Source organism: Burkholderia sp. AU45251 (genome assembly GCF_030482905.1).
GTDB classification, from domain to species: domain Bacteria; phylum Pseudomonadota; class Gammaproteobacteria; order Burkholderiales; family Burkholderiaceae; genus Burkholderia; species Burkholderia aenigmatica.
In genome coordinates this window covers 1,427,092-1,483,331 of record NZ_JAUJQH010000001.1, presented here as the reverse complement: position 1 = coordinate 1,483,331, position 56,240 = coordinate 1,427,092, and the positions used below count along the sequence as shown (strand labels likewise).

Genomic DNA, 56,240 nt, shown 5'->3' with positions numbered 1-56,240 from the left:
TTGCGACAGGCGCAGCGAGCGCACGTAGTGCAGCGGGCTGGTCTGCACGACCGACTGGAAACTGTTCTGCATCGTGCGCCGGCTCACGCGCAATTGCGCGCACAGGCTCAGCACGTCGACCGGTGCTTCGGGATGGCCGATCACGTAGTCGTGCACGCGGCGCACGATGTCGGCGCGGCAGGCGTGCGTGAGACGGTTCGACGGTTCGGGAATCCGGTAGGTGAGGAGATCGACGAGCACGTTGCCGATCTCGCCGCGCAGTTCACGCTGCGCGCGTGCGTCGCGGTACGTATCGGGTGCCGACAGCACGCGCTCGAGTTGCGTGGCGATCTGCACACTCGCGCGCATCAGCACGGCGTTGGGCATGTCGACGACACCGCGCCGCAACGTGGCTTCGTCGAGGTGGACGTCGGCCGCATCCTCGACCTGCTGCATCAGTTCGCCATCGGCGACGACGCCGATCAGCGACATGTCGTCGGGCGAATGCAGCTCGAACGGCGCACCGCCGCGCGCCATCACCATCGTGCCGTGTTCGATGCGCACGCCGCCGAATGCGAACGCACCCGAGCCGGTGAGCGGCATGCCGAACACCGTATGGTCGTGCGGCAATCGTCCGCGCTGGATGATGCGAACGTTGGCGGCTTCCTGGAACAGCTGCATGCCGTCCAGCACCGCATGCTTGATCGCGCTGCGATACGGGCCGGAGCCGATCTGGTCGTAACGCTGGTTCCAGCCGCGTAGCGCCTCGGCATGCCGGTCCGCGTTGTCGAACCTCTCGTGAAACACGAACACAGCGCCTCCAGGTGCATCGATCAGGACCGCGCAAGATTAAACCGACCGTGCGGTCGGCGCAATAAGGGGGAGCGCTATTCCGGGCACATTCGTCAGAGGGTCGGAAGCCGCCAGCCGGCGTGGCTTTCAGGCGGTTTTCCAATATCCCGAATCGGCACGCACGCGGTGCCGGTCCGGGTGCTGACCGGATTTATTGTCGAACTACAGTCGCCCCACATCACGTGATTCCCCAACTGGAGGCGACATGAGAACAAGGCGACGAACCGCGGTGCTCGCGGCGACGCTGGCGTTCGCGGCGACATGGATCGGCAGCGCGAACGCGACGGAACAACCGGAGGAACTGGTCGTGCGGAAGATGCCGCCGTGGCATCCGCACGAGGTCTATATCGTCGACATCTCGATGCCGTCGATGACCGACGGGCGCATCTACGCGTACGACGCCGATGCGAAGAAGCTGCTCGGCCAGATCGACGGCGGCTTCGGCCCCGGCTTCGCAATTTCGCCCGATCACCGGACCAGCTTCGTCGCGACGACCTACTTTTCGCGCGGCTCGCACGGCACGCGCACCGACGTGGTCGAGCTGACCGACAACACGACGCTCGATCACGCAGGCGAGATCGTGATTCCGGCGAAGCATGCGCAGCATGTGCCGTCGCCGTACAACACGGCGTTCAGCGCGGACGGCAAGCGGCTGTACGTCGCGAACATCACGCCGGCCGCATCGGTGACGGTGATCGACGCCGTATCGAAGAAGGTGCTGTCGGAAATCGACACGGCGGCCTGCGTGCTCGCCTATCCGTCGGGCAACGATCGCTTCACCGCGCTGTGCGAAAGCGGCAAGGCGCTGACCGTCACGCTCGATGCGAACGGCAAGGAAACGAAGCGTGCGATGTCGGAGGCGTTCATCGACGTCGACCAGGATCCGGCGTTCGTGAACGCGTCGCGCTACAAGGGCGACTACCTGTTCACGACCTACGGCGGCAACGTGCGCAGTGCGGATTTCAGCGGCGACAAGCCGGTATTCGGCAAGCCGTGGCCGCTGCTGACGGACGCCGAGCGCGCCGAAGGCTGGCGCCCGGGCGGCATGCAGCAGACCGCCGTGCAGGCCAGGCAGAACCGCTACTACGTGCTGATGCACAAGGGCGGCGACGGCTCGCACAAGGATCCCGGCACGCAGGTGTGGGTGGTTGACCTGAAGTCGAAACAGCGCATCGCGCGCTGGGATCTCGCGCAGCAGAAGATCGATCCGCTCGTGTCGATCCAGGTCAGCGAGGACGACAAGCCGCTGTTCTACGGGCTGACGGCGACGTCCGACCTCGTCGTGATGGATGCGCGCACGGGCAAGCTGCAGCACGTCGAGAAGCAGATCGGCAATACGTCGTCGCTGCTCGTCAACCCGTGAGGCCGCGATGACACTCGATCCCGTCCTTGCCACCAGCGCGCAGGCCGGCGCTGCCGTCGTCGTGCTGCTCGGTGCCGTCGCGAAGATGCGCCGGCCCGCCGCGTTCAGCCAGGCGCTGGCCGGCTACCGGCTGCTGCCCGACGCGTTGACCGCGCCCGTCGCGTTCGCGATTCCGCTCGCGGAAGTCGTCGTCGCCGCGGCGCTGCTGTTTCCCGATACGCGCACAGCCGGCTCGCTCGGCCTGATCGCGTTGCTGCTGGCGTTCGCCGTCGCGATTGCGATCAATCTCCTGCGCGGCCACACCGACATCGACTGCGGCTGTTCCGGCTTCGCGGCCGCGCGCACGGATGCACCGCGCGGCATCGGCTGGCTGCATGTCGGGCGCGCACTGCTGCTCGCCGCGCTGGCCGCGACCGCACTCGTCGAACCGGGCACACGCGCGGTCGTGTGGTTCGACTACGTGACGCTGTTCTTCTCCGTGCTGCTGATCGTCTGCGCGCTGCTCACCGTCGACGTGCTGCTCGCCAACGACCCGCGCCTTTCCCACCTGAGGAATTCATGATGCAAACCGCTCTCACCGTTTCCACCGCCCTGCTGTGGGTGGCCGTCCTCGCGCTCGGCGCGATCTGTCTCGCGCTCGTGCGCCAGATCGGCATCCTGTACGAACGCATCATGCCGGCCGGCGCACTGATGATCGACAAGGGGCCGGCAGTCGGCGCGATCGCGCCGACCTTCGAACTGACCGACATTCGCGGCTCTCAGGTGAAAGTTGGCGGCTTCGATGCGTCGGGCAAGGCGACGCTGCTGTTCTTCCTGTCGCCGACGTGCCCCGTCTGCAAGAAGCTGCTGCCGCTGCTGCCCTCGCTGCAGGCGAGCGAAGCGACGCCGGTGAACATCGTGCTCGCGAGCGACGGCGAGGTCGACGAACACACGCGCTTCGCGCGCAAGCACGATCTCGGGCGCTTCCCGTACGTGCTGTCGCAGGAGCTCGGCCTCGCATACCAGATCGGCAAGCTGCCGTATGCGGTGCTGCTCGATGAGACCGGCACGGTGCGCGCGAAGGGGCTCGTCAACACGCGCGAGCATCTCGAGAGCCTGTTCGAAGCGAAGGAGCGCGGTGTCGCATCGCTGCAGCAGTTCGTGCATGGCGATCACAGCCACGACCACGACGCGCACGCGCAGCACGCATGACCGGCCGACCCTCTTTCAACGTCAAGGGAGAACAACGACATGGGCCTGTTTGATTCATGGTTCGAGCGGTCGGCGCGCGGCGTCGCGCAGCACAGTTCGCGGCGCAGCGCGATGGCGAAGCTCGGCAAGGTGCTGGTGGGGTCGGCGATGCTGCCGCTGCTGCCGGTCGATCGCACCGCGTATGCGGCCGATGCGGCGTCAGGCGCGTCGGGCGGCGCCGCAACGGGGGCAAGCGATGACCCGATGAGCTGCGACTACTGGAAATACTGCGCGATCGACGGCTGGCTGTGCAGTTGCTGCGGCGGCACGTCGAGCAGTTGCCCGCCGGGCACGACGCCTTCGCCGATCACGTGGATCGGCACGTGCCGCAACCCGCACGACGGTTCGGACTACATCGTGTCGTACAACGATTGCTGCGGCAAGACGTCGTGCGGAAAGTGCTTCTGCAACCGCAACGAGCGCGAGAAGCCGCTGTACAAGCTGTCGTTGAACAACGACATCAACTGGTGCATGGCCAACGGTAATTCGAACTATCACTGTTCGGTTTCGGTTCTGCTGGGAGCGGCAAAGCAATGAAAGGGAAGCAAGCTGGAAAAATCGCCGTCGCATGCATGACGGTCGTGGCGGGCTTCGCGTTGGCGGGCACCGCCGGCGCGCAGGAAACCGTGCATTACCCGGCCGGCAAGAGCATGTTCGACGCGCAGTGCGCGGTGTGCCACCAGGCGGGCGGCAAGGGGCAGGACGGCCTCGCGCCGCCGCTGACCGAGTATCCGGGCAAGTACGCGACGGCCGAGGCGGGGCGCGCGCAACTGGTCGCGACGCTGCTGCACGGGATGTTCGGCGAGATCAAGGTGCACGACAAGCACTACAACTTCAAGATGCCGTCGTTTGCGAGCGCGAGCGACGACGACATCGCGCACGTGCTCAACTACGTCGTGTTCGATCTCAACGCGCAGCATGGCGACGCTAAGCCGTTCACGGCGGCCGATATCCGAGCGGCGCGCGCGAAGGCGATGGACGGCACGGCCGTGCATGTGCAACGTGAAGTCGTCGTCAAGGGGCTCGGCCTGTGAACGTCGCCCCCGCGTTCAGCGTTTGCGACGCCGCGCCGCGCACGCGGTGCGTGGTGTCGTCGTGGCTCGGCAGTGTGTCGTGTCGTCTGTCGTCGCTGCTGATGCTGGCGGGCGCGGCCGTCAGTGTGGCCGCGGCACCTGCGCACGCCGAAGGCCCGGCGGACGCGGCGCTCGCGCGCCAGCACTGGGTGCTCAACTGCATGGGCTGCCACACGGCGACGGGTGGCGGTATCCCCGGCAAGGTACCGCCGCTCGCGAACTCGCTCGGTTATTTCACGCATCTGCCGGCCGGGCGCGAGTACGTGATGCGCGTGCCCGGCGCGTCGAACTCGGCGCTGTCGGACCAGGATCTGGCCGACGTGCTCAACTGGGTACTCACGACCCTGAACCGCGACGCGCTGCCGCGCGACTTCAAGCCTTATACGGCCGCCGAAGTCGCCGCGCACCGCCGTCCTGCCTTTTCCGACGTCGCGACCGTGCGCGCCGGCCTCGTTCGCGCGTTGCAGGCACGCGGGATCGACGGCGTCGCCGATCGCTACTGACCGACCCATTCAGGAAATCGAGGAAGATCGAAGATGGAGACAAACGACAATTTCCCGCTGCTCGACGCCACGCGTGCGTTTCTCGCGAAGCCGAAGAAGATGCTGATCGGCGCCGAGTGGCGCGATGCGGCGTCGGGCCGCCGGCTCGACGTCGTGAACCCGGCCGACGGAACCGTGCTTGCACGCGTGCCCGAAGCGGATGAGCATGACGTGCAGCAAGCTGTAGCAGCCGCGCGGCGCGCATTCGACGCGGGGCCATGGCGTACCGCGAAGACCACCGACCGCGAGCGACTGCTGCTGGCGCTCGCCGACCTGGTCGAAGCGAATGCGCGCGAGCTGGCCGAGATCGAGTCGCTCGACAACGGCAAGCCCGTGATGGTGGCGCAGGGGCTCGATGTCGCGATGGCCGCGCAGTGCTTCCGCTACATGGCCGGCTGGGCGACGAAGATCGAAGGCAGCGTGATCGACGCGGGCATGCCGTATATGCCGGACAGCGAGATCTTCACCTATACGCGCAAGGAACCCGTCGGCGTGGTCGGCGCGATCATTCCGTGGAATTTTCCGCTGCTGATGGCCGCGTGGAAGCTCGCGCCGGCATTGGCCACGGGCTGCACCGTGGTGTTGAAACCCGCGGAAGATACGCCGCTCAGCGCGTTGCGGCTCGGCGAGCTGATTCAGTCGGCCGGCTTTCCGGACGGCGTCGTCAATATCGTCACCGGCTACGGTCACACGGCCGGCGCCGCGCTGTCGCGCGATCCGCGCATCGACAAGATCGCGTTCACGGGCTCGACGCAGACGGGCAAGACGATCGGCCATGCGGCGCTCGACAACATGACGCGGATGTCGCTCGAACTCGGCGGCAAGTCGCCGGTGATCGTGCTGCCCGACGTCGATCCCGACAAGGCCGCGCTGGGCGTGGCGAACGCGATCTTCTTCAACCAGGGGCAGGTGTGCACGGCCGGGTCGCGCGCATACATCCATGCGAAGGTGTTCGACGACGTGATCGAGCGGGTCGCGAAGATCGCCGCGAGCCTGAAGATCGGCCCGGGGATGGATCCGTCGACGCAGATCGGCCCGCTCGTCTCGGCGAAGCAGCGCCAGCGCGTGTGCGGCTATATCGACTCGGGCTTCGGCGAGGGCGCTCGCGCCGCCGCGGGTGGCCGCGCGATCGACGGCCCTGGTTTCTTCGTCGAACCGACCGTGCTGGTCGATACGACACAGGCGATGCGCGTCGTGCGCGAGGAGATCTTCGGGCCGGTGCTCGTCGCGATGCCGTTCGACGACGTCGAGACGGCCGTGCAACTCGCCAACGACACGCCTTACGGTCTCGGCGCGAGTATCTGGTCGAACGACCTGTCTGCGATTCACAAGCTGATTCCGCGTATCGCGGCCGGCACGGTATGGGTCAACTGCCACTCGCTGCTCGACAACGCGATGCCGTTCGGCGGGATGAAGCAGTCGGGCTTCGGTCGCGAACTGGGGCGGGCGGTGATCGACCAGTACACGGAAAGCAAGTCGGTGATGATGAACTACGCATGAGCGTAGTGGCGGGCGCGTGCGTTGCCGCTACGTCGGCCGCGCACGCATGCGGACAGGCTCGCGCATTCCGATTCCGGCATGCGCCGCGACACGGATACGACGTATCAGGGGGAGACGACCGATGAAGGATCTGACGACGCCGCGCAGGATCGCGGCGGCGGTGGCGGCGCTCGCCGTCACGCAGGGGGCGCATGCGTTGAGCAGCGTCACGCTGTATGGCGATGTGGACGCCGGCATCACGATCACGAACAACCAGCAGACGACGGGCGCCGATGGTACGGTACGCGGCGGCCGCAACGTTCAGGTGACGGGCGGCAACTTCGCGCCGCCGCGCATCGGCCTGACCGGCAACGAGGATCTCGGCGGCGGCACGGCTGTCGCGTTCAAGCTGGAGAACAGCTTCTGGATGAACAACGGCAGTCTCCTGCAGGCGGGTACGTTGTTCAACCAGAACGCATGGGTCGGCTTGTCCAACGATCGCTACGGCACGCTGACGATCGGCCGCCAGTTCGACTCCTACACGACGACGCTCGCGCCGTATGCGTCGAGCATTCCGTGGGCGACGCTGTATGGCGCGCATATCGGCGACGTCGACAACCTCAATGCGGCGCTGAACCTGAACAGTGCGGTGCAGTACACGAGCCCCACCGTGGCGGGGTTTGCGTTCAGCGGCACGTTTTCGTTCGGTGGCGTCGCCGGGGATTTCTCGCGGCAACGCGGCTGGGCGCTGGCGGCGAGCTACAACCACGCACCGTTCTCGTTCGGCGTCGGCGTGCTCGACCTGAATCATCCGCTCGATGCGGCGCTGGGCGGCGCGCAAGCTTATATCGGCGATTTCGCGTGTTCGAATCCGGCAGCCATGTATTGCCAGCTGCAGAACGCGCGCTCGCTGAGGGCGATCGGCGCGGGCGGGTCGTATGCGATCGGGCCGGCGACGGTCGGCGTCGTCTATACGCATACGACGCTCGACGACAGCCTGTACTTCGCCGATACCACGCATCCGCATGGCGCCGACGCACGCTTCGACATCGTCGAGGTCAACGCGACTTTCTCCGTCACGCCGGCGCTTACGCTGGGCGCCGCGTATATCTACAACGCGATGAAGACCGACGCGAACGGTTCGCCGAAGTTTCATCAGGCGAACCTGGGCATGACCTACAACCTGTCGAAGCAGACGACGCTCTATACGGTCGGCATCTTCCAGCAGGCGGCGGGGCACGGCATCGGCACCGATCCTGTGACGGGTGGGGCGGCGAACTACGCGCAGATTCCGAATCTGCCGAACTCGACCAGCCGTCGGCAATTGGCGGTGACGGCCGGGTTGAAGCACAACTTCTGATCGGGCGCGGACGCGTCAAGCGCGAACCAGCACCACCCCGAGAATGAGGCACGCCGCGCCGGCCATGCGGATCGGGCCGGCCGAATGCTGCTGGATGCCGAGCACGCCGAAGTGGTCGAACGCGAGCGCGCCGGTCATCTGCCCGACGACGATCAGCGCGAGCGTCGTCGCGGCGCCCAGTCGCGGCACCATCAGGATCGCGATGCCCACGAACACCGCGCCGAACAATCCGCCGGTCCAGCTGAACCACGACCCGGCACCGGTGACGGACCCGCTCAGGCGCGGATGCGGGGACAGGAGCGCGACGGCGAGCATCGCGGCCAAGCCGACGAGGTAGCTGACCGAGCCGGCCCACCACGGCGAGCCGAGCTGCGCGCGGAGGTTGGCGTTGAGCACCTGTTGCAATGCCACGCTGACACCGGCGGCAACGACCAGCAGATAGGACAGGAGAGTAGTCACGACGAGGGAGGCTCCGGCGAGGTGGCGGTGACGGTGGTTCCGGCACGGCAGGCTTCCATTCTGGGAAGCGCGACGGTATAACGCAAATATCAAATCGGTCACTTATCCATCTCATTTCGGCATGCCATCGCTGAGGCAAATCCAGTATTTCCTGACCGTGGCCGATCTCGGCGGCTTCACGCCGGCCGCGGGCGCGCTTCACGTCGCGCAGTCGGCGCTCAGCCGGCAGATCGGTCAACTGGAAGACGAACTGGGGTTCCTGCTGTTCGACCGGGAGCCGAGGGGGGTGCGGCTCACGCCGGCCGGCGCGATCTATCGCGACCGCGTGGCGTCGATTCCGGCAACGCTGACCGCCGCGGCCGACGAAGGCGCGCAGTTGTCGCGCGGCGAGGCGGGCGTATTGCGGCTCCTGCATTCCAGCACCGTTCCCGTCGGCAGCCTGATGCCGGTGCTCGGGCGCTTCATGAGCGCGTGTCCGGGCGCGCGGATCGATCTCGACCGCGCACCGTCCGAGGATCAGGTCCTGGAGATCGCGAACGGCAACGCCGATATCGGGATCGTTCGTTTGCCGGTGCTGCGCCGCGATCCGCGCGTGCGCTTCGTCGAGCTCGCGGCCGAGCGTTTGTGCGTGGCGGTGCCGGCCGAGCATCCGCTGGCCGGCCGCAAGCGCACGGCGATCTCGCGGCTGCGGCACGAGCCGTTCGTATCGGCCGTGTATCGGGAGCGGGGCGGGCTCGCGCGCGTCGTGATCGATCTTTGCCTGAAGCGGGGATTCGTCCCGGCTGCCGCCCGGATCGTGTCGCCGAAGACGTCGATGCTGAATCTCGTCGCGGCCGGACATGGCGTGGCGATCGTGCCGGAACGGATGGCGAGCCTCGGGATCGACGGGGTCGTCTTCGTGCCGATTGGAGATGAAGACGCAAGGTCGGTTTGCGCGCTGGTGGTGCCGGTCGAGCCGACGGTGTTGGCGGATGTGTTCGTGCGGGTGGTCGCGGAAAGTACGCAGGTCGATGGTTGACGAGCACGGCGCGCGCGATTGCGCCGGATAAAAAAAACGCCAACCCCGAAGGGTTGGCGTTTCGCCTGGAGATGACCGGTATCAGAACTGGTTCATCGTGTTGTCCTTGCCTGCCGCCTTCAGCGCTGCGTCGCCGCTGAAGTATTCCTTGTGATCGTCACCGATGTCCGAGCCGGACATGTTCTGGTGCTTCACGCAGGCGATACCCTGGCGGATTTCCTTGCGCTGCACGCCGGCCACGTAGCCGAGCATGCCCTGGTCGCCGAAGTATTCCTTGGCCAGGTTGTCGGTCGACAGCGCGGCGGTGTGGTACGTCGGCAGCGTAATCAGGTGATGGAAGATGCCTGCTTCACGCGATGCGTCGGCCTGGAACGTACGGATCTTCTCGTCGGCCAGCTTGGCCAGTTCCGTCTCGTCGTATTCCACGCTCATCAGCTGCGCACGGTCGTAGGCCGACACGTCCTTGCCTGCTGCCTTCAGCGTGTCGTACGCCTGCTGACGGAAGTTCAGCGTCCAGTTGAACGACGGGCTGTTGTTGTACACCAGCTTCGCGTTCGGGATGACCTTGCGGATCTCGCTGACCATGCCGCCGATCTGTGCGATATGCGGTTTTTCGGTTTCGATCCACAGCAGGTCGGCGCCGTTCTGCAGCGACGTGATGCAGTCGAGCACGCAGCGCGCTTCGCCCGTGCCGGCGCGGAACTGGAACAGGTTGCTCGGCAGGCGCTTCGGACGCAGCAGCTTGCCGTCGCGCTTGATGACGACGTCACCGTTGCCCAGTGCATCGGCCGACAGTTCTTCGCAGTCGAGGAACGCGTTGTACTGGTCGCCCAGGTCGCCCGGCGTGTTGGTCACGGCGATCTGCTTGGTCAGGCCGGCGCCCAGCGAGTCGGTACGGGCCACGATGATGCCGTCGTCCACGCCCAGTTCCAGGAACGCGTAGCGGATCGCGCGGATCTTCGCGAGGAAGTCCTCGTGCGGCACGGTGACCTTGCCGTCCTGGTGGCCGCACTGCTTCTCGTCGGACACCTGGTTTTCGATCTGGATGCAGCAGGCGCCTGCTTCGATGAACTGCTTGGCCAGCAGGTACGTGGCTTCCGCGTTGCCGAAACCAGCGTCGATGTCGGCGATGATCGGCACGACGTGCGTGACGTGGTTGTCGATCTTGTCCTGGATCGCGGCCTTCGCGGTAGCGTCCGTGGCGGCATCGAGTTCGCGGAACAGGCCGCCGAGTTCACGTGCGTCGGCCTGGCGCAGGAACGTGTACAGCTCGCGGATCAGCGCGCTGACCGAGGTCTTTTCGTGCATCGACTGGTCCGGCAGCGGGCCGAACTCGGAGCGCAGCGCAGCGACCATCCAGCCCGACAGGTACAGGTAGCGGCGTTCGGTGCTGTTGAAGTGCTTCTTGATCGAGATCATCTTCTGCTGGCCGATGAAGCCGTGCCAGCAACCCAGCGACTGCGTGTACTTGGCCGGATCGGCGTCGTAGGCGGCCATGTCGGCACGCATGATCTTGGCGGTGTACTTGGCGATGTCCAGGCCCGTCTTGAACTTGTTCTGGGCACGCATGCGGGCGGCGTACTCGGGGCTGATCGCATTCCACGCGCTGCCGTGGTTTTCTTTCAAACCGGCAACTGCCTTGATGTCGTCTTGATACTGGGCCATGTCAATCTCCTGAGAGCAAAGCGCGTTTGGGTAACTGGTTGAGCGTGCCCGCTACGTCTGTCGAAGCGAACTGCATGGGATAAATAGTAACGCCGCCCGTTGAGCTTTTGGCAATGTCTTATATAAGACATAAGACATTATTTTTTCTTGTTTTTCAATGAGATACGTTGCGATTTTTGCAATGCAAAACAAGTTTTCAAGCGACGAAAAGGCGGCGGCGCGGGAATTCGACGTAGATTCCGCAATACGAAACGCGCTTTCGGCTGCTGGAGGCCGGGCCAGCTTCACACGCGCCCATGACACCCGTTCGTCGGTGCGGCGCGCGCGCCACGGGCCCGACGCCGCATCGGCACGCCGTCCCTGCCCGGCAGAAGGAAATATGTCGCGCCGCATGTGGACAAGCTGAATCCATCTGTCATTCCCATGAAAACCCCGTCCATCAAGCCTCTAAAGAAACCTAGTGGTTTCCACTCATAGTCGCAAATAGTCAAGAACAGGTCGCCGCCGGTCTTCTCGCGGCCAATATGGCTCGTTACTTTTACTCCCACGATGCAGGCCGGGCACACCCCGCGCACCGGCTGCCGCGAGTCCAACCGGGAGGAACCGAACCATGAAGTCGACGAAGATCGCCGCGCTTGCCGCGGCCGTGCTGGCGACCGGCGCGTTCACGCAGGCGGCGCTGGCCGAAACGGATGCCGCGACGTGCCGTACCGTGCGTTTCGCGGATATCGGCTGGACCGACATCACGTCGACCACGGCGCTCGCGTCGACCGTGTTCGAGGCGCTCGGCTACAAGCCGACCACGACGATCGCGTCGGTGCCGATCTCGTTCGCCGGCCTGAAGAGCAAGCAGCTCGACGTGTCGCTCGGCTACTGGTGGCCCGTGCAGCAGAAGCAGCTCCAGCCGTTCCTCGACAACAAGTCGATCAACGTCGTCGAACCGCCGAACCTGTCGGGCGCGAAGGCGACGCTCGCGGTGCCGAGCTACGAATACCAGGCCGGCCTGAAGACCTTCGAGGACATCGCGAAGCACCGCGCGGAACTCGACGGCAAGATCTACGGGATCGAGCCGGGCAGCAGCGCGAACGCGACGATCCAGAAAATGATCGACACGAACCAGTACGGGCTCGGCGGCTTCAAGCTGGTCGAATCGAGCGAGGCCGGGATGCTGGTGACGGTCGAGCGTGCGATCCGCGAGAAGAAGTGGGTCGTCTTCCTCGGCTGGGAACCGCATCCGATGAACATCCAGCTCAGCATGAACTATCTCTCCGGCGGCGACGCGTCGTTCGGGCCCAACTACGGCGAAGCGCGCGTGTACACGCTGACGGCCCCCGACTTCATCTCACGCTGCCCGAACGCCGGCAAGCTCGTCACGAACCTGCGCTTCTCGACGCAGCTCGAGAACCAGCTGATGCAGTCGGTGATGAACAAGACGAAACCGGCCGATGCCGCGAAGGCGTACCTGAAGAAGAACCCGCAGGTGCTCGATCCGTGGCTCGCGGGCGTCAAGACGTTCGACGGCAAGGACGGGCTGCCGGCCGTGAAGGCATATCTCGGCCTGTGACAGCTTGCGCGCTGCACCCGGCGCGCCCTGGCGAAACATCCGCATTGCGACACAACCTGATTCAAGCGAGGCAACCAGCATGAACCATGAAGTCATCATCACCTGCGCTGTCACCGGCGCGGGCGATACGGTCGGCAAGCATCCGGCGATTCCGGTCACGCCGAAGGAGATCGCGGCCGCCGCGATCGAGGCCGCGAAGGCCGGTGCGACGGTGGCGCATTGCCACGTGCGCGACCCGCAGACGGGGCGCGGCAGCCGCGACCCGAACCTGTACCGCGAAGTGGTCGACCGCATCCGCTCGGCCGACGTCGACGTGATCATCAACCTGACGGCCGGCATGGGCGGCGATCTCGAGATCGGCGCGGGCGAGGACCCGATGCGTTTCGGCAAGGGCACCGACCTGGTCGGCGGCCTCACGCGTCTCGCGCACGTCGAGGAGCTGCTGCCCGAGATCTGCACGCTCGATTGCGGCACGCTGAATTTCGGCGACGGCGACTACATCTACGTGTCGACGCCCGCGCAGCTTCGCGCCGGCGCGAAGCGCATCCAGGAACTCGGCGTGAAGCCGGAGCTGGAGATCTTCGACACGGGCCATCTGTGGTTCGCGAAGCAACTGCTGAAGGAAGGGCTGCTCGACGATCCGCCGCTGTTCCAGCTGTGCCTCGGCATCCCGTGGGGGGCGCCGGCCGACACGGGCACGATGAAGGCGATGGTCGACAACCTGCCGCCGGGCGCGCACTGGGCCGGCTTCGGGATCGGCCGCATGCAGATGCCGATGGTCGCGCAGGCGATGCTGCTCGGCGGTCACGTGCGCGTCGGCCTCGAAGACAACATCTGGCTCGATCGTGGCGTGCATGCGACCAACGGCACGCTCGTCGAGCGCGCGCGCGAGATCGTCGAACGGCTCGGCGGCCGCGTGCTGACGCCGGCCGAAGGCCGCCGCAAGCTCGGCTTGCCGGCGCGCGGCGAGCGTCCGCTCGAACGCCGTGCGATCGCCGAGTTCGCGTGAGCGGTTTCGCCGACTGATTGACATGACGCGGCGGCACGCACAGGCGCGGCCGCCCACCGATTTCCCCTGATTTGAAGGATGCGTTGACATGGCTGTGAAGACCGACATCAAGACGTTCGCCGCCATCGGCACCGGCGTGATCGGCAGCGGATGGATTTCCCGCGCGCTCGCGCACGGTCTCGACGTGGTCGTCTGGGACCCGGCACCGGGCGCGGAAGAGCGGCTGCGCGCGAACGTCGCGAACGCGTGGCCCGCGCTCGAGCGCGTCGGCCTCGCACCGGGCGCCGATCCTGCACGGCTGCGTTTCGTATCGACGATCGAGGCATGCGTCGCCGATGCGGATTTCATCCAGGAAAGCGCGCCCGAGCGCGAGGCGCTGAAGCTCGAACTGCACGAGCAGATCAGCCGCGCGGCGAAGCCCGACGCGATCATCGCGTCGTCGACGTCGGGTTTGCTGCCGACGGATTTCTACGCGCGGGCGACGCATCCGGAGCGCTGCGTGGTCGGCCATCCGTTCAATCCCGTCTACCTGCTGCCGCTCGTCGAGGTGCTCGGCGGCGCGCGCACGTCGCCGGAAGCGGTCGAAGGCGCGATGGAGATCTATCGCAAGCTCGGCATGCGGCCGCTGCACGTGCGCAAGGAAGTGCCGGGCTTCATCGCCGATCGTCTGCTCGAAGCGTTGTGGCGCGAGGCGCTGCACCTCGTCAACGAAGGCGTCGCGACGACCGGTGAGATCGACGACGCGATCCGCTTCGGCGCGGGCATCCGCTGGTCGTTCATGGGCACGTTCCTGACCTACACGCTCGCCGGCGGCGACGCGGGCATGCGACACTTCATGCAGCAGTTCGGCCCCGCGCTCGAACTGCCGTGGACGAAGCTGGTCGCACCCACGCTCACCGATGCGTTGATCGACAGCGTCGTCGAAGGCACGACCGAACAGCAGGGCACGCGCAGCATCAAGGAACTCGAACGCTATCGCGACGAGTGCATCACCGAGGTGCTGAAGTCGATCGCCGCGGTGAAGGCGCGGCACGGCATGCGATTCGAAGACTGAGGACGAGAGACGATGACGGGCGATACCCCGCTGACGATATACCGCGACGTCGTGCGACCCGAATGGGTCGACTACAACGGCCACCTGCGCGATGCGTTTTACCTGCTGATCTTCAGCTTCGCGACCGATGCGCTGCTGGATCGCATCGGCCTCGATGACGCCGCGCGTCGCGAGCGGGGCCGCTCGGTCTACACGCTCGAAGCGCATGTGAACTACCTGCAAGAGATCAAGGAGGGCACGCAGGTGCGCGTCGACGCGCGTGTGCTTGCGCACGACGCGAAGCGGCTGCACCTGTATCTCGAACTGTTCGCGGCCGGGCATGACGGCGCGGTGTCGGCGAGCGAGCAGATGCTGCTGCACGTCGATACGCGCGACGGCACGAAGTCGGCGCCGTTCGACGACGACGTGGCCGCGCGTGTGGCCGAGCTGCATGCGTTGCAGCACGATTGCGCGGCACCCGCGTATGCGGGCCGCGTGATCGGGCTGCCGCCGCGCCGCTAGCCGGCGCGAACCTTCGACCGCGGAGCGCACACGATGCTCGAACCGGAAATCGCGACGTTCGTTGCAGCCGTCGACGCGTGGTATCCGGCCGACGCGGCGGCACGCTCGGCCAGCGAGCAGCGCCGTCTCTACGACCGCTTCGCGGCCGAATGGACCCCGGCCGCGCTGCCGGCCGGGATCGTGCAGCAGGACGCCGTCTGGCAGGCACCCGACGGCCGCGCGATCGCGCTGCGGCGCTACACGTCCGCGCACGGCACGCCGCGCGGCACCGTGCTGTTCTTTCATGGCGGCGGCTTCGTCGTCGGCTCGCTCGACAGTCACGCGCTGATTACCGCGCAACTGGCGGCCGATACGGGGCTCGACGTGATCGCAGTCGATTACCGGCTGGCGCCCGAGCATCGCGCGCCGGCCGCGCTCGAAGATTGTCTGGATGTCACGCGCGCCGCGCGCGATGCGCGCTGGCCGTTCGGGCCGTGCGAGCAGCCGCTGACGCTCGCGGGCGACAGCGCGGGCGGCATGCTCGCGGCAGCCGTGGCCACCGCGTTGCGCGATGCGGGCGAAGGCGGTGTCGACGGCATCGCGCTCGTCTATCCGATGCTCGGGTTCGAACCGCAATCGCCCGCGCGCGAAACGGAAGCGCACGCGCCGATGCTGACGCTCGACGACGTCCATCGCTATCGCGCGCTGTACTGGGAGGGCGACTTGATCGATGCGCTGGGAGACGGCAACCCGCTGTTGCGCGCATCGGTGCCGCTCGCGGCGGCGCGTTTCGACGGCCTGCCGCCCGTGCTCGCGATCGGCGCGGAACACGATCCACTGCGCGACGATGCGCGCGTGTACGTCGAACGGATTCGCGCGGCCGGCAGTGCCGCGCACTACTGGATGGGAGAAGGGCTGGTGCACGGCTGCTGGCGCGCGCTCGGAACGAGCCCGCAGGCGGCGCGGCTGCACCGGACGGTCGGCGGGTTTCTGCTCGCACCACACGCGTAGCGGGCGTTTCCGGGAGGCAACGATGCAGGCAGCGCAACACCGTATCGAGGACTGGCGGACGTTTTCGGCCGACGCGGCCATTGCAGCGGCGACGATCGCCGATGGCGCCGTGGACGTCGAGTGGAGCGACACGCGACGATCGCCGTTTCATTTCGACTGGCTGCGTGACAACTGCGCGTGTTCCGCGTGCGTGCACGCCGTCACGCGTGAACAGGTGTTCGAGATCGCCGACGCGCGCGAGGATCTCGCCGCGCTCACGGTGCACGTCGAAACCGACGGCGCGCTGCATGTCGAGTGGAACGACGGACATCGCAGTGCGTGGTCGCCGGGCTGGTTGCGCGCGCATGCGTATGACGACGCGTCGCGCGCGGAGCGCCAGGCGGCGCACGGGCGGCACGTGTGGACTGGCAACGACGCGACGGCCATCGGCGTGTTCGCGTGGCGCGACGTGATGGAGGACGATCACGCGTTGCTCGCGTGGCTGGCCGCGTTGCAACGCACGGGGCTGACGCTCGTCGAAGGCGTGCCGGCCGAGCGCGGCCGCGTCGATGAGATCGCGCGCCGCATCGGCCTGATTCGCGAGAGCAATTTCGGCGTGCTGTTCGACGTCGAATCGAAGCCGCGTCCGGACAGCAATGCGTATACGTCACTGAACCTGCCGCCGCATACCGATCTGCCGACCCGCGAATTGCAGCCGGGCGTGCAGTTCCTGCATTGCCTCGCGAACGACGCGACCGGTGGCGACAGCGTGTTCCTCGACGGTTTCGCGCTCGCAGATGCGCTGCGGCGCGAGCATCCGGCCGATTTTGAACAACTCGCGTCGACGCCGTTCGAGTTCTGGAACAAGAGTGCGCACAGCGACTACCGCTGCTCGGCGCCGGTGATCGGGCTCGATGCGCGCGGCAACGTCACCGAGGTGCGCGTCGCGAACTTCCTGCGCGGGCCGCTCGATGCACCGGCTGGTTCGGTCGCGGCCGTCTATCGTGCGTACCGGCGGTTCCTCGCGCTTGCACGCGAGCCGCGTTTTCGCGTGCAGCGCCGGCTGCGGGCGGGCGACATGTGGGCGTTCGACAACCGACGCGTGATGCATGCGCGCACCGAGTTCGATCCGTCCACCGGCCGCCGGCACCTGCAGGGCTGCTACATCGATCGCGACGAGCTGCTGTCGCGGTGGCGCGTGTTGTCGCGTTCGGCGCCCGCCGCGGCTGTGCCGCATTGACGGGGGCGCGCGGCTTCATCCTGCTAGCACGCGTACCTCGCAGATGAAAAAGCGCCCGGACGCGAGGCGCCCGGGCGAAGCCACCCGTTGCCGGGCGGCGGAGGTATGCGTTTCATAAAAAAGGACGAGCCCCGCAAGGGGGCTCGTCCTGATACGTCTTCATCGCGCGACGCGCGGCGCCCGCCGAGGGCGCATCGGCTTACTGGCCGAAGAAGATCGAGTCGCGAGCGTTCGACGACGCTGCAGCCGGGGCGCCCGAATGAACGAGCGGAGCCGGTTGCGCGCCGTAGCCGCTGGTGTCGGCACCATGAACACGCGCTTCGGCGCTCTGGATGTCGTTCGGGTAGTACGGGCTCGCCAGGCCCGGCTTGTAGCCGGCCTTTTCGAGCTGAACCAGTTCGTTGCGCACTTGAGCGCGGGTCACGGTGCTTTGAGCGAATGCGCCAAACGAAGCGGACAGGGCGGCAGCGGCAACGACTGCGGAAACGAGCGATTTCATGATGACCTCCGGTGTTTTATTGAGTTCGCTCGCGACACCATGTCTTAAGCGATTGATCAAATCTTAGTCATCGGAGGGTTCAGGGTAAACGCTGATTTTGACGATAGATTGTTTCCTGGGTGGTAACAGTAGCGCGTCAAATCAGGCTTTCAATCGACTTTCTTTTCGGGGGATGTAATAAGTATGAAGATTGTGACGGAGGGCGATGCGTGTTTCAGCGCACCTCGGCCGTCGTGTCGAACGGTCGTTCCGGCGCGCGTCCGGCCGGCGCGCCCGAACTGAGGAAACGCACGCCCGTCGCGGCTTCCGAGGCTTCCCACAGCAACGCCGCCGAGGCCACGTCGCGCGCCGCACGCGGCACGCTCGCGGGCGCCGGCAGCCCGCGCGACTCGAACCAGCCGGACGGCCCGAGATACGCGCCGCCCGCGAGATCGGGTGCGGTTGCCGCATGAATCGCGGGCAGCGCACCCTGGTCGGCCGGTTGGGCGAGATAACGGTTCGCGGCCCGCATCAGCGCGGCACGGGCGGGTGAGCTGTCCATCGCCGGGCCCGCGAACTGCAGGTTGGTCGCCGCGTAGCCGGGGTGCGCGGCCACGCTGATCCCGGCGAATGCCGCGCGCTCGAACCGGCGCTGCAGTTCGATCGCGAACACGAGGTTCGCGAGCTTGCTGTCGCAATAGGCGAGATAACGGTTGTAGCGGTGCTCGGCACGCAGGTCGTCGACGCGGATCCGTCCGCCGCGGTTGAAGCCGCTCGACATCGTCACGACGCGCGCCCGGCGGGCGGCGCGCAGCGCGGGCAGCAGATGGCCGGTCAGCGCGAAATGGCCGAGGTGGTTGGTGCCGAACTGCATCTCGAAGCCGTCGTGCGTCTGGCGCTGCGGCAGGAACATCACGCCGGCGTTGTTGCAGAGGATGTCGACGCGGCCATGGCGTTCGGCCACATCGGCCGCGAAGCGTGCGATCGACGCGAGATCGGCGAGGTCGAGCGCGTCGACTTCGACGCGGGCATCGGGATGGAGTCGGCGGATCGCGTCGGCCGCCTGCGCGGCGCGGGCGGCGTCGCGGCAGCCCATCACGACCGTCGCGCCTTTCGCGGCCAGCGTTTCCGCGAGTTGCCAGCCGAGCCCGCTGTTGGCGCCGGTCACGACCGCGACCTTGCCGCCTTGCGCCGGGACGTGGCGCGCGCTCCATGCATGCATGTCTGCCTCCATCGGCGCGACCGGGCGGCCGCGGCGCGTAATCGTTACATTGGGTGGTGTAACGATAGTGCGCGCGGGCGTGGCAGACAAGCGGGGGAATTAGACCGGCGCTTCTAGCGCTCGCGCATCGTATGGTGCCGCGTGCCGTGGCGCGCGGCCGGCAGGATTTACCTGCCGCCGGCCAGTGCGAGCACTTCGGCGGCGGAGATCATCGCGGCCGCGTTCGCGGGCGCCGGGCGTTCAGCCGGGCGGAAGACTTCGTCGCCGCGCTGGATCACCTGACGCGACAGCGCGCAGGTGCCGGTGCGTTGCGCGAAGCGGCGGCGCCAGCGCTGTTCACCGTAGTGACAGCGGCCGGGCTCGACCCAGCGGACGACGAGCAGCGTATCGGAACGTTCGAGGATTTCGACGTGGACGTCGGCGGGATCGAGCGCAGGCAGGGATTTGGAGGCCTTCATTTTGCCGTTTCCTAAAGCTCGTGCGGTTCGGCCGTGGCAGTGGATGTCACTACCCGATGGCGAATCCGTAGCGGTTTCCATGAGTGGTGCGCTAAATGTAAGCGTCTGTGACCGGAAAAAACATCCTGTCTGGCTCAAATTACCTTTTGCCGATTTAGAAACAATCCACGCTTATTTTCTTGGGAAACCACAGACAAAAACGCCCCGGACACGAAGTCCGGGGCGGAAAATCGGCCTGCGCGCCGTGTCTGCTCGCCCAGTCACGGAGCCCATCGCCGGGGGACGGAGGTGCCCGCAGGGATCGAACGCGGGCGAGGTGGCGATGGACCGGAAGCGCAGTCCGGTACGCCATGATGGCGCGCGCATCCCGTTGAGACCCTGACGCGAACATGACTTTTTTGTCAGTTTGGCGCGCTGCGGCGCCGGACGTCGCCGTCAACCGGCCAGGAAACCCACCGGTATTGGCGTTGTGCGGATCCCCGGGCGCGCTCCCGGGGACCGTCGAACGCCGAATCTTTGCGCAACCGCCCGATTTCCCCGCCCGGGTAAATACTGAATCCCGATTTCGTGACAAACGTGAAATCACTTCCTATGATTGGTTGGACCTTTAGTCCTTTGTGCCAATCGGCCGACGGGTGGCCGGCATTTTCGGGAGAGTTGCTCATGAGATTGCAGGGCAAACGCGCGCTGGTGACGGCGGCCGGGCAGGGCATCGGCCGCGCGACCGCGCTGCGGTTCGCGAGCGAGGGCGCCGACGTGCTGGCGACCGACATCAACGAAGCCGCGCTCGTGCGGCTCGAGGCCGACGCCGAACGCGCGGGGGGCCGGCTGACCACGCGGCGGCTCGATGTGACCGATGCGCAGGACGTCGCCGCGCTCGCCGCGAACGAACGCGCGTTCGACGTGCTGTTCAACTGCGCGGGCTTCGTGCATCACGGCTCGATCCTCGACTGCGACGACGATGCATGGGCGTTCTCGCTGAACCTGAACGTCACGTCGATGTACCGGCTGATCCGCGCGCTGCTGCCCGCGATGCTCGCAGCCGGCGGCGCGTCGATCGTCAACATGGCATCGGCCGCATCGAGCGTGAAGGGCGTGCCGAACCGCTTCGTCTACGGCACCACCAAGGCGGCCGTGATCGGGCTGACCAAGGCGGTCGCCGCCGATTTCGTCGAGCGGGGCATCCGCTGCAATGCGATCTGCCCGGGCACGATCGAGTCGCCGTCGCTGGAGCAGCGGATCGCGGACCAGGCGCGCACGCGCCACCTGTCGACCGACGAGGTGCGCCAGGCGTTCGTTGCGCGCCAGCCGATCGGCCGCATCGGCAGCGCGGAAGAAGTGGCCGCGCTCGCGCTGTACCTCGCATCCGACGAAGCGTCGTTCACGACCGGCGCGATCCACCTGATCGATGGCGGCTGGTCAAACTGACCGCGCCTTCCCCTTCACTTTCCGTTTCCGCTCAAGACGACATGAAACTGCTGAGATTTGGCGACAAACACCATGAAAAGCCGGGCCTGCTCGATGCGCAGGGCCGGATCCGCGACCTGTCCGGCGTGATCGACGACATCGCCGGCGACGCGCTGTTACCGGCCTCGCTCGCGCGGCTGCGTGGCATTCCACCGTCGTCATTGCCGCTGGTCGAAGGCACGCCGCGGCTCGGCGCGTGCGTCGGCCGCGTTGGCAAGTTCATCTGCATCGGGCTCAACTATTCCGACCACGCGGCCGAATCGGGGATGGAAGTACCGAAGGAGCCGGTCGTGTTCGGCAAATGGACGAGTGCGATCTCGGGGCCGAACGACGACGTCGAGATCCCGCGCGGCTCGGAGAAGACCGACTGGGAAGTCGAGCTCGGCGTGGTGATCGGCCAGGGCGGCCGCTACATCGCGGAAGCCGACGCGCTGTCGCACGTCGCCGGCTACTGCGTCGTGAACGACGTGTCGGAGCGCGAATTCCAGCTCGAACGCGGCGGCACGTGGGACAAGGGCAAGGGCAACGACACGTTCGGGCCGCTCGGCCCGTGGCTCGTGACGGCCGACGAAGTGCCCGATCCGCATGGGCTGCGGCTGTGGCTCGACGTCGACGGCCATCGCTACCAGAACGGCACGACCGCGACGATGGTGTTCCGCGTGCCGCACCTGATCAGCTACCTGAGCCGCTTCATGAGCCTGCAGCCTGGCGACGTGATCTCGACCGGCACGCCGCCGGGTGTCGGTCTCGGGCAGAAACCGCCCGTCTATCTGCGCGCCGGGCAGGTGATCACGCTCGGCATCGACGGGCTCGGCGAGCAACGCCAGCGCACCGTGCAGGCCTGATTTCCTTTCGCGGACGATTCGTCATGCCTATCATTCGATCGATGCGCGTCCTCGACGTGCGCTTCCCGACCTCGCGCCAGCTCGACGGCTCCGACGCGATGAATCCGGACCCCGATTATTCGGCGGCCTACGTCGTGCTCGAAACCGACTGCGACGGGCTCGAAGGTCACGGGCTCACGTTCACCATCGGGCGCGGCAACGAGATCTGCTGCGCGGCGATCGACGCGATGCGTCACCTCGTCGTCGGCCTCGACCTCGACTGGATCCGTGCGGACATGGGCCGCTTCTGGCGCCACGTCACGTCGGACAGCCAGTTGCGCTGGATCGGCCCCGACAAGGGTGCGATCCATCTGGCGACGGGCGCCGTCGTCAATGCGGTATGGGATCTCTGGGCGAAGGCCGAACGCAAGCCGCTGTGGCGGCTCGTGGCCGAGATGCGCCCCGAGGAGCTGGTGCGCGCGATCGACTTCCGCTACCTGACCGACTGCCTGACGCCGGACGAAGCGCTCGACCTGCTGCGCCGGCAGGCGCCGGGCAAGGCCGAACGGATCGCGCTGCTCGAGCGCGACGGCTACCCGTGCTACACGACGTCGGCCGGCTGGCTCGGCTACAGCGACGACAAGCTGCGGCGGCTGTGCCGCGAAGCCGTCGAAGCGGGGTTCGAGTACGTGAAGCTGAAAGTCGGCGCGAACCTGGAAGACGACATCCGCCGCGTGACGATCGCGCGCGAGGTGATCGGCCCGGACCGCAAGCTGATGATCGATGCGAACCAGGTGTGGGAAGTGGACGAGGCGATCGACTGGGTGCGCGAGCTGGCGTTCGCGCGGCCGTGGTTCATCGAGGAGCCGACGAGCCCCGACGACGTCGAAGGGCATCGCAAGATCCGCGAGGCGATCGCGCCGGTGCAGGTCGCGACCGGCGAGATGTGCCAGAACCGCGTGCTGTTCAAGCAGTTCATCGCGCGCGGCGCGATCGACGTCGTGCAGATCGATGCGTGCCGGCTCGGCGGCGTGAACGAGATTCTCGCGGTGATGCTGATGGCCGCGAAGTACGGGCTGCCCGTGTGCCCGCATGCGGGCGGCGTCGGGCTGTGCGAGTACGTGCAGCATCTGTCGATGATCGACTACGTGTGCATTTCCGGCACGAAGGAAGGGCGCGTGACCGAGTACGTCGATCACCTGCACGAGCATTTCGTCGAGCCGTGCGTGGTGCGCGGTGCGGCGTACATGCCGCCGACGGCGCCCGGTTTCTCGATCGAGATGAAGCCCGAATCGCTGGAGCAATACCGGTTCCGCGGCTGAAGCACGGCCGCGCGCGATGCGCGTCATGCGTGCCGACAACATGAACGACGGAGACGCGAAGTGGATTTGAATCTGCAACACAAGGTCGTGATCGTGACCGGCGGCGCGTCGGGCATCGGCGCCGCGATCTCGATGCGGCTGGCCGAAGAAGGTGCGATCCCGGTGGTGTTCGCGCGCCACGCGCCCGACGATGCGTTCTGGCGCGCACTCGTGCAGAAGCAGCCGCAGGCCACGTGCGTGTCCGTCGAATTGCAGGACGATGCGCTGTGCCGCGACGCGGTTGCGGACACGATCGCGCGTTTCGGCCGCCTCGACGGTCTGGTCAACAACGCGGGCGTCAACGACAGCATCGGACTCGATGCCGGGCGCGCTGCGTTCGTCGCGTCGCTCGAACGCAACCTGATCCACTACTACGTGATGGCGCACTACTGCGTGCCGCACCTGAAGGCGACGCGCGGCGCGATCGTCAACCTCTCGTCGAAGACGGCCGTGACCGGGCAGGGCAACACGAGCGGCTATTGCGCATCGAAGGGCGCGCAGCTTGCATTGACGCGCGAATGGGCCGTCGCACTGTGCGACGACGGCGTGCGCGTGAACGCGGTGATCCCGGCCGAGGTGATGACGCCGCTGTACCGGAACTGGCTCGCCGGCTTCGACGATCCCGACGCGAAGCTTGCCGCCATCGCCGGCAAGGTGCCGCTCGGCAAGCGCTTCACGACGGCCGAGGAAATTGCCGATACGGCCGTATTCCTGCTGTCGGACCGCGCATCGCACACGACGGGCCAATGGTTGTTCGTCGACGGCGGCTATACGCATCTCGACCGTGCGATCGGCTAAGGGCGGCGATCCATGCAACCCGACCTGAACCCGAACACCGTGCCGCCGCTGATTGCGCTGACCGGCATCGGCAAGCGCTTCCCGGGCGTGCAGGCGCTCGACGATTGCCGTTTCGACCTGCGTGCCGGCGAAGTGCATGCGCTGATGGGCGAGAACGGCGCCGGCAAGTCCACGCTGATGAAGATCCTCGCGGGCGTCTACCCACGCGACGAAGGCGAGATTCGGATGGACGGCCGCGCGGTGGAGATCGCCGATCCGCGCGCCGCGCAGGCGCTCGGGATCGGCATCATCCATCAGGAACTGAACCTGATGAACCACCTGAGCGTCGCGCAGAACATCTTCATCGGCCGCGAGCCGCGCGGCCGCTTCGGCGTGTTCGTCGACGAAGCGGCACTCAACCGCGACGCGGCCGCGATCTTCGCGCGGATGCGGCTCGATCTCGACCCGCGCACGCCGGTCGGTCGGCTCACGGTGGCGAAGCAGCAGATGGTCGAGATCGCGAAGGCGCTGTCGTTCGACTCGCGCGTGCTGATCATGGACGAGCCGACCGCCGCGCTCAACAACGCGGAGATCGCCGAGCTGTTCCGCATCATCGGCGACCTGCGCACGCACGGTGTCGGCATCGTCTATATCTCGCACAAGATGGACGAGCTGCGCCAGATCGCCGATCGCGTGACCGTGATGCGCGACGGCAAGTACGTCGCGACCGTGCCGATGGCGGACACGTCGATGGACGCGATCATCGCGATGATGGTCGGCCGCCAGCTCGCCACCGAATCCCGCACGCCGCCCGATACGTCCGCGAACGACGTCGCGCTCGAAGTGCGCGGGCTGTCGCGCGGCCGCGCGATTCGCAACGTCGGCTTCACGCTGCGGCGCGGCGAGATTCTCGGCTTCGCGGGGCTGATGGGCGCAGGCCGCACCGAGGTCGCGCGCGCGGTGTTCGGCGCGGATCCGGTCGACGCGGGCGAGATCCGCGTGCACGGCAAGACCGTGACGATCCGCACGCCGGCCGATGCGGTGAAGCACGGCATCGGCTACCTGTCGGAAGATCGCAAGCACTTCGGGCTCGCGGTCGGGATGGACGTGCAGAACAACATCGCGCTGTCGAGCCTGCGCCGCTTCGTGCGCCGTGGCGTGTTTCTCGATGCGCGTGCGCTGCGCGACACCGCGCAGTCGTACGTGCGGCAGCTCGCGATCCGCACGCCGTCGGTCACGCAGCCGGCGCGGCTGCTGTCGGGCGGCAATCAGCAGAAGATCGTGATTGCGAAGTGGCTGCTGCGCGACTGCGACATCCTGTTCTTCGACGAGCCGACGCGCGGCATCGACGTCGGCGCGAAAAGCGAGATCTACAAGCTGCTCGACGCGCTCGCCGCCGACGGCAAGGCGATCGTGATGATCTCGTCGGAATTGCCCGAGGTGCTGCGCATGAGCCACCGGATTCTCGTGATGTGCGAAGGGCGTGTGACCGGCGAATTGCGCGCGGCCGACGCCACGCAGGAAAAGATCATGCAGCTCGCGACGCAGCGCGAGTCGACCGTATTGTCCTGATTCAGCCCCTACGATCATGTCCAACGATACGCATCCCGTTCCGCCTCTCGCGTCCGGCGACACGCCGGCCGGCGCATCCGGCTTCCGCGCCCGCTTCTTCAACCCGGCCGCGCGGCAGAAGCTGCTCGCGTTCGCGAGCCTCGTGCTGCTGATCGTGTTCTTCAGCATCGCGTCGCCGAACTTTCTCGAAGTCGACAACCTCGTCGCGATCCTGCAGGCCACCGCCGTCAACGGTGTGCTGGCCGTCGCCTGTACCTACGTGATCATCACGTCGGGCATCGACCTGTCGGTCGGCACGCTGATGACGTTTTGTGCGGTGATGGCCGGCGTCGTGCTGACGAACTGGGGCATGCCGCTGCCGCTCGGGATCCTGGCGGCGCTGTTGTTCGGCGCGCTGTCAGGCTGCGTGTCGGGCTTCGTGATCGCGAAGATGAAGGTGCCGCCGTTCATCGCGACGCTCGGCATGATGATGCTGCTCAAGGGGCTGTCGCTCGTGATTTCGGGCACGCGGCCGATCTACTTCAACGACACGCCGGGCTTCACGTCGATCGCGCAGGATTCATTGATCGGCAACCTGATCCCCGCGCTGCCGATTCCGAACGCGGTGCTGATCCTGTTCCTCGTCGCGATCGGCGCGTCGATCGTGCTGAACCGGACGATCTTCGGCCGCTACACGTTCGCGCTCGGCAGCAACGAGGAAGCGCTGCGGCTGTCGGGCGTCAACGTCGACGCATGGAAGATCGCGGTCTATACGTTCAGCGGCGCGGTGTGCGGGATCGCCGGGCTGCTGATCGCGTCGCGGCTGAATTCCGCGCAGCCCGCGCTCGGGCAGGGCTACGAGCTCGATGCGATCGCGGCCGTCGTGATCGGCGGCACGTCGTTGTCGGGCGGCGCGGGCAGCATCGTCGGCACGATCATCGGCGCGTTCATCATGAGCGTGCTGACGAACGGCCTGCGCATCATGTCGGTCGCGCAGGAGTGGCAGACGGTCGTGACGGGCGTGATCATCATCCTGGCCGTCTACGTCGACATCCTGCGCCGGCGCCGCCGCTGACGCACGCATTCACGCAGGCATGTGCTTCATCGCCGGTTCCGGCCGGCGTCCCAGTCGTTCCAGTCGATACGAAAAAAGGAGACGCGAAGTGATCAGGAGCAAGGTGTTGAACGCGATCGTCGGGCTGACGTTCGCCGTCGGCGTCACGGCCGGCGCGCACGCGCAGGAAACCTACATCCCGCTGATCTCGAAGGGCTTCCAGCATCAGTTCTGGCAGGCCGTGAAGGCGGGCGCGATGCAGGCCGCGAAGGACTACAAGGTGAAGGTGACGTTCGAAGGCCCCGAGACCGAGGCAATGGTCGACAAGCAGATCGACATGCTGTCGGCCGCGATCGCGAAGAAGCCGGCCGCGCTCGGCTTCGCGGCGCTCGACAGCAAGGCCGCGCTGCCGCTCCTGAAGAAGGCGCAGGGCGAGAAGATCCCGGTGATCGCGTTCGACTCGGGCGTCGACAGCGACATCCCGGTGACGACGGCCGCGACCAACAACAAGGCCGCCGCGTCGCTGGCCGCCGACAAGCTCGCCGCACTGATTGGCGACGAGGGCGAGGTGGCCGTGGTCGCGCACGACCAGACGAGCCGCACCGGCATCGACCGCCGCGACGGCTTTCTCGAACGGATGAAAGCGGCGCATCCGAAGGTGCAGGTCGTGACCGTGCAGTACGGTGAAGGCGACCAGCTGAAGTCGACCGAGGTGACGAAGTCGATCCTGCAGGCGTATCCGAAGCTCAAGGGGTTGTTCGGCACCAACGAAGGCTCGGCGATCGGCGTGGTCAATGGCGTGCGCGAGATGAAGCGCAAGGTCGTGATCGTCGGGTACGATTCCGGCAAGCAACAGAAGGACGCGATCCGCAGCGGGCTGATGGCCGGCGCGATCACGCAGAACCCGATCGGGATCGGCTACAAGACCGTCGAATCGGCCGTGAAGGCGATCAAGGGCGAGAAGCTGCCGAAGGTCATCGATACCGGTTTCTACTGGTACGACAAGACCAATATCGACGATCCGAAGATCGCGGCGGTGTTGTACGACTGAACGTTGCGTCGAGCGGCGGTGGCGCGTGCCGCCGCCGCGACCGGACACGAGGGCATCATGGGCGCAGTGCGCATCGATTCGCATCAGCACTTCTGGCGTTATCACGCCGCCGATTACCCGTGGATCGGCGCCGGGATGGGGGTGCTCGCCCGTGACTACCTGCCCGACGCGCTATGGCCGCTGATGCATGCGCAGGCGCTCGGCGCGTCGATCGCTGTGCAGGCGCGCGCCGGGCGCGACGAGACGGCATTCCTGCTCGATCTCGCGCGCGACGATGCGCGCATCGCGGCGGTGGTCGGCTGGGAGGATCTTGCCGCGCCGCAGCTCGCGGATCGTATCGCCGAATGGCGCAGCCCGAAGCTGCGTGGCTTCCGCCACCCGGTGCAGGACGAAGCCGATGCCGGCGCGTTCGTCGCGGAGCCGGGCTTCAACCGCGGCGTCGCATGGCTGCAGGCGCACGGCTACGTGTACGACGTGCTCGTGTTCGAGCGGCAGTTGCCGGACGTGCAAGCATTCTGCGCGCGGCACGACGCGCACTGGCTCGTGCTCGATCATGTCGGCAAGCCCGCGCTCGCCGACTTCGAGCGCGACGACACCGCGCTCGCACGCTGGCGCGCCGCGTTGCGCGAGCTGGGCGCGCTGCCGCATGTCGCGTGCAAGCTGTCGGGGCTCGTGACCGAAGCCGACTGGCGGCGCGGCCTGCGCGGGAAGGACGTCCGGCATATCGAGCAGTGTCTCGACGCGGCGCTCGACGCATTCGGCCCGCAGCGGCTGATGTTCGGGTCGGACTGGCCCGTGTGCCTGCTGGCCGCGTCGTATGACGAAGTCGCGTCGATCGTCGAACGCTGGGCCGAATCGCGGCTGTCGGCGGCTGAGCGCCACGCGCTGTGGGGCGGTACTGCCGCGCGTTGCTACGCGGTGCCGGGCGCGGTGAAGCGCGGCATATAAAATAGGCGCGAACGGTCTGTTCGATTCGTCAGACCGTCCGGAACGCAACCGATCACCTGCATCAACGTATGTCCATCCAGCCGATTCAGAACCGCCGTCTCTACCAGCAGATCGCCGACAAGCTCAGTGCGATGATCGAGTCCGGCGATTTTCCGCCGGGCAGCTATCTGCCGCCCGAGCGCGAACTGGCCGAACAGTTCGGCGTATCGCGCACGTCGGTGCGCGAGGCGCTGATTGCGCTCGAAGTGAGTGGCCTCGTGAACGTGCGTGTCGGCGACGGCGTGAAGGTGCGCCATCCCGAAACGGCCGCCGCACCCGAGCCCACGCCCGACCTCGCGGCGAAGGCCACGCCCTTCACGATCATCGAGATCGATCCCGAACTCGGCATCGCACTCGACCTCGATACCGAAATCCCGCCGTTCGCGCTGTTGCAGGCGCGCCGGCTGATCGAGCCGGAAGCCGCGTCGCTTGCCGCGAAGCATGGCTCGGACGAGCAGATCGAAGGGATCCACGAAGCGTTCCTGCGCAACCAGGACGACAACCGCAGCGGCTCGCTCACGCATCCGGGCGACCGGCTGTTTCATATCCGCATCGCGGAAGCGAGCGACAACGCCGCGTATGCGCTGATGATCAAGCAGTTGCTCGCGCACAAGTACGACCTGATGTTCCAGCGGCTGCAGTCGCTGTACATGCCGAACGACATGCCGCACCGGTCGGAACAGGAACACCGCGCGATCCTCGATGCGATCCGCGCACGCGACCCGGACGCCGCGCGCCGCGCGATGGCCGAACATCTCGACGAAGTGATCCGCATCTTCGGCCGCGCGCTCGACTGAGCGCGCGTCGATGCGGTGCCGGGTCAGAAGCGATCGGCGCGATATGGCGCCGGATCGGTGAATGGCGCTTCGCCCGTCATCATCTCGGCCAGCAGGCGGCCCGTGACGGGGCCGAGCGTCAGCCCGTGATGGTTGTGCCCGAACGCGAACCACAGCCCGCGATGCGCGGGCGCGGGGCCGATCACCGGGCGCATGTCGGGCGTGCACGGCCGGAAGCCGAGCCACGGTTGCGGGTCGAGCCGCTCGCCGAAACCGAACACCGGCCGCGCGACGCGTTCCGCGCGTTCGAGCTGCACGCCAGTGGGCGGTACGCCGCGGCGCGCGATTTCGACGCCGGTCGTCAGCCGCAGCCCGCGCTTCATCGGGGCGATCACGTAACCGTATTCGCGATCGACGATCGGCGCCGACGGCACGCCGCGCGCGGACGGCGCGTAGTGCATGTGATAGCCGCGCTTCTCGCGCAGCGGGATCTTGTAGCCGAACTTGCCGAACACCGTGTCGGACCACGGGCCGAGCGCGACGACCACGGCCGGCGCGGCGGCCATGCCGTCCTGCGTCCTGACCTGCCAGCCCGGCGACAGGGCATCGAGGCTCGCGGCGTCACCCGTCAGCAGCGTGCCGCCGCCTTGCACGAAGAGGAGGGCGTACGCTTTGACGAGCGCGGACGGGTCGACGACGCTTTTCGGATCGAGCCAGTGCAGCGCGCCGCAGAAGCCGGGCGCGAGGCTCGGTTCGTGCGCGAGCAGCGCGGCGGCATCGAGCGGCGTGATGCCGAGCCCGTGACGGCGCGCGGTGAGTCCGGCGTCGGCCACGCCGCGTTCGAATGCGACCGGCGTGCGGAACGCTTCCAGCCAGCCGTTCGCGCGGATGAGCTCGCCGGCGCCGGCCCGCGCGATCAGCGCGTCGTGCTCGACGATGCAACGCTCGATCAGCGGCAGCATGTCGCGCGACGCTGCCGCGTGCCGCAGCGGCGCCGATTCCCACCAGAAACGTGCCAGCCATGGCGCGAATGCGGGCAGCGACGCGCTGTGCCAGTAGAGATCGGTCGAGCGGTTCAGCGCATAGCGCATCAGCGTGAACGGGCTGCGCGGGAACGGATACGGTTCGACCGACGAGCGCTCGATCAGCCCTGCGTTGCCGAAGCTCGTGCCTTCGCCGGGCGCGCCGCGATCGATCAGGGCGACCTTGCGTCCGCGATCCTGCAGGTGCAGCGCGGCCGATACGCCGATGATGCCTGCGCCGAGAACGATGACGTCGAAATCCATCGGTGGTGGTGAATGACGGTTAGCGAACTGCAAGCATACTCGCGGCGGCGTGGGGCACCAAGAAGACGTGCATGGCAGGTGGCCTGGGCACGACGATTCGCGATCGATGCGACGACGCGGGCAGTAGAATGCGCGGGTTCCGGCATTCGAGGGTGACACGCAATGATCGAGTTGACCGCACCGGTTTATGCGGCGGAGTTGAAGCGCTTCCGGGCGAGCGGCAGCGTCTGGCTCGCGGCGCACGAGATTCCGGCCGATGTCGAGGTGCCGCCTGCGTGGCGCGCGCTGCTCGCCGCGCCGGACGACGTGCTGGCGGATACGCTCGTGCAGATGTGGGCCGGCATCGTCGACCGATTGCCGGCCGTCGCGCAGTTCTTTCGCGACAAGCTCGCGCGTCCGGCCGTGTTCCGCTACGACGGCGGCGACGTCGTGCTGCTCTATCCGTACACGATCGAGCACGACGACCTGAATTTCTTCATCGGTCGTGCGCCGTTGCGCGAGCGGGCGCCGGTTGATGCGCCGTTCTGGGCCGCACTGCCCGAAGCGCTGCGGCTTTTCCATCAAAACGTGCATGACGGCTGGACGTTCTTTCCCGCGAATTCGATGGGACCGCTGGCGCTCGCCGACCAGGCTGCGCTGACGGACAAGCTTGACCTGACACCTGCCGAGACGCGCATGCTCGGCGTGAACCCGGATCTCGTGCGGACCGTGTTTCATAACGGCAGCGGCGATTGGCTGTGCATCGATTCGCGCGAAGGGGCCGATGATGGCAACCCGATGGGATGGATAGCGTGGCACGAACGTCCGACCGAGCTTGAGCACGTGGACTTCTGGGCCATGATGAACGCATGGTTCGAGATCTTCGTCGAGGACGCTGACGAACGGTAGTTGTTCGCCGCGTCTTCACGTCATCCCGAACAACGTCCCCGACGCCTTCACTGCGATGGGGCGGCGGTGACATCGCGCGACAGAACGTATGAAGTTTGGCGTACACGCGCGTCCAATCCGCTGATCAATTTCCCGCCGTCGACACCGGATCGACATCGGCAAACACGTTCGCGCGCCCAGCGCCGATTCCGCATACTTTCCAGCGTTTCTCGCGGGTGTTTCCCACTGGTTGGTCATGCGAATTTTTACCTAAGATGAAGCCATCATGCGCGTAATTCGGTGCCTGCACGCGCGTGGAGGGAGGCGGGAGGCAGCGCCGGAGCGACGCCAGCGGATGTTGCCATCATGGATGCGAAAGTGTGCGCGTCGGCTGCCAGTCTCGCGACTGCAGCGACGCCAGCGGGCGCGGCGACAATCGCCGCGCGAACGGCGCCCGGCCACCCCGGCCGAACCGCTCCGCTGCGCCACGCGCTGGTCGCAATCGTTTGCGTTCTGGGGGCGGCACAGGCCATGCTCGCCGGCGCTTCCGCCGGCGCCGACGATCCGGTCGACACGGTGCGCATCGTTGCCGCCGCGAGCCCCGCCGATCCCGCCGACGCGTCACACGACACGGCCGTGCGTCAGGTCGTGCTGGGCATCGTCAGCTTCACCCACTGGCCGACGACACCCGTTCGCCTGCATCTGTGCGTCACGGGCCGGCCCGACTATGCGCGCGGCCTGACCGACACGCTGCAGGCCGGCTCGACGCTGGTCGACGTGCAGCGTGTGCGCTTCGACGATCCCGCGCTCGGTATCGCCTGCGACGTCGTCTATCTCGGCAACCTGAGCGCAGATGAGAGAGCGCGCGTGAGAGCTGCGGTGGCCGGCCATCCGGTGCTGACGATTTCGGAACACGATCCATCCTGCACCGCGGGCGGCATGTTCTGTCTCAACGTCGACGGCGAACGCGTGTCGTTCGACATCAATCTCGACGCCGTCGCCCGCAGCGGGGTGCGCGTGCACCCGAACGTGCTCAATCTCGCGCGGCGGCCGGGGGCACCATGACACGGCACGCTCCGCCCGTTTCCCTGTCGCGCGTGCCGCGCCCGACGCTGCAAAGCGTGCTGCGCCGCGCGCACCTGCGCCTCGCGTTCGTCGCCGTCGCGATGGCTGCCGTGTCGTTGATCGTGGTGGCCGTGATCGCATTGCGTGCGTATGCCGGCAACAACCTGAACCTGCTGGCCCGCTCGCTCGGCTATACGGTCGAGGCGGCGCTCGTGTTTGGCGACCGCGTCGCGGCGGCCGAGGCGATCGGGCTGATCGCCAGCGACGAGGACGTCGCGCAGGTCGTGGTCACGGATAGCAAGGGCCAGCCGTTCGCGACGTGGCAGTTGCCCGCCGGCAGCGGGATCGCGCGGCTCGAGCGTGTCGTCGCCGATCTTGCGCTGCCCGGGCCCGTGACGGCGCCGGTGGTGCATGACGGCATCGTCGTCGGCCACGTCGTCGTGCGCGGCCGCGGCCATCAGTTCTTCGGATTCCTGCTGGGCGGCGTGGGCGGCATTCTCGGTTGCCTGGCCGTCAGCGTGATCGGCGCCTATATCAGCTCGAAGCGTCTGCTGCGCAACATCGTTTCGCCGTTGCGCGCGCTGGCCGGCGTCGCCCACGCGGTGCGGCGCGAGCGTGCGTTCGCGCAGCGGGTCGAGCCGGTGGCGATTGCCGAGCTCAACCAGCTCGGCGACGACTTCAATGCACTGCTCGACGAATTCGAAGACTGGCAGAACACGCTGCGCGACGAGAACGCATCGCTCGAACACAAGGCGACGCACGATGCGCTTACGGGGCTGCCCAACCGCGTGCAGTTCGAATCGCGGCTCGCGATCGCCCTCGGCGAAGCCGGGGTGACGGGGCAGCGGGTCGCGATCCTGTATCTCGACTGCGACCGCTTCAAGGAAATCAACGACTGCCTCGGCCACGACGCCGGCGATGCGGTGCTGATCGGCATCGCGTCACGGCTGCGCACGCAGGTGCGCGAAGCCGACCTGGTCGCCCGCCTGGGCGGCGACGAATTCGCTGTGATGCTGCCGGCCGTGCGCGAAGCGGGTAGCGTGTGTCGTATTGCGGACGAGATCCTGTCCGGCATGGCGCCGTCGATCGAGCTGTCCGACGGCCGCGTGGTGGCCACCATGATGAGTGCCGGCGTTGCGCTGTATCCCGATCACGCGTCGGATGCGAGCGGCTTGTTGCGGGCGGCGGATGCCGCGATGTACCGCGCCAAGCGCGCCCGGCCAGGCTCGTGGCAACTGGCGGAAGGGGTCGCGGGGGCGGCTTGAGGTTCATCGTTTCACGCTGCGGGCGAGGCCGCGGCAGTGGGTTGAAAAAGCGCTCGCGATGCGGGTGCAATCGAAGGGGTCAATGATGAACAACACGTATCCGGTGGGCATTGGGCGCTTGTGCGTCGGCAGCGCGCTGCTTGTGTGCATGCTGCTTGGAGGTTGCAAGGCGCCGCCGCTTCATCGTGGGTTGACGCAGACGCAGGTCACGGCGCTCAAGTCGGCCGGCTTCCAGGAAACCGAGCAGGGTTTCGAGTTCGGCTCGACCGGGCCGATCCTGTTCGATTTCGATCGCTACAACCTGAAGCCCGATGTGCGGCGGATCGTCGAAAGGATCGGCCGTACGCTCAGGTCGGCCGGAATCAACGGCGTACGGGTCTATGGATACTCGGACCAGGAAGGGGTGGACGAGTATGACCTCGAGTTGTCCCGGCGGCGGGCGGAGGTCGTTTCCCTTGAACTGATCGACGTCGGGCTGGATGCGAAGCGCATCGCGGTCGTCGGAAAGGGCAAGAGCGATCCGGTCGGGGATAACAAGACGCCGGGAGGCCGGGCGCAGAATCGGCGAGCGGCGATCGTGGTGTCGCCGCGGTGACGGGGCGGCTTCCCCGATCGGGGAGACCGGCGGGTGCCAGCGGCGGAAATCACGCGATCGAACGCGTTGATCGACTGAGTGTCGCCGCACCGCCGCGCCTTCGTGTGTCCGTTTCCTTCCCGAGCGATCGCGCAATGTCATCGTGACTCGGGGCGATGCCTCGCCCCTTGCGGATCTGTCACACGTTTCATGCAGATTGTGTCGTGTTCCGCGCGTGCCGGCGTGGTGCTTCGGCGCGGGCAGCCGCACGTGGCCGACCGGCCGCCGGTCGGTTTTTGTATGATCGGGGGCCTGAACGAAAACGTTTGCGCGCGGCTTTCACGCGGTCGGGTTTTGTCCTACATTATCGTGGCTTCGGGCCGGCCAGCCGGTCTACGGAACCTGAGAACACAAGAAAGGAACAAGCATGAGTTTCGCTCCGAACGGGGGTATTCCCACTGGATTGGGCGGCAGTGCGTTCGGCTCGTTGAGCGCGCTTGGCGGCCTCGCCGGCCCGGTTGCGTCGAGTGTGGCCGGCAGCCTCGGGCCGCTCGCGGGCCTGGCCGGGCACGTCGACACCGTCCAGCGCGCGATGCAGCTCGCGCAGACCGGCTTCTCGCTGATGGACAAGACGCCCGGCGCGATCGCCGAGGCGATCAACGGCGCCGCCAATCCCGCGCGCCTGACCCAGCTCAACCGCTACGTGACGCTCGACACGCCGCTCGGCCCGGATGTTCTCCTGGTCAGCGCCGCCGTCGTCGACGAGCACGTGAATCGCTTGCCGGAGATCCACCTCGACCTGCTGTCGCATCGCCACGACCTGCGCCCCGAGGATCTGATCGGCCAGCAGGTCAAGATCCGGTTCGACCAGCAGGCGCGCCTGTCGACGCTGGAGCGCGTTGTCGCGTCGGGCGCCGCCGACAACGATCGTTACTTCGACGGCTACGTCGCGTCGTTCGACCGGGCCGGCAATCCGGGCAACGTCACGCAGTACCACCTGACGGCGGTGCCGTGGTTCTGGTTCCTGACACGCTCGACCGACTGCCGGATCTTCCAGAACAAGACCGCGCAGGACATCCTCACCGAGATCTTCCAGGAGCACGGCTTCTCCGACTTTGTGTTCGATATCCGGACGAGCGAGAAGCCGCTCGAGTATGTCGTGATGTACCAGGAGAGCTACTTCAACTTCTGCGCGCGGCTGATGGAGCAGGAGGGGCTGGTCTGGACGCACCGCTACGAGAAGGACAAGCACGTTCTGGTGATCGGCGATTCGAACCTGCTGTTCCGCCCGATCGACGGACTCGCGACGGTGCCGTTCGCGGCCACCGAGGCCAGTGAGGACAGCGGCATCGACCAGCTGCACGAAGGCCGGCGCTTTGGCGTCGGCAAGGTCACGTTCCGCGACTTCAACCACCAGAATCCGTCGTCGCCGCTGATGCTGGTGGAGGCCGGGCCGCAGAACCTCAAGCATGCGCGGCTCGATGCGACCGAGCGGTTCGAGCACCAGTCGCTGTACGACCACGGCGACGACGGCAACCGCTACGCCCGTTTCGCGATGGAGGCCGAGGAGGCGCAGGCCCATCGCTTTACCGGCGGCGGCTATGCATGGCGGATGACCACGGCGGGCGCCGTGGCTGTCGCGAATCACCCGGTTCTCGAGAACAACCAGGAATACGTGATCCTGCACGTGCGTCACGAGGCGGTGAACGACTACACGCAGCACGGCGCCAAGCTGCCGTACCGCAACAGCTTCTCGCTGCTGCCGAAGAAGGTGCCGTATCGCGCGCCGCGCGGCACGCCGAAGCCGGTGATTCACGGCACGCAATCGGCATTCGTCGTCGGCCCGAAGGGCGAGGAAATCTATACCAATGGCAGTGCCGTGAAGGTGCATTTCCCGTGGGACCGGCGCGGCAAGAAGGACGGCTCCGATTCGATGTGGGTGCGCGTGTCGCAACCGTGGGCGGGCGACGGCTGGGGCGCGGCCGCGATTCCGCGGATCAAGCAGGAAGTGCTGGTGGCGTTCAACCAGGGCGATCCGGACAACCCCGTGATCGTCGGCCGCGTGTTCAACGGCGAGCAGGGCAACCCGTATCACGGCGCGGCCGGCCAGACGATGGGGATCAAGAGCCAGACGCACAAGGGGCAGGGGGCGAACGAAATCCGCATGACCGACACGAACGGCATGCAGGAATTCTTCATGCACGCGCAGAAGGACATGAACACCGTCGTCGAGAACAACGAGACGCACAAGGTGATGGGGCCGATGCGTACCGTGCTGGTCGCGACGGGCAGCGAAGAGAAGCAGATTCCGCAGGGCAACCTGACCGAGACGATCGCCGAGAAGCGCAGCACGACCGCGACCACCGTCGAGGTGATGACGCCGGCCAAGGATGGGGGCGGCGGCACGCAGGTGCACATGGCCGAGCGCGGCATCCTGCTGAAGGTGATGGACAGCTCGATCTCGCTCGCGCCGGAAGGCATTCGCCTCGAGCACAAGGGCTCCGTGATCCTGATGACCGACGACGGCGTGATGGTCAACGGCACGCGCATCGATCTCAACAAATAAGACGAACGAAACCAGCCATGCACTACGCAATCCACGAAGGCACCTTCGAACTGCCGGACGCGGCGCTCGACCGCACGGTCAACATCCTGGTGATGAACGCCGGCCCCGGCGGCCTCAATCTCGTGATCGCTCGCGGGCGGTTGCGCGACGGGGAGAATCTCGACGCGTTCGTCGCGCGCGAATGGGACGTGGCGTCGCGCGACGCCAGGATGCTGACCGAGAAGGCGCGCCGGCCGGTGACGGTCGGCGGGCGTGCGGGCGTCCAGATCGACTCCACGCACGAGCGGGACGGCCGGCTCTGGCATCAGATGCAGACCATGTTTCCGTCGGATGACGCCGGGCGCGTGCTGGTGATGACGTTGACCAGCGCGGCACCGCTGAACGAAGAACAGCAGGCGATCGCCGAACGCTTGCTCGCCAGTTTCCAGCCGCGCGCGGCCCGGCCGTCCCTGCTCGGGCCGGGTGACGCGTCGTGAGCGCGGAGAACTTCGCGGCCGCTCGCTTCAAGGATCCGATCCAGCACACGTCGCTCCTGGGTGAGCTGGTTGGCACGGTCGGGTCGGTGGTCGGCGGTGCTGTCGTCGGCATGCTGGTGGCGGAGGCGATGGAGGGGCTGGTGTTCGCGGGCCTCGCCGCGCTCGAGATCGGCACGATGGGGCTGGCAACGCCGCTCGTGATTGCGATCGGCGTGGGGGTGGCGGTCGGCTCGGGCGCGCTGATGGAAGCGAGCGGCATGAACGAGGCCATCGACGACGGGGCGAAGGCGATCGCCAATTCGATGGTGCCGCCCGTGATCAAAGGCAAGATCGCGAGCGGGTCGGGGAACGTATACGTCAACAACGAGCCGGCGGCACGCGCGGCGAAGCCGGGCGATCTCGATACCGTCGCGTGTACCGATCATCCCGGGCCGCAGATGATTGCCGACGGGTCGGGCAGCGTTTATATCAACGACCAACCGGCCGCGCGGGTTGGCGATAAGACGACGTGCGACGGGACGATTGCCGAAGGTTCCGACAACGTTTTCATCGGCGGCGGTACGCAGCGGGTGCGGGATGTGAAGTCGGCGACGCGGCTCGGGTGGCTGGGGGCGGCGCTGGGTATCGCGCTCGCGGTTTGCGGCCGCGGGAAGATGAGCTGGGGGCAGTTCCTGAAGAGCAAGGCGCCGTGTATCGCGATGAATTTCGCGGCGAGTGCTTTCGGGACGTGGCTGGGTAGTCTCGCGAGGCCGTCAGCCGGCCACCCGGTCAACGTCATTACCGGCGGCAAGATTCTCGATGGCACGGACGATACCGATTTCGCGTTGCCGGGGCCGCTGCCGATCGTGTGGCGGCGTTTCTACAGCAGCCACGATGATCGTGCGGACAGCCTGTTCGGAACGGGGTGGAGCGTGCCGATCAGCGTTGAACTGCGGCTTGCGCGTGAACATGGCGAGGTTGTGTCGATCACGTACTGGGACGAGCAGGGGCGCGACATCGTGTTTCCGGCTGTGCCGCCGGGCGAGAGTCATTTCAGCGTGCCTGAAGGCATTTACCTGATCTGTACTGCCGGCGGCCACTATGTGGTCGAAACGGTCGACGGGGTGTATCGCGATTTCGGCCGTGCGCGGAGCGATGCGGATAGTGAGGTGCTGAAGCTGTGGCGTCTCGAGGATCGCAACGGCAACTGGATCGAGGTGGAACAGGAAACCGCCGATGACGTTGTGCGGCCGGCCCGGCTGCATGACAGCGCTGGTCGTGTGCTGACGCTGGCCTACGATGAATCGCATCCCCGACGCATTGCGACGATCGCGCTGACGCGCGGTGTGGACGGCGAGCAACCCGACACGCTGGTGCGTTACGCGTACAACAGCGCTGGCGAACTGGTGGCCGTGACCGATCGCAGCGGTCACACCGGGCGACGCTTTGCATACGCGCACGGGCTGATGGTTCAGCACACGCTGCGTGGCGGGCTGCAGTGTTCTTATGAGTGGCAGGGCGTCGGCCGCAACGCGCGTGTCGTGCGCCACTGGACCGACGACGGCGAAGCGTACACGTTCAACGTGGACCTTGCGCAGCGTTCGGTGACGATTGCCGATCAGATCGGTCGCGTGACGCAGTGGACGTGGAACGAGGATCAGCAGCCGACGAGTCATACGGATGCAGAAGGCCATGTGTGGCAGTTGGAGTGGAACGCAAAGCGGCAGTTGATCAGCACGACCGACCCGGCGGGGAACACGACGCGCTTCGAATACGACGAGCGTGGGCGGCAGACTCAGCGCATCGATGCGCTTGGCCAGGTCGAGCGGACCGAGTGGAATGGGTACTACGACCTGCCTGTAGCGGAAACCGATCCGGCGAATTCGCGCTGGATTTACCGTTACGACGATCTCGGCAACCTGACGATGACGCGCGATCCGGCTGGCTTTGCGACCGAATATCACCGCGACGAGCACGGCCTTGTGCACACGATCCGTGACGCTCGTGGCAGCTACAAATTCCTTCAATGGAACGCGCGTGCGCAGTTGACCGCCTATATCGACTGTTCAGGCAAGACCACCCGCTTCGCGTACGACGCGCGCGGTGTGCTCGCGCGCGTGACCGATGCCGCCGGCCAGGCCACCGTGTATGAAGCCGATGCGATGGGCCGTGTCATGGCGATCACGACGGCCGACGGCTCCCGCCAGATGTTCCATTACGACGACGCCGGCCGGCTCGTCGAAGTCGTCGATCCGAACCAGCGCCGCACGCGCTATGAACTGAATCCGCGCGGCCTGCTGCTGTCGCGCACCGACGCGGTCGATCGTGTCGTACGCTTCGGCTACGACGATGCATTCCGGCTAGCGAGCCTGACGAACGAGAACCGTGAGACTTATCGCTTTCTGTATGACCGGCGCGATCTCGTTTCCGCACAGATCGGCCTCGATGGTCACAAGCGCACATACGAATACGACGTGTGCGGGCAAGGCACGCTCGTACGCGATGGGCAGATCGAGACGCGATACGAGCGCGACGCGATCGGGCGACTGACGGCTAAGCAAGCCAAGCATGAGCGTTGTGAGTACCTGTACGACAAGGCGAGCCGCATCGCATCTGCCGAGTTGTATACGCTGGCCGCTCGCGGCCCGTCGCTGAAGAATCGGGTCAGCCTGAAATACGGGGCGCGCGGTGAGGTGCTCGAGGAATACACACCGACTGGCTGGCTTGCACATACCTACGATGAGCTTGGTAACCGCGTCAGCACCACGATCTCAGGCGAGCGCACGATCGACTGGCTGCATTACGGTTCGGGACACGTGCATCAGATCCGCGTTGACGGTGCAGCCATTGCGGATATGGAACGCGATGATCTGCATCGCGAGGTGCTACGGACGCAGGGCAAGCTGACGAGTCACTTCGGGTATGACGCGGTGGGGCGCCGTGCTCGGCAAACTGCGCAGCGAGGTATGGCGGGCGGGGAGTTGCTTGCGAAGCAGTGGCAATACGATGCAGCGGGCGAGGTGATCCAGAAGCGCGATCTGCGCTACGGCACGACGAGCTATCGGTACGACCCGACAGGGCGTATCGAACAAGCGGCGGGGCCGGGATTGCCGTCGGAAGTGTTTCGCTGGGATGCCGCGGCCAACCTGGTGTCGAGCGATCACCCGGGCGGCTTCGTCGAGCACAACCGGCTCAAGATGTTCGAGGACAAGCGCTTCGAGTACGACGCGTATGGGCGGCTGGTTCGCAAGCTGAGTGGGCACGGGCCTGCTAAAGAGCTGGTTCTTGAATACGACGATTGGAACCAGTTGAAGACCGTCGTGACGAAGGATCGTCTTGGCATCGCGACAACGCATTTCGAGTACGACGCGTTCGGCCGACGGATCCGGAAGCTCAATGGCAGTTATGCGAGTACGGATTTCCTGTGGGACGGCATGCGGTTGGTGCAGGAGACGTATCACGATCGTCAGGGCGAGGAAGCGCTGACGTATTTGTATGAGTCGAATAGCTATGTGCCGCTTGCTCGGATTGATCACGGGAAGGCGGCGGCTAACGACGCCAGTGCACGGGATGCGGTCTACTATTTCCACAATGATGTGTCGGGGTTGCCGGAGGAACTGACTAACGCCGATGGCGAGTTGATCTGGCAGGCGCGCTATAAGGTTTGGGGCAATGCGGTGCAGGAGGAGTGGATCGCTCGGGCACCTCAGCGGCCGATCCCGGCATGGGGCGAGGTGCAGGAAGCTGCGCCGTCGTCAGTCCATGTACCAAGACCGCAGAACCTGCGTTTCCAAGGGCAGTATCTGGATCGTGAGACAGGGCTGCATTACAACACTTTCCGATTCTACGACCCGGACATTGGTCGGTTTATCACGTCGGACCCGATCGGATTGGCGGGCGGGTTGAATCAGTATCGATATGGGCCGAATCCGTTGGCGTGGATTGATCCGTGGGGGCTGACTTGCCTGAGTCAATGGAGTGGAAAGCGCGGTCGCGAAAAATCGATGTATGACTTGGAGCGAAACGGCTTTAATGTAGTTGCCGAAGAGGTGACAATGAAGGTGAACGGCAAGCGAATTCGCGCCGACTTCGTTGCGACAGACAGCCACGGTAACTATCATGTTTTCGAAGCTAAGCATGGGACGGGGCGTCTGACGAAGAATCAAAGCGCATCTGGCGTATTCGACATGGCGAGTCCGTCGAATACTGTCAATGGCATTGGTGGTGGGGTAATTACGCCATCAGCGGGAAAAACTGGGCAATTCGAAATCGCAACTGGTAATAGAGATATAGGCGAGGTGCTTGGGGTGCGTGGTACTTCGTACGATGCAACATTCCATGTTCTGAAATATTGAGGTGTGCAAGATGGGCGCGGAATTAAAGAAGATATTTGAAAAGAGATTGCAGGAAACTCTCAAGGAAAGTATAGATGGGAGCGGTGTCAAAGTATCAAGGGGGGAGATTGTTGTCGGTCGGGAAGGCGTTGGTAACGGGCGCATCGGATTCAGATTTCTGAGAAATGCGAATGGCTATATTCTTTCTGCTGCCGCTGATTCTCCCGATTTTCAGGATTTTTATAAAAAAAGTAACCCTCCGTATAAGCCAAAGATACCTACGGGCATGGTTTTTGCGATGAACACATCCATGGAGGTGGTAAAGTCGTTTTCTCCGAATATTGGTGGGGCAGTTGATTTGCCGCGGAATGAAGAGGAGGTTGAGTCGACATGCCGATGGATATGCGAAAAGGTGGTGAATATTTATTTTCCGAGAGTGATCAATGTGGTGGAGGTGAGGCCTGATTTGATTCGGGATGTGATGGATAATCCCAATTATTACTCGTACCCATTTCTGACGATCGTTTTTGCCGCGAGGAAGAATGGCATTGAGCTGAGTGGGCTTGATGTCGATTATTTGCTGGGAAAGAAGGTCTCTGGGAATAGATCGTTTGATGAAAATATTTTGAAGGAAAATTTTTAATTATCATTTGGGATGGAATTAATAAATGAAATTGATTGGCGATAAGATCTCATAAATATTTCCGAGTCATTTCGGATGCGACGTGGTTGGCCATCGAACTCGGCACGCTGCGCAGCGAGAAGAGGCGGTCGCTGAAAAGAAACGAAGAAATGCTGCTGCTCGATATGGAATTTGATATGTTGTCAAGTAAAATTGCTTCATTCAGCCAGGGTAAAAATTGATGGTTTGATGATGTTGATCTGGCATATAGAGATGCTCTCTTAAGAATGGGTTTTGATGTTTCGTCAGATTTTTCGCAATTTTATTTGCACGCCGAGGATGGTCCGACGTTCATGTCGAGAATACGGATTGTTCCGGGAAGGTCACGCGGTTCGGGTATGACGCACGTGGTGTGCTTGCGCGAGTGACCGATGCGGCCGGGCAGTCGACCGTGTACGAAACGGATGCGATGGGACGGGTCACGGGGATCGGGACGGCATGCGGTCGGTGCAGGAGACGTATCACGATCGTCAGGGCGAGGAAGCGCTGACGTATCTGTACGAGTCGAATAGCTATGTGCCGCTCGCTCGGATTGATCGCGGGAAGGCGGCGGCGAATGACGCGGATGCGCGGGATGTGGTTTATTACTTCCACAATGATGTTTCGGGACTGCCGGAGGAACTGACCGACGCTGGTGGCGAGCTGGTTTGGCAGGCGCGCTACAAGGTGTGGGGCAATGCGGTGCAGGAGGAGTGGGTTGCGCGGGTGCCGCAGCGGTCGATAGCCGCCTGGGGTGAAGTGTCGGTGGCCGCGCCGACATCGATACATGCCCCGCGACCGCAAAACTTGCGCTTCCAGGGGCAGTATCTGGACCGCGAGACCGGGCTGCACTACAACACCTTCCGGTTCTACGATCCGGATATCGGGCGCTTCATCAGCCCGGATCCGATTGGATTGCTGGGGGGGCGAACCTCTATCGGTACGCGCCTAACTCGGTCTCGTGGATTGACCCATGGGGACTGACTGGCGACGATATAACAACGCTTTACCACTACACAACCCAAGATGGTATGGAGGGCATTACGAGTAGTGGACTTTTGAATGCGTCGCATGGGCCCGTACATGCAAGGTTTGGAGATGGTCAGTATTTCACTGATATATCTCCCGATATGATTGGCGGTAGGACTACGGCCGATGCTGCTGGAACTGGAAAGATGTCACTAGGACAGCTTGCGGCAAATATTTACGGCGATGCACGAAAACTTAATAGCATCACGCATTTTGTGGAAATTGATGTTACGGGTTTGGATGTCAAGGAACCGCGTCCAGGAACTTTCTTGGTAGAAGGGAGTGGGCCACTTGATATTTCGAATCGTGTGAAAAGAAGTGGATCGAGTTGCTCATGAAAAGAGAATATTTTCATTCAAAAACAGAGTTTCCGTGTGGCGCAGGGGAGGTTTATACGGAATTTCTCGACGGCGTCGCGACGCGCCAGATTAGCCATCCCGATGGTGGAGTTATCTATGCATCTTCATCGGTAGGTGATTGGAATTCTGAGATAGGATTCTTGCTCTTTGATGGAATGAAGAGCGAACTTGAAATTTCTCCAAATGACGAAATCAAACGAGAAGATTTCGAGCATGTCTGGAAGGTGGCTGTAGGCAATCCTCCCAAAGGGCTGTCGATTGTCTATGAAGTTGGGGATGCGGCTGTGCCACGGGAAAATTCAACCTTGATTGCTCACGTGGTAAATAATCGTGGGAAATGGGGGCGTGGCTTTGTTGTTTCTCTTGGCAAGAAATACCCTGTCGCACGAGATGGTTATCTCGAATTGTTCCGAGATGAACGGCGGCCTCCACTCGGAGTGGTTCAATTTTTGTCTGTGGATGACGAAAAACGGATATTTGTCGCGAACATGGTTTCTCAGGACGGGATTCGCAAGAGTAGTCGCGACGTTGCTCAATACGTTTCGTACTCTGACCTCAAGATATGCCTCAGTAAAATTTGCGAATTTGCGTTAGCTAATCGGCTTTCGGTGCAAATGCCTATGATCGGCGCGGGACTTGGCGGCGGGGACTGGGAAGTCATTTCGGCGGAAATCGATGAAGTATTTTCGTATTATAAGCAGACTTGTAAAATAATTACCCTTTCTTAATGACGCTGGCGGTGAGTTGGTTTGGCAGGCGCGCTACAAGGTGTGGGGTAATGCCGTGCAGGAGGAATGGATCGCTCGGGCACCTCAGCGACCGATCCCGGTATGGGGCGAGGTGCAGGAAGCTGCGCCGTCGTCAGTCCATGTACCAAGACCGCAGAACCTGCGTGGCAACAAGCGCACATACGAATACGACGTGTGCGGGCAAGGCACGCTCGTACGCGATGGGCAGATCGAGACGCGATACGAGCGCGACGCGATCGGGCGACTGACGGCTAAGCAAGCCAAGCACGAGCGTTGTGAGTACCTGTACGACAAGGCGAGCCGAATCGCTTCGGCCGAGTTGTACACGCTGGCTGCTCGTGGTTCGTCGCTGAAGAATCGGGTCAGCCTGAAATACGGGGCGCGCGGTGAGGTCATCGAGGAATACACCCCGACGGGCTGGCGTGCGCATACCTATGATGAGCTTGGTAACCGCGTCAGCACCACGATCTCAGGCGAGCGCACGATCGACTGGCTGCATTACGGTTCGGGACACGTGCACCAGATCCGCGTTGACGGAGCAGCCATTGCGGACATCGAACGCGATGATCTGCATCGGGAAGTTCTGCGGACGCAAGGCAAGCTGACCAGCCATTTCGGGTACGACGCGGTCGGGCGTCGTGCGCGGCAAGCTGCGCAGCGAGGCAGGGCTGCTGACGACCTGCTTGCCAAACCGGGCTGCACTACAACACGTTCCGGTTCTACGATACGGACATTGGGCGGTTCATCAATCCGGATCCAATCGGGTTGATGGGCGGAGCTAACCTATACCAATATGCGCTCAATCCGATCTCGTGGATTGATCCGTTTGGATTGTCACCATGCTCAGCCAAGTCCACGCCGGAATCATTTGACGATTGGGTGGCACGTAGCCGTGGCAAAGCTGACGTGTACCTGAGAAGCGCTGGAGGTAAAGATCCAAATTATGTTGGAATAGCGCAAGATTCAGCTACACGATATGCTAAAAGCCTTAACTATCGCCTGGATTTACTTACCGAGGAAACGGGGCAGCTTCCGAGAAATCAGGCGAGATCGGGTGAGCAAGCGATAATTGACGAAAAGCGTGGCGAGTTTGCGAATATTGATAACAGTATTGATCCGAACCGTGCCTTGTATAGCGATGCGGTGGCATGGGGGAGAAACTGGTTGCAAGATAACGGATGGGGGCATCTACTCGAATGAAGCAAGTGAAAATGAAGGACATATCGAATCTTCTGGATGGCGGAAAAAAAGCCAATCCCAAGAAAGGAGATTTATTTGTTATGCACATGAGAGGCATTGGATTCATCCCTGGCCTCGTTGTGAGGGATGATTTCAAATATGGCGCAGAGAGGCTCTGCATCATTTATCTCTACAATGAGATTTCAGTCGAAAAAAATTCCAAATTTGTACTGGATAAAAATAATTTGATTGTGCCTCCCGCTCTTGTCACAACGATGGACTGGAGGGTGCGAGGTGGGTTTGAGAATGTGGGTCACTTGGATGACTCGGAGATGGATGTTTTTTTGAGTCACTGTTTTTATGATGGGTTAAGAAAGCGTTATGTTAATGAAAATAATGAGGTATGTGAAAAATTCGAGCCGTGTGGATCTCGATCGATTTCAAATGTTGGTGCGGAAGCTATAGATATTTATAAAAAATTAAATCCTGATGTTGATGTTGTCGAGTAATTGCGGCTCCGATGAAACCAAAATCTACTCGACAGGAGCACGGCGCATACATGCATTGGGCACAAGCAGGTCTTGCGTATCTGTCTTTGGTGGCTCTGTGGTCTGGTGGACGGTGTGATGAAGGACAATGGGATCCCGTTCCGGCATGCGTTGAATGCTGCGCGGAGGCATTCTTTCTTTAGTCGCTAAAGCGGGGCACGCACGACGGTGCGTGCGCTGAGCCATGCACCTATCTCACGAGTCAACGACTGGCTTTGGAGTGTGATCCTTAATTTTTGGGAAAATCGGTTTGGACCGGCCAGCCTTTCGTAGACATCTTCGAGCCATAATTTATGGCAACCGAGGAGGTCAGTATGAGCGGCAAGCGGTACACGGATGAGTTCAAGATCGAGGCAGTCAAACAGGTAACCGAGCGGGGTCATTCGGTGGCAGAGGTGGCCCAGCGTTTGGGCATCACGACCCACAGCCTTTACGCATGGAAACTGAAGTTCGGCAGGCCCGACGTCGTGCGGCAGGCGGAGCTGGATCAGAGCGCCGAGGTTCGGCGACTGAAGGCGGAGCTCAAGCGCATGACCGAGGAACGCGACATTCTAAAAAAAGCCGCCGCGTACTTTGCAAAGGGATAACGGCAAGGTACGCGTTCATGCGAGCCCATCTCGGCGAGTTCCACCTGCACTCGATGTGCCGAGTCCTTGGCGTGCATCGCAGCGGCTATTACGTCTGGCAGCGGCAGACAGTCGGAGCCCGCAAGCGCGAGGATGATCGATTGCTCGGTTTGATCAAGCATTCCTGGCTAGCCAGCGGCGGCGTCTATGGCTACCGCAAGGTCACGGTGGATTTGCGTGAATCGGGCGAAACGTGCAGTCGTCGCCGCGTCCATCGCTTCATGAAAGGCGAAGGTCTGCGGGCAGAAGTGGGCTATGGCAGCAAGCCCCGCTATCGTGGTGGTCCGGTCGGCGTAATCGCCAACGTGCTGTACCGTGAGTTCGCGCCAACCGCACCGAACCGGGTCTGGGTAACGGACATCACGTACATCCGGACTTACGAGGGCTGGCTGTATCTGGCGGCTGTTATGGATCTGTACTCGCGCCAAATCGTACGCGCTCGACGATGACCAGCGATCTGGTTTTACAGGCGTTGTTGGCTGCGGTTTGGAAACGCAAACCGGGATCCGGTGTCATGGTGCATTCCGATCAGGGCAGTCAATTCACGAGCGATGACTGGCAGTCATTCCTGAAGGCGCACCATATGGTGCCAAGCATGAGTCGGCGCGGTAATTGCCACGACAATGCCGTGGCCGAGAGCTTCTTCAGCGCCCTGAAAAAGGAGCGAATCAAGCGGCGCATCTATCCGAGTCGGGCGACCGCGACCTCGGACCTGTTCGATTACATCGAAATGTTTTATAACCCGGTTCGTCGGCATGGTTCTGCCGGAGATCTTTCACCGATTGAGTTTGAGCGGCGCTACGCGCTAAACGGCTCGTGAGTGTCTATGAAACTCTGGCCAGTCCACAATGGATCCCGATCTGAGTAGTCAGTTCTCGAAATCCAACGTGTCGAGAATGACAAATGGATTGACTCCGAAGGCATCGATTACTCAGGGAGTGGGTAAGAACACCTCGTATGTGCTTCATCATATAGAACCGATTCAGCATGGTGGGGGCGTCTATGACATGGATAATTTGCGTATCGTAACGCCCCGATATCACGCTGAAGTGCTGGATCCTTCGTATCATTTTTGAGAGGTTAAGTGATGAATAGGGATGAACTAATTGTTCTAGTTGGAAGGATGAGGGAGTCAAATTACACCTCTGATGAGGGGGCTGAAAACGATATCGAAATTCTGAATAAAAATGTATTGGATCCTTGTGCGATGGATTACATTTTTAAAAAGGAGTACGAGGATATGTCGCTTGAGGAGGTCGTGGACAAAATTCTCTCATATAGACCGATTCAATTGTGACTCGTGTAACTGAAGCTTGTAGGGGATATTCTCGGGAGTGGCGCGGGCAATCCGATGCGGAATACCATGAGGATGGTGGCAAATTCCGGGCTGCTACTCGTCCCCGATCGGAAAATTGGTGAGGATCTAAATTTGAAGAAGGAAAGCGTGTTTGAGGAGGGGTTTTGGAGGAGATTCGAAGGTTACTTAAGTAGATGGAAGGTGAGGTAAAAGGCTGAATTCGCATCTATGCTGGACGCGGAAGTGCTAACGAAGGCGCGGAGCGATGTCGAGGAATACACGCTGACCGGCCGGTTCGCACATACTGACGACGATCTTGGCAATCGCGTCAGTACCACGATCTCAGGCGAGCGCACGATCGACTGGCTGCATTACGGGTCGGGACGTGTGCATTAGATTCGCGTTGACGGTGCTGCAGTGGCGGACATAGAGCGCGATGATCTGCATCGGGAAGTTCTGCGGACGCAAGGCAAGCTGACCAGCCATTTCGGGTACGACGCGGTTGGCCGTTGTGCTCGTCAGGTTGCACAGCGAGGTCGGGCAGCGGACGAGTTGCTGGCGAAGCAGTGGCAATACGATGCTGCGGGCGATGTGATCCAGAAGCGGGATCTGCGCTATGGCACGACGAGCTACCGATATGACCCGACGGGGCGCATCGAACAGGCGGCCGGGCCGGGATTGCCGTCGGAAGTGTTTCGCTGGGACGCGGCGGCGAACCTGGTGTCGAGCGATCACCCCGGGGGTTACGTCGAGCACGTATGATGGTGCTGACTATGTGCTCGTCTTGAATAACGAAAGAATGGGTCAATTCTATAATGGGCATTTCCAAATTCCATCTCGGGATGAGTGGGTTGATCGCGCTTGTGATGAAATTTCAAATAAAATCATGGAAGATTATCTTCCGCGACTGGAAAGCCTGTTGAGACTCGATTTAAGTGTTGTCGAACTTGCTCGTTCTGAGCCATGAGATTTTTCCTATCCATTGGTAACGGCGCTGTATGTTGCGAAGGTGAATGGTTTAGGTGTGTCGGAATTTGACATGGAAAAATGTGTCAAGGAGAAAGTTTCCGGGGATATCAAATACGATAAAAATCTCATCGAAGCCAATCTGATATCGGAGTAGATTGATTGCTGCGGTTGCACAATGCTCTCAGGTCAGTGCATGATCGACTGGGGCGAATTGTGGTTCGAGAAATTTATACCCGATTCGCGTGGATGATGCTGCGGTCGGCAGTTTTGAGCAAGATGATCTGCATTGGGAAATTCTGCAAACATGAGAGATGCAATTAAGAAACAACTCCGGTGGGATGAGAAATTATCCCAATCAACAAACCAAGAGATAGCTCTCGCGGTGAAACAGCGCAACGACCTACCGTCATCACCGTTCCATAGAACGGAGGATGGACTTGTGGACTTTCGCGGTTTTCCACTAAAGGTTCAGCTTTCGAGGATGACGATTTCTGATGTTGATTTTTCTGATTCCATCTGTCTTTTGGCCGGGTCGTTGAATAATTGTAATGTCAGGCGGAGTAGATTTTCTGGGGCTAAATTTGATGGAAGGTTTGTCGGATTTTTGTTTGAGGATTGTGATTTTGAAAAGGTATCGTTGAAAAACGCAGCTTTAGGATCGACGTCTTTTTTAAATTGCAATTTTTCTGGTGCAAACATGACCGATGTGATGGCTCGAGGGGCTTCCTTCGTAAAGTGCTCATTTGATCGAGCAAATATGAAAAAGGCTGTTCTTCTTGCTTGTACATTCAATGAATGTACCTTCGATGCCGCGAAATTTCACAATGGATCTCTGGTTGGTTGTAAATTTTTCGGGAATCGTCCGGCTGATGATCAATTGGATAACGCAATGATTTAAATAAGGTAATTGTCGTTGGATATTTGTTGATTCTGTCAAAAAATGGAGACTTGTTTGTCATGTTTATGAGGGGAGTTGGGTTCATACCGGGCCTCGTAGTGAAGGACAATTTCAAGTATGGCGCCGAGAGGCTGTATGTGATTTATTTATACAACGAAATTTCGGCTGAGAAGGGTTCGAAATTTCTGCTGGATAAGAGCAACTTGATTGTTCCTCCCACCCTTGTTTCGTCGATGGACTGGAGAGCAAAGGGAGGATTCGAGAACGTCGGGCGTATCGATAGTTCGGCTATGGATGTTTTTTCGAATCATTGTTTTCATGATCAGTTAAGGAGGCGCTATGTTGATGAAAATAGTGTGGTGTGTGAAAAGTTTGAGTCGTGTGGAATTCGTGTGATTTCAAATGTTGGTTCGGTGGCTATAGATATTTTTGAAGAATTAAATCCCGATGTCGAGGTCGTGGAATAATGTCGATTTCGATGAAATCAACATCTACTTGATGGGAGCATGTCAGCATACTATCAAGGTCGTGAAAGGGCAACTGTGGAATCCAACGCCTCGAACAAAGCGCCGATAGAGCCTGGAACTGTTGCTCCTCGACGAAAGCAAGTAAGGAGGGTGCGTGGTGATAAAAATGCCGACGTTGCAGATCTTCATGACCATCGCCGATGAATCGGCGTTCTCGGATCTGCTAAAAGTACACATACCGAGTGTCAGGTTCGTCGACTCATTTCTCTGGAGTTCGCCGATTCCTCCGGTTTATGACAGCATGGCGGAATGCTGTGGGCATTCTTTTTCAAATGTCGTGATCATTGACGAGACGATCTGCACCGTCGAGCGGTATACGCGAGAGTTTGTTGGGCCTCATCCGGGGGGCGGTAGCTATTTGGGGGGCAACGTGGGCCCGGGAATGATTCAGTTTCATCGATCGAGAAAAGCTGACTATGCTCCTGAGTCCCTACGTAACGGCAGGATGGCGGCATCGTACGACCCGAGCGCTGATCAGGCAATGGACGCTTTTGTTAAGACGGTCTGGAAAGTGTTCAAGGAATTTGCGTACAAGACATACTTGGTCGACCGAGAGACTGGGGCAGTGAGCGAAAAAGCGGAAACCCGCTTCTTTGCAGGGCCGGATGCTGCAGTGCGATTCAGTGGTTCGAACGGAAACTATCTAACTAACAACGCACTCGTGTATTTTGTAGCTCATTCATCCAAGTAACCTAGGTCGATGTGCGCGAGCCGCGGCCATGTCGACGCGGGCTGCTTCGGTAAATACGCCAGATTCCGGTGACTTGCTTTGCCCCGATAGCTGTGGCGACCCGGGCAAAGCAAGATTCATCATCGACCCCAGGCCAAATGCGACTGAGCGGCTCTCGATGAGGGAAGGGCACATGTTGAATAATGTAATTGTTCCGGGGAAATCACTGGGAGGAATTCTTCTCGGTGAGGAAGTCAAAAATGTTGTCGATAGACTGAATGGGGCGCATCTAATTGAGTATCTGGATAAAAATACTTTGAAGGTAGATGGTGGAGTAATTACCATCTACCACGACTCTGTGGACGGGCGTATAGAAAATCTAGCGTGTAATGCGGAATTTCACGGGAGTTATCAGGGGAAATTGTGGCCCGGGATGACCGTCGGTGACGTGTTGAAAATGACAAAGAAGCAGATGGCATGGTGTGGATTCGTCCAGGTTGATGACATCCAGGGAGTGGGCCTTCCATTGCCAGGTGAATTTGATGACTTCGAAAAATTGATTGATTTTTTGGATCCAGAATTTATTTTCAATGAGTTGTGGGTGTGCTCTTTCTGAAATTAAGTGTGCTTTGTTGATGAAAAATAGGGCGCGCGGGGGGTATATTTGACGGCGATTCGGGATAAGTGTGGAAGGTGGCAATCGGTGAGTTCCGGAGGAATTTTGACCAACTATCAAGACTTGCATGCCATTTTTGAGAGGATGAAGTTGGAATGGTCGGTTGAGCGAAAGGTCATCCACTTTGGTCGGGAATGCCCATTCTTATTAAAATGTTGCATCTTTGACGGCATTGCGGGCGACGTCGCGATCGAAGGTATTCCGGATTCTGCATATGAGCTCGTAGCGTTTTGGCGAATTTCTGGTCACGCAGATTTGTTCAAGGATGTTGGGTTTGGACAATGGGGGATCGAGGTATTGTCGCCTTGGGAGGCAGTTGAGGCGACTTTGAAGCAAAAGCGAATTCGTGGTGGAGAGTTTCTGGACGGCGATATTATTTTCGCTCGTTTTTACGGGGATTCTGAATTGTTGTTGATGAATTCGGAGGGGGCTGTTTACGTCAGTTTGCCTTTGGACGGAAGATGTAATTGGCCACGATTAGCAGATTCATTGAAGATTTTTTTGGAACGGCTGATGGATTATCAAGGGGCCAAATACTGGGATGGGCCGAAAGGTGTCTCTTGAGAAAGAGTATTGTTCCAATATGGTGCCTTCGTGTGAATCGAAAGAGATGTCTGCGGAATTTATGGACAGCGTCGCGAGTCGCTAGATTTGCCCCCGCATAACGCACTGGTCTACGCATCCTCATCCGATGTGCCGCGTCCGCGCGTCGACCAGGGTAGGGCAGCAGCTAACGACACCAATGCGCAGGAATTTGACGGGCTCGCTACGAAAGTTTAAGGTAATTCGTTGCAGCCTTTTGGAAGTGATCGTGGTTTTGGATAATCCATATGAGGGAGGATATGCAATCTTACAATTCTCTGGTTGAGCTGGTTGAAAATATCCCATTCCTACCAGGAAAGGACTGGATCTATGCCAACTTGGATTCATGGAAAAATGATCCAGAGGGTTCAAGATTCTTCCACATCCCGTGGGAATACATTCAGAGTCTGGACGATGATGGAATTTATCTGGATGATGAGGATATGGAGATGCCGAAGGCGGTTGAGTCGTATAATTTGAGGTGTTGGATGCTGGTAAATCAACTGGATCATATTTTAAAAAATAAGATCGGGAGTGGAGGGGGCGTAAAGTGGTTTGTTGATGAAGTAAATTACTATCGTGAAAATGATCGGTTTAGGTCTTAGCTTTTGAGAATTGATTCATTTTTTATCCGAGTCGGAAAACTGGATAGCCCCGTGCCGCTCGTCTGTATGACCAGGGTGCGATGGTGGCGTGAAGCCGATGTGCAGAACTTTTATAACAACGTGAGAGGATGGCCGGAGGCACTGGCCAACGCGAACGGCGAGTCGATCTGGCACGCTCATCGAGTGGTTTAGGGTAGCGGAGCGCAGGAGGAGTGGGTCGTGCAGGCTCTGTAACCCGGATCCGAGTGCGATTGGTATCACGATTGTTTAGTAGGGATCGATCTCGCGACCGAGGGATTTGAATCCGACGATAGCGACACCCTGAACCGCCGCTACCAGATGAAAGAAAGGAGGCAATTTTGATCGCTAAGATGCCAACGTTGCAAACCTTCATGACACGTGTTGACGAAGCGGCTTTCTCTGATTTGCTGAGAGCGCATATTCCTCATGTCAAATTTATCGACTCGTACATATGGAATTCGCGCGTTCCCCCTGTACATCACAGCATGTCCGAGTGTAGCGGGCAGCTATTCTCCGATGTCGTGATTCTCGATGAAGCGATTTGTACTGTGGAGCGCTATACGCGTGAATTCGTTGCTCCTCATCCAAGCGGGTCCGGCTATATTGGATCTATGGAGGGGCCGGGGGCCATTCAGTTTCTACGGTCACGTGAAGCTAAATATGCACCGGGTAGCCTACGAGACGGTCGTTTGGCGGCATCCTATGACCCTAAATTTGATGAGACAACGGATCGGTTTGTTAAGACAGTTTGGAAAATATTCAAGAAATTTTCGATGAAGACGTTCTTGATTGACCGTGAGACTGGCGCTGTTAGAGATAAGCCAGAGACTCGATTTTTTGCTGGACCGGATGCAGCAGTGATGTTCGATGGGTCGAAAGGAAACTATTTAACTAACAACACGCTCGCCTATTTCGTAGCAAAATCGTCAAAATGAATTATGTGCTCGAAGCACCTGAAAAATGAGCGTGTGCGATTAGTATTGAAATACGAGGGCGCGTACTAGCGCTTCCGATTGGACGGCTTCCGTTTCGGGTGCCATTCTCTTATGGTTCATGCGACTCATGGACGCTTGTTTTTGCGATCACATAAAAAAATAATACTTTCACTCCAAGACAGAGTTTCCGTGTGGTATCGGAGAAATATTGACGGAGTTTATTGATGATGTCGGCATGTCGCCATGCCGCCTGATGTGTGAGTATGACTAGTCGTCGGTTGATTTCTAGAGAGGGTGGATACAAATGACTGATCACGATGAACCGAGAAGGAGTGTTTCCTTAAGCGTTGGTGAGATTTCTGCTCTGAAGAAGGCAATACTGTACTTGAAATTTTCTTGCGACGATGCGGAGGCGGATATTTTTGCCTCTAGTCCGCTAATTAACGGTGCGTTTGAGAGTCTTATTAAGGCGGGTGATCTCGGCGAGTTGGAAGTCAGGTTTTACCAGAAAGGTAACAAGGAAAACGAGAGCTATGTGATATCAAGGATAGGCGAAATTGAAGCTCGTGATGGGAAGGAAATGAGCGAGGAGCTGAAGAGGAGGGTATACGAAGCATGGGTGTATCCGTTCCGTTTGACGAGCGATCTTGATGAATAATTTAAAGAGAAAGCGGCAGGTGATCGTCGAAGCAATGACATGGGCGTTCTCTTTGCTAGCGGACGTGGTTGGACTTGTACCGGCGTTATGCGTCGATGCTATAACCAACTACAGGCCCTCGTACTTAGTCGGAGCGGCAGGAGTTGCCCGTGATCCTGACCCCAACCCCGACGCACAACCGGACTGCGCTACGCGCCGAACGATCGAACGGACACATTCAGCTCGAGCTGCCGACAGTGATTAAATAATTCCCCGACCTAAGCTCCGATTTTTTTAACAACGCCTCAAAAGATGTTCCTTTTGGCGGGATAGCACTTGACAAATCACAGTCATCAAACGCCACGTATTCGCCCAATATAGCACTGGAAAAATCAACTCCTTTCATAGAATTAAATCTAGCCCCTTCCGTCAAATCATCCGTGTATCTACCCCGAAAAACGACGTCCTGCAGCTTACCCGAGAATTTACAACGCTCCAGGTAACTCGCTTTAAAATCTACCCCCTTCCACTTGCAGTTTGAGAACGAGCACTCAATGAATTCCGGACGGAAAAACATCCCACCACGGAAATCACATTTGTCAAATTTACATTTTTCAAAAATACCACCCCTAGCCCCCAATGTTATGGTTCTCAGATCAACACCCAAAAATGAGCAATTTCGGAATACGCATCCATATGTCCTGGCGTCATTCAGAATAGAACGAACGAAAACGCAATCGTTGAATTCAACCCGATCGAAAACCGGATGATTAAAATCGGTCTCCGAAAAGTCAAACCCGTCAAATTTCTCATTGGAAATAGACGTCTTAAAATCCCACCCAACCCCTTTAAATCTTTCGTCCATTTTATCGGTCCCAGAATAATCCCGACCCACCATCTCCATACTTAGCCTGGTGCATGCCCCTGCTCCAATCATTTTCCGTTGTTAGATCCCACCAGCTCCCTGTCTTTCGATTTACGACGTCGGCGCCGAACTGCCCAGACTTCGTCACTGTGAGATGCGCCAATGACGGATCGTTGGCAACTCGCATCTTAAATTCTGCGTCCATTCGCTGTCCAACATACAACCGCTCTTTTGGCATGTTCGCGAGTATCCAGCCGCACGCGGCACGGCTGTCCTGAGACGATCGGACGACGCCTCATGAGTGTGGAAGACGTGTGTGAAGTGGCCCGGGAGCAGTGTCTGGCAACGGGTGCATATAGGAATTTATGACAATGAACTCGATGGATGTCTTGAAGAAATTTGTCTCCGGAGAAATGAGTCCACTTGAGTTTGAGAAAATTCTTTGTGTAGACAAGAATTTGGAGCGGATATTGTCCGAAAATCCTCCGATTCCTCCTTACGCGGAAGAGAGGGGGCTCTATTTGTTTTTGGTATCTAACAGCTACCAATCCTTGGGCGCCGTTTTGGATGCGCAAGATGCGGTGTATCTTTTTTTTTATGCGCGTGGGGTAGGCGTGACGCCGTCAAGCAAG

General features: G+C 62.0%; 61 protein-coding genes and 1 pseudogene (2 of these 62 only partly in view). 54 read left to right on the top strand and 8 right to left on the bottom strand.

The genetic code is table 11. From position 1 onward, the window contains the following. Positions 1-792 carry the 5' portion of a helix-turn-helix domain-containing protein gene (locus QZM67_RS06635; protein WP_301801367.1) on the bottom strand. Its footprint begins 171 nt before the window's first position, so only the first 792 of its 963 coding nucleotides appear in the window; it begins with the start codon at positions 790-792; its stop codon lies off the left edge, out of view. A gap of 244 nt (positions 793-1,036) precedes the next feature. On the opposite strand from QZM67_RS06635, the gene QZM67_RS06630 reads away from it, so the two are divergent. The 8 genes from QZM67_RS06630 (at position 1,037) to QZM67_RS06595 (ending at position 7,878) form a co-directional block, all read left to right on the top strand. Continuing rightward, positions 1,037-2,194, top strand: coding sequence for an amine dehydrogenase large subunit (locus QZM67_RS06630; protein ID WP_301801366.1), 1,158 nt, complete (start codon positions 1,037-1,039; stop codon positions 2,192-2,194). A 7-nt stretch (positions 2,195-2,201) separates the two neighbouring features. Next, the gene (locus tag QZM67_RS06625) at positions 2,202-2,756 is read left to right on the top strand and encodes a MauE/DoxX family redox-associated membrane protein (RefSeq protein WP_301801365.1); all 555 of its coding nucleotides are present in this window, start codon (positions 2,202-2,204) and stop codon (positions 2,754-2,756) included. Then, complete coding sequence (mauD, locus tag QZM67_RS06620; protein ID WP_122947823.1) at positions 2,753-3,385, top strand: methylamine dehydrogenase accessory protein MauD; 633 nt, start codon at positions 2,753-2,755, stop codon at positions 3,383-3,385. Before QZM67_RS06625 ends, mauD begins: the two co-directional genes overlap by 4 nt. 39 nt (positions 3,386-3,424) lie before the next feature. Further along, positions 3,425-3,961, top strand: a complete 537-nt coding sequence (locus tag QZM67_RS06615) for a methylamine dehydrogenase light chain (RefSeq protein WP_301801364.1) — start codon at positions 3,425-3,427, stop codon at positions 3,959-3,961. Beyond that, a complete protein-coding gene (locus QZM67_RS06610) occupies positions 3,958-4,458 on the top strand; it encodes a cytochrome c (protein WP_301801362.1) in 501 nt (166 codons plus the stop codon). The genes QZM67_RS06615 and QZM67_RS06610 overlap by 4 nt, the downstream gene beginning before the upstream one ends. A 101-nt stretch (positions 4,459-4,559) precedes the next feature. Next, on the top strand, positions 4,560-5,000 hold the full coding sequence (locus QZM67_RS06605; protein ID WP_235995798.1) for a cytochrome c: 441 nt from the start codon (positions 4,560-4,562) through the stop codon (positions 4,998-5,000). Between the two features lie 33 nt (positions 5,001-5,033). Continuing rightward, positions 5,034-6,539, top strand: coding sequence for an aldehyde dehydrogenase family protein (locus QZM67_RS06600; RefSeq protein ID WP_301801360.1), 1,506 nt, complete (start codon positions 5,034-5,036; stop codon positions 6,537-6,539). A gap of 121 nt (positions 6,540-6,660) precedes the next feature. After that, positions 6,661-7,878 carry a porin gene (locus tag QZM67_RS06595; protein WP_301801359.1) on the top strand — a complete coding sequence of 406 codons (1,218 nt, stop codon included), beginning with the start codon at positions 6,661-6,663 and terminating at the stop codon, positions 7,876-7,878. 15 nt (positions 7,879-7,893) lie between these two features. On the opposite strand, the gene QZM67_RS06590 is transcribed toward QZM67_RS06595, so the two are convergent. Then, positions 7,894-8,337, bottom strand: coding sequence for a DMT family transporter (locus tag QZM67_RS06590; RefSeq protein WP_301801357.1), 444 nt, complete (start codon positions 8,335-8,337; stop codon positions 7,894-7,896). A gap of 121 nt (positions 8,338-8,458) precedes the next feature. Here QZM67_RS06590 and QZM67_RS06585 point away from each other — a divergent pair, with 121 nt between their 5' ends. After that, entirely contained in the window at positions 8,459-9,355 is an 897-nt protein-coding gene (locus tag QZM67_RS06585; protein ID WP_301801355.1) for a LysR family transcriptional regulator, read from the top strand. An 81-nt stretch (positions 9,356-9,436) separates the two neighbouring features. Here QZM67_RS06585 and QZM67_RS06580 read toward each other — a convergent pair whose 3' ends face one another. Continuing rightward, positions 9,437-11,020: an isocitrate lyase gene (locus QZM67_RS06580; protein ID WP_175021239.1), complete on the bottom strand. Its 1,584-nt coding sequence runs from the start codon at positions 11,018-11,020 to the stop codon at positions 9,437-9,439. A gap of 610 nt (positions 11,021-11,630) precedes the next feature. Here QZM67_RS06580 and QZM67_RS06575 point away from each other — a divergent pair. The 6 genes from QZM67_RS06575 to QZM67_RS06550 all read left to right on the top strand — a co-directional run bounded on the left by QZM67_RS06575 (position 11,631) and on the right by QZM67_RS06550 (position 17,357). Beyond that, positions 11,631-12,584: a choline ABC transporter substrate-binding protein gene (locus QZM67_RS06575; protein ID WP_175021240.1), complete on the top strand. Its 954-nt coding sequence runs from the start codon at positions 11,631-11,633 to the stop codon at positions 12,582-12,584. A gap of 79 nt (positions 12,585-12,663) precedes the next feature. Beyond that, entirely contained in the window at positions 12,664-13,593 is a 930-nt protein-coding gene (locus QZM67_RS06570) for a 3-keto-5-aminohexanoate cleavage protein (RefSeq protein WP_301801352.1), read from the top strand. Between the two features lie 88 nt (positions 13,594-13,681). Further along, positions 13,682-14,647: an L-carnitine dehydrogenase gene (locus tag QZM67_RS06565; RefSeq protein ID WP_011354221.1), complete on the top strand. Its 966-nt coding sequence runs from the start codon at positions 13,682-13,684 to the stop codon at positions 14,645-14,647. A 12-nt stretch (positions 14,648-14,659) separates the two neighbouring features. After that, positions 14,660-15,148 (top strand): thioesterase family protein, encoded by a 489-nt coding sequence (locus QZM67_RS06560; protein WP_175021242.1) that lies wholly within the window; start codon positions 14,660-14,662, stop codon positions 15,146-15,148. A gap of 33 nt (positions 15,149-15,181) precedes the next feature. Beyond that, positions 15,182-16,138, top strand: a complete 957-nt coding sequence (locus QZM67_RS06555; RefSeq protein WP_301801349.1) for an alpha/beta hydrolase — start codon at positions 15,182-15,184, stop codon at positions 16,136-16,138. Positions 16,139-16,160: 22 nt separating this feature from the next. Further along, positions 16,161-17,357: a TauD/TfdA family dioxygenase gene (locus tag QZM67_RS06550; protein ID WP_301801347.1), complete on the top strand. Its 1,197-nt coding sequence runs from the start codon at positions 16,161-16,163 to the stop codon at positions 17,355-17,357. A 199-nt stretch (positions 17,358-17,556) separates the two neighbouring features. Here QZM67_RS06550 and QZM67_RS06545 read toward each other — a convergent pair whose 3' ends face one another. The 3 genes from QZM67_RS06545 to QZM67_RS06535 form a co-directional block, all read right to left on the bottom strand. Beyond that, entirely contained in the window at positions 17,557-17,856 is a 300-nt protein-coding gene (locus QZM67_RS06545) for a DUF4148 domain-containing protein (RefSeq protein WP_175021245.1), read from the bottom strand. A gap of 214 nt (positions 17,857-18,070) precedes the next feature. Next, positions 18,071-19,057: an oxidoreductase gene (locus tag QZM67_RS06540; protein WP_301801344.1), complete on the bottom strand. Its 987-nt coding sequence runs from the start codon at positions 19,055-19,057 to the stop codon at positions 18,071-18,073. A 167-nt stretch (positions 19,058-19,224) separates the two neighbouring features. Continuing rightward, on the bottom strand, positions 19,225-19,515 hold the full coding sequence (locus tag QZM67_RS06535; protein WP_043180367.1) for a DUF3331 domain-containing protein: 291 nt from the start codon (positions 19,513-19,515) through the stop codon (positions 19,225-19,227). 663 nt (positions 19,516-20,178) lie between these two features. Between QZM67_RS06535 and QZM67_RS06530 the strand changes: the two genes are divergently transcribed. The 9 genes from QZM67_RS06530 to QZM67_RS06490 all read left to right on the top strand — a co-directional run bounded on the left by QZM67_RS06530 (position 20,179) and on the right by QZM67_RS06490 (position 29,384). Further along, positions 20,179-20,943 (top strand): SDR family oxidoreductase, encoded by a 765-nt coding sequence (locus QZM67_RS06530; RefSeq protein WP_301801341.1) that lies wholly within the window; start codon positions 20,179-20,181, stop codon positions 20,941-20,943. 41 nt (positions 20,944-20,984) lie between these two features. Continuing rightward, on the top strand, positions 20,985-21,827 hold the full coding sequence (locus QZM67_RS06525; RefSeq protein WP_175021248.1) for an ureidoglycolate lyase: 843 nt from the start codon (positions 20,985-20,987) through the stop codon (positions 21,825-21,827). A 23-nt stretch (positions 21,828-21,850) separates the two neighbouring features. Next, positions 21,851-23,128, top strand: a complete 1,278-nt coding sequence (locus QZM67_RS06520) for an L-fuconate dehydratase (RefSeq protein ID WP_301801338.1) — start codon at positions 21,851-21,853, stop codon at positions 23,126-23,128. A 60-nt stretch (positions 23,129-23,188) separates the two neighbouring features. Then, the gene (locus QZM67_RS06515; protein ID WP_301801336.1) at positions 23,189-23,965 is read left to right on the top strand and encodes an SDR family oxidoreductase; all 777 of its coding nucleotides are present in this window, start codon (positions 23,189-23,191) and stop codon (positions 23,963-23,965) included. A gap of 12 nt (positions 23,966-23,977) precedes the next feature. Next, positions 23,978-25,516, top strand: a complete 1,539-nt coding sequence (locus QZM67_RS06510) for a sugar ABC transporter ATP-binding protein (protein WP_301801335.1) — start codon at positions 23,978-23,980, stop codon at positions 25,514-25,516. A gap of 16 nt (positions 25,517-25,532) precedes the next feature. Then, a complete protein-coding gene (locus QZM67_RS06505) occupies positions 25,533-26,570 on the top strand; it encodes an ABC transporter permease (RefSeq protein WP_301801334.1) in 1,038 nt (345 codons plus the stop codon). An 88-nt stretch (positions 26,571-26,658) separates the two neighbouring features. Further along, on the top strand, positions 26,659-27,600 hold the full coding sequence (locus QZM67_RS06500) for an ABC transporter substrate-binding protein (RefSeq protein WP_175021253.1): 942 nt from the start codon (positions 26,659-26,661) through the stop codon (positions 27,598-27,600). Between the two features lie 57 nt (positions 27,601-27,657). Beyond that, a complete protein-coding gene (locus tag QZM67_RS06495; protein WP_301801331.1) occupies positions 27,658-28,548 on the top strand; it encodes an amidohydrolase in 891 nt (296 codons plus the stop codon). A gap of 68 nt (positions 28,549-28,616) precedes the next feature. Continuing rightward, positions 28,617-29,384: a FadR/GntR family transcriptional regulator gene (locus tag QZM67_RS06490; RefSeq protein WP_301801328.1), complete on the top strand. Its 768-nt coding sequence runs from the start codon at positions 28,617-28,619 to the stop codon at positions 29,382-29,384. A gap of 23 nt (positions 29,385-29,407) precedes the next feature. On the opposite strand, the gene QZM67_RS06485 is transcribed toward QZM67_RS06490, so the two are convergent. Beyond that, on the bottom strand, positions 29,408-30,649 hold the full coding sequence (locus QZM67_RS06485) for an FAD-binding oxidoreductase (protein ID WP_301801327.1): 1,242 nt from the start codon (positions 30,647-30,649) through the stop codon (positions 29,408-29,410). Between the two features lie 162 nt (positions 30,650-30,811). Here QZM67_RS06485 and QZM67_RS06480 point away from each other — a divergent pair, with 162 nt between their 5' ends. The 29 genes and pseudogenes from QZM67_RS06480 (at position 30,812) to QZM67_RS06350 (ending at position 54,764) form a co-directional block, all read left to right on the top strand. Next, the gene (locus QZM67_RS06480) at positions 30,812-31,537 is read left to right on the top strand and encodes an SMI1/KNR4 family protein (protein ID WP_301801326.1); all 726 of its coding nucleotides are present in this window, start codon (positions 30,812-30,814) and stop codon (positions 31,535-31,537) included. 345 nt (positions 31,538-31,882) lie between these two features. Next, positions 31,883-32,581 carry a YfiR family protein gene (locus QZM67_RS06475; RefSeq protein ID WP_301801325.1) on the top strand — a complete coding sequence of 233 codons (699 nt, stop codon included), beginning with the start codon at positions 31,883-31,885 and terminating at the stop codon, positions 32,579-32,581. Further along, entirely contained in the window at positions 32,578-33,846 is a 1,269-nt protein-coding gene (locus tag QZM67_RS06470; RefSeq protein ID WP_301801323.1) for a diguanylate cyclase, read from the top strand. Before QZM67_RS06475 ends, QZM67_RS06470 begins: the two co-directional genes overlap by 4 nt. Before the next feature lie 85 nt (positions 33,847-33,931). Beyond that, positions 33,932-34,441, top strand: coding sequence for an OmpA family protein (locus QZM67_RS06465; RefSeq protein WP_175021260.1), 510 nt, complete (start codon positions 33,932-33,934; stop codon positions 34,439-34,441). Positions 34,442-34,847: 406 nt separating this feature from the next. Next, entirely contained in the window at positions 34,848-36,986 is a 2,139-nt protein-coding gene (locus tag QZM67_RS06460) for a type VI secretion system Vgr family protein (protein ID WP_301801321.1), read from the top strand. Positions 36,987-37,003: 17 nt separating this feature from the next. After that, entirely contained in the window at positions 37,004-37,462 is a 459-nt protein-coding gene (locus QZM67_RS06455; RefSeq protein WP_301801319.1) for a DUF1795 domain-containing protein, read from the top strand. Next, the gene (locus QZM67_RS06450) at positions 37,459-41,796 is read left to right on the top strand and encodes an RHS repeat-associated core domain-containing protein (RefSeq protein ID WP_301801318.1); all 4,338 of its coding nucleotides are present in this window, start codon (positions 37,459-37,461) and stop codon (positions 41,794-41,796) included. Before QZM67_RS06455 ends, QZM67_RS06450 begins: the two co-directional genes overlap by 4 nt. A 10-nt stretch (positions 41,797-41,806) precedes the next feature. Beyond that, positions 41,807-42,418, top strand: a complete 612-nt coding sequence (locus QZM67_RS06445) for a hypothetical protein (protein WP_301801316.1) — start codon at positions 41,807-41,809, stop codon at positions 42,416-42,418. 86 nt (positions 42,419-42,504) lie between these two features. Beyond that, on the top strand, positions 42,505-42,639 hold the full coding sequence (locus tag QZM67_RS06440) for a hypothetical protein (RefSeq protein ID WP_301801314.1): 135 nt from the start codon (positions 42,505-42,507) through the stop codon (positions 42,637-42,639). A gap of 77 nt (positions 42,640-42,716) precedes the next feature. Then, entirely contained in the window at positions 42,717-42,947 is a 231-nt protein-coding gene (locus QZM67_RS06435) for an RHS repeat domain-containing protein (RefSeq protein ID WP_301801428.1), read from the top strand. Beyond that, positions 42,896-43,420 (top strand): RHS repeat-associated core domain-containing protein, encoded by a 525-nt coding sequence (locus QZM67_RS06430; RefSeq protein ID WP_301801311.1) that lies wholly within the window; start codon positions 42,896-42,898, stop codon positions 43,418-43,420. The genes QZM67_RS06435 and QZM67_RS06430 overlap by 52 nt, the downstream gene beginning before the upstream one ends. After that, positions 43,351-43,803, top strand: a complete 453-nt coding sequence (locus QZM67_RS39915) for an HYD1 signature containing ADP-ribosyltransferase family protein (protein WP_367620428.1) — start codon at positions 43,351-43,353, stop codon at positions 43,801-43,803. Before QZM67_RS06430 ends, QZM67_RS39915 begins: the two co-directional genes overlap by 70 nt. Then, positions 43,800-44,552 carry a hypothetical protein gene (locus QZM67_RS06425; RefSeq protein ID WP_301801308.1) on the top strand — a complete coding sequence of 251 codons (753 nt, stop codon included), beginning with the start codon at positions 43,800-43,802 and terminating at the stop codon, positions 44,550-44,552. Before QZM67_RS39915 ends, QZM67_RS06425 begins: the two co-directional genes overlap by 4 nt. A gap of 16 nt (positions 44,553-44,568) precedes the next feature. Continuing rightward, on the top strand, positions 44,569-45,342 hold the full coding sequence (locus QZM67_RS06420) for a hypothetical protein (RefSeq protein WP_301801306.1): 774 nt from the start codon (positions 44,569-44,571) through the stop codon (positions 45,340-45,342). Continuing rightward, positions 45,270-45,773, top strand: a complete 504-nt coding sequence (locus QZM67_RS06415; RefSeq protein ID WP_367620427.1) for an RHS repeat-associated core domain-containing protein — start codon at positions 45,270-45,272, stop codon at positions 45,771-45,773. The genes QZM67_RS06420 and QZM67_RS06415 overlap by 73 nt, the downstream gene beginning before the upstream one ends. Before the next feature lie 5 nt (positions 45,774-45,778). Continuing rightward, complete coding sequence (locus QZM67_RS06410; RefSeq protein ID WP_301801304.1) at positions 45,779-46,261, top strand: hypothetical protein; 483 nt, start codon at positions 45,779-45,781, stop codon at positions 46,259-46,261. A gap of 353 nt (positions 46,262-46,614) precedes the next feature. Next, positions 46,615-47,746: pseudogene (locus tag QZM67_RS06405) on the top strand (IS3 family transposase). 28 nt (positions 47,747-47,774) lie between these two features. Further along, a complete protein-coding gene (locus QZM67_RS39910) occupies positions 47,775-48,002 on the top strand; it encodes an HNH endonuclease signature motif containing protein (RefSeq protein WP_367620425.1) in 228 nt (75 codons plus the stop codon). Positions 48,003-48,013: 11 nt separating this feature from the next. Then, on the top strand, positions 48,014-48,223 hold the full coding sequence (locus QZM67_RS06400) for a hypothetical protein (protein ID WP_301801303.1): 210 nt from the start codon (positions 48,014-48,016) through the stop codon (positions 48,221-48,223). Positions 48,224-48,640: 417 nt separating this feature from the next. Continuing rightward, positions 48,641-48,985, top strand: coding sequence for a hypothetical protein (locus QZM67_RS06395; protein WP_301801300.1), 345 nt, complete (start codon positions 48,641-48,643; stop codon positions 48,983-48,985). A 37-nt stretch (positions 48,986-49,022) separates the two neighbouring features. Beyond that, positions 49,023-49,190, top strand: a complete 168-nt coding sequence (locus QZM67_RS06390; RefSeq protein ID WP_301801299.1) for a hypothetical protein — start codon at positions 49,023-49,025, stop codon at positions 49,188-49,190. A 306-nt stretch (positions 49,191-49,496) separates the two neighbouring features. After that, complete coding sequence (locus QZM67_RS39905; RefSeq protein ID WP_367620424.1) at positions 49,497-50,090, top strand: pentapeptide repeat-containing protein; 594 nt, start codon at positions 49,497-49,499, stop codon at positions 50,088-50,090. 98 nt (positions 50,091-50,188) lie between these two features. Beyond that, on the top strand, positions 50,189-50,557 hold the full coding sequence (locus tag QZM67_RS06380) for a hypothetical protein (protein ID WP_301801295.1): 369 nt from the start codon (positions 50,189-50,191) through the stop codon (positions 50,555-50,557). Positions 50,558-50,744: 187 nt separating this feature from the next. After that, positions 50,745-51,308, top strand: coding sequence for a hypothetical protein (locus QZM67_RS06375; protein WP_301801294.1), 564 nt, complete (start codon positions 50,745-50,747; stop codon positions 51,306-51,308). A gap of 28 nt (positions 51,309-51,336) precedes the next feature. Beyond that, complete coding sequence (locus tag QZM67_RS06370; protein WP_175021266.1) at positions 51,337-51,903, top strand: hypothetical protein; 567 nt, start codon at positions 51,337-51,339, stop codon at positions 51,901-51,903. Positions 51,904-52,008: 105 nt separating this feature from the next. Beyond that, positions 52,009-52,527 (top strand): hypothetical protein, encoded by a 519-nt coding sequence (locus tag QZM67_RS06365; RefSeq protein ID WP_175021267.1) that lies wholly within the window; start codon positions 52,009-52,011, stop codon positions 52,525-52,527. Between the two features lie 266 nt (positions 52,528-52,793). Further along, positions 52,794-53,150, top strand: a complete 357-nt coding sequence (locus tag QZM67_RS06360; RefSeq protein WP_186248673.1) for a hypothetical protein — start codon at positions 52,794-52,796, stop codon at positions 53,148-53,150. A gap of 359 nt (positions 53,151-53,509) precedes the next feature. Continuing rightward, positions 53,510-54,106 carry a hypothetical protein gene (locus QZM67_RS06355; RefSeq protein WP_175021269.1) on the top strand — a complete coding sequence of 199 codons (597 nt, stop codon included), beginning with the start codon at positions 53,510-53,512 and terminating at the stop codon, positions 54,104-54,106. 304 nt (positions 54,107-54,410) lie between these two features. Next, positions 54,411-54,764, top strand: a complete 354-nt coding sequence (locus QZM67_RS06350) for a hypothetical protein (RefSeq protein ID WP_301801289.1) — start codon at positions 54,411-54,413, stop codon at positions 54,762-54,764. 217 nt (positions 54,765-54,981) lie between these two features. Here QZM67_RS06350 and QZM67_RS06345 read toward each other — a convergent pair whose 3' ends face one another. Then, positions 54,982-55,608: a pentapeptide repeat-containing protein gene (locus tag QZM67_RS06345; RefSeq protein WP_301801288.1), complete on the bottom strand. Its 627-nt coding sequence runs from the start codon at positions 55,606-55,608 to the stop codon at positions 54,982-54,984. Between the two features lie 371 nt (positions 55,609-55,979). Here QZM67_RS06345 and QZM67_RS06340 point away from each other — a divergent pair, with 371 nt between their 5' ends. Further along, on the top strand, positions 55,980-56,240 hold the start of the coding sequence (locus tag QZM67_RS06340; protein ID WP_301801287.1) for a hypothetical protein. 327 nt of this gene lie beyond the right edge of the window; the window shows 261 of its 588 coding nt (coding positions 1-261); it begins with the start codon at positions 55,980-55,982; its stop codon lies off the right edge, out of view.

What these genes read in the sequence shown, in the direction of transcription:
- QZM67_RS06505 (WP_301801334.1), top strand. Translation starts at nt 25,533, where the DNA reads ATGTCCAACGATACGCATCCCGTTCCGCCTCTCGCGTCCGGCGACACG.
- QZM67_RS06480 (WP_301801326.1), top strand. Translation starts at nt 30,812, where the DNA reads ATGATCGAGTTGACCGCACCGGTTTATGCGGCGGAGTTGAAGCGCTTC.
- QZM67_RS06580 (WP_175021239.1), bottom strand. Translation starts at nt 11,020, where the DNA reads ATGGCCCAGTATCAAGACGACATCAAGGCAGTTGCCGGTTTGAAAGAA.
- QZM67_RS06485 (WP_301801327.1), bottom strand. Translation starts at nt 30,649, where the DNA reads ATGGATTTCGACGTCATCGTTCTCGGCGCAGGCATCATCGGCGTATCG.
- QZM67_RS06555 (WP_301801349.1), top strand. Translation starts at nt 15,182, where the DNA reads ATGCTCGAACCGGAAATCGCGACGTTCGTTGCAGCCGTCGACGCGTGG.
- QZM67_RS06605 (WP_235995798.1), top strand. Translation starts at nt 4,560, where the DNA reads ATGCTGGCGGGCGCGGCCGTCAGTGTGGCCGCGGCACCTGCGCACGCC.
- QZM67_RS06400 (WP_301801303.1), top strand. Translation starts at nt 48,014, where the DNA reads ATGAATAGGGATGAACTAATTGTTCTAGTTGGAAGGATGAGGGAGTCA.
- QZM67_RS06595 (WP_301801359.1), top strand. Translation starts at nt 6,661, where the DNA reads ATGAAGGATCTGACGACGCCGCGCAGGATCGCGGCGGCGGTGGCGGCG.
- QZM67_RS06615 (WP_301801364.1), top strand. Translation starts at nt 3,425, where the DNA reads ATGGGCCTGTTTGATTCATGGTTCGAGCGGTCGGCGCGCGGCGTCGCG.
- QZM67_RS06430 (WP_301801311.1), top strand. Translation starts at nt 42,896, where the DNA reads ATGCGGTCGGTGCAGGAGACGTATCACGATCGTCAGGGCGAGGAAGCG.
- QZM67_RS39910 (WP_367620425.1), top strand. Translation starts at nt 47,775, where the DNA reads ATGGATCCCGATCTGAGTAGTCAGTTCTCGAAATCCAACGTGTCGAGA.
- QZM67_RS06575 (WP_175021240.1), top strand. Translation starts at nt 11,631, where the DNA reads ATGAAGTCGACGAAGATCGCCGCGCTTGCCGCGGCCGTGCTGGCGACC.
- QZM67_RS06585 (WP_301801355.1), top strand. Translation starts at nt 8,459, where the DNA reads ATGCCATCGCTGAGGCAAATCCAGTATTTCCTGACCGTGGCCGATCTC.
- QZM67_RS06390 (WP_301801299.1), top strand. Translation starts at nt 49,023, where the DNA reads ATGGGTCAATTCTATAATGGGCATTTCCAAATTCCATCTCGGGATGAG.
- QZM67_RS06550 (WP_301801347.1), top strand. Translation starts at nt 16,161, where the DNA reads ATGCAGGCAGCGCAACACCGTATCGAGGACTGGCGGACGTTTTCGGCC.
- QZM67_RS06520 (WP_301801338.1), top strand. Translation starts at nt 21,851, where the DNA reads ATGCCTATCATTCGATCGATGCGCGTCCTCGACGTGCGCTTCCCGACC.
- QZM67_RS06490 (WP_301801328.1), top strand. Translation starts at nt 28,617, where the DNA reads ATGTCCATCCAGCCGATTCAGAACCGCCGTCTCTACCAGCAGATCGCC.
- QZM67_RS06370 (WP_175021266.1), top strand. Translation starts at nt 51,337, where the DNA reads ATGTCGACGCGGGCTGCTTCGGTAAATACGCCAGATTCCGGTGACTTG.
- QZM67_RS06455 (WP_301801319.1), top strand. Translation starts at nt 37,004, where the DNA reads ATGCACTACGCAATCCACGAAGGCACCTTCGAACTGCCGGACGCGGCG.
- QZM67_RS06445 (WP_301801316.1), top strand. Translation starts at nt 41,807, where the DNA reads ATGGGCGCGGAATTAAAGAAGATATTTGAAAAGAGATTGCAGGAAACT.
- QZM67_RS06525 (WP_175021248.1), top strand. Translation starts at nt 20,985, where the DNA reads ATGAAACTGCTGAGATTTGGCGACAAACACCATGAAAAGCCGGGCCTG.
- QZM67_RS06610 (WP_301801362.1), top strand. Translation starts at nt 3,958, where the DNA reads ATGAAAGGGAAGCAAGCTGGAAAAATCGCCGTCGCATGCATGACGGTC.
- QZM67_RS06545 (WP_175021245.1), bottom strand. Translation starts at nt 17,856, where the DNA reads ATGAAATCGCTCGTTTCCGCAGTCGTTGCCGCTGCCGCCCTGTCCGCT.
- QZM67_RS06360 (WP_186248673.1), top strand. Translation starts at nt 52,794, where the DNA reads ATGAGGGAGGATATGCAATCTTACAATTCTCTGGTTGAGCTGGTTGAA.
- QZM67_RS06510 (WP_301801335.1), top strand. Translation starts at nt 23,978, where the DNA reads ATGCAACCCGACCTGAACCCGAACACCGTGCCGCCGCTGATTGCGCTG.
- QZM67_RS06630 (WP_301801366.1), top strand. Translation starts at nt 1,037, where the DNA reads ATGAGAACAAGGCGACGAACCGCGGTGCTCGCGGCGACGCTGGCGTTC.
- QZM67_RS06530 (WP_301801341.1), top strand. Translation starts at nt 20,179, where the DNA reads ATGAGATTGCAGGGCAAACGCGCGCTGGTGACGGCGGCCGGGCAGGGC.
- QZM67_RS06495 (WP_301801331.1), top strand. Translation starts at nt 27,658, where the DNA reads ATGGGCGCAGTGCGCATCGATTCGCATCAGCACTTCTGGCGTTATCAC.
- QZM67_RS06535 (WP_043180367.1), bottom strand. Translation starts at nt 19,515, where the DNA reads ATGAAGGCCTCCAAATCCCTGCCTGCGCTCGATCCCGCCGACGTCCAC.
- QZM67_RS06565 (WP_011354221.1), top strand. Translation starts at nt 13,682, where the DNA reads ATGGCTGTGAAGACCGACATCAAGACGTTCGCCGCCATCGGCACCGGC.
- QZM67_RS39905 (WP_367620424.1), top strand. Translation starts at nt 49,497, where the DNA reads ATGAGAGATGCAATTAAGAAACAACTCCGGTGGGATGAGAAATTATCC.
- QZM67_RS06625 (WP_301801365.1), top strand. Translation starts at nt 2,202, where the DNA reads ATGACACTCGATCCCGTCCTTGCCACCAGCGCGCAGGCCGGCGCTGCC.
- QZM67_RS06345 (WP_301801288.1), bottom strand. Translation starts at nt 55,608, where the DNA reads ATGGACGAAAGATTTAAAGGGGTTGGGTGGGATTTTAAGACGTCTATT.
- QZM67_RS06570 (WP_301801352.1), top strand. Translation starts at nt 12,664, where the DNA reads ATGAACCATGAAGTCATCATCACCTGCGCTGTCACCGGCGCGGGCGAT.
- QZM67_RS06350 (WP_301801289.1), top strand. Translation starts at nt 54,411, where the DNA reads ATGACTGATCACGATGAACCGAGAAGGAGTGTTTCCTTAAGCGTTGGT.
- QZM67_RS06470 (WP_301801323.1), top strand. Translation starts at nt 32,578, where the DNA reads ATGACACGGCACGCTCCGCCCGTTTCCCTGTCGCGCGTGCCGCGCCCG.
- QZM67_RS06460 (WP_301801321.1), top strand. Translation starts at nt 34,848, where the DNA reads ATGAGTTTCGCTCCGAACGGGGGTATTCCCACTGGATTGGGCGGCAGT.
- QZM67_RS06600 (WP_301801360.1), top strand. Translation starts at nt 5,034, where the DNA reads ATGGAGACAAACGACAATTTCCCGCTGCTCGACGCCACGCGTGCGTTT.
- QZM67_RS06465 (WP_175021260.1), top strand. Translation starts at nt 33,932, where the DNA reads ATGAACAACACGTATCCGGTGGGCATTGGGCGCTTGTGCGTCGGCAGC.
- QZM67_RS06425 (WP_301801308.1), top strand. Translation starts at nt 43,800, where the DNA reads ATGAAAAGAGAATATTTTCATTCAAAAACAGAGTTTCCGTGTGGCGCA.
- QZM67_RS06560 (WP_175021242.1), top strand. Translation starts at nt 14,660, where the DNA reads ATGACGGGCGATACCCCGCTGACGATATACCGCGACGTCGTGCGACCC.
- QZM67_RS06540 (WP_301801344.1), bottom strand. Translation starts at nt 19,057, where the DNA reads ATGCATGCATGGAGCGCGCGCCACGTCCCGGCGCAAGGCGGCAAGGTC.
- QZM67_RS06375 (WP_301801294.1), top strand. Translation starts at nt 50,745, where the DNA reads ATGACCATCGCCGATGAATCGGCGTTCTCGGATCTGCTAAAAGTACAC.
- QZM67_RS06475 (WP_301801325.1), top strand. Translation starts at nt 31,883, where the DNA reads ATGGATGCGAAAGTGTGCGCGTCGGCTGCCAGTCTCGCGACTGCAGCG.
- mauD (WP_122947823.1), top strand. Translation starts at nt 2,753, where the DNA reads ATGATGCAAACCGCTCTCACCGTTTCCACCGCCCTGCTGTGGGTGGCC.